Raw genomic sequence first — 51,522 nt, 5'->3', positions numbered from 1 at the left:
AGCCTGCGTTCGGCCAGCGTGGTTTAACGGGGCGCCTGAGATCAAGATCAAAAGCCAGATCAAGAGCGACTCGCTTCGCATCGTGGTTACGGTTTGGCGCTGCTGAGTTGTGTAGATACCTATGCCCCAATGAGGCCGTGACAGTCACTCAATACTCAAGCGGACACCCCGGCATCCGCCATCAACCCCACCCCTTCGATCGCCGTGATCGCGCACTGCTCGTCAATATCCGACGTATCCCCGCTGATCCCGATCGCCCCCAGCACCACGCCGTCCTGATTGCGAATCAACACCCCACCCGGCGCCGGCACCACACTGCCCTGCCCCAGGCTGTTCAGCGCCGCGATAAACGCCGGCCGCTGCTGCGCATCGAGCGCCAGCAGGCGTGAGCCTTTGCCGAGAGCAATCGCGCCCCAGGCTTTGCCGATGGCGATCTGCGGGCGCAGCAGGCTCGCGCCATCTTCGCGTTGCAGGGCGACCAGGTGCCCTCCACTGTCGAGCACCGCGATGGTCAGCGGCGCGGCAGCAATGGTGCGGCCCGCAGCGAGGGCCTGGCTGGCCAGTTGGGTGGCAATCTTCAAGGTTAAAGCGCTCATGGTGCCGTCCTTCTCTTGTTATTGGGAATACGTTGGAGCGTCTGTTTGATCAGATGCCGGACCGAACAAATAGAACACAATAATATTTGTTTTTGTATACAATATTTTCAAACAAAGCTTCCATACGTCGACAAAAGTGATTCAGACGAACGCAAAGCTCAGTTTATGAAATGCATTGACCTACGCCGCTCGCCGTGAATACACTTTGCTCAGACACCACTTGTATACAATTACAAAACGCAAGAGGCACCAAAACCATGAGCAAAATGAGAGCAATCGAAGCCGCCGTCCTGGTGATGCGCCGTGAAGGGGTGGACACCGCCTTCGGTATCCCGGGCGCCGCGATCAACCCGCTGTATTCGGCCTTGCAGAAGGTGGGTGGCATCGATCACGTCCTTGCTCGCCACGTTGAAGGCGCCTCACACATGGCCGAGGGCTACACCCGCACCAAGGCCGGCAACATCGGCGTGTGCATCGGCACCTCGGGCCCGGCGGGCACCGACATGGTCACCGGCCTGTACAGCGCCTCGGCCGATTCGATCCCGATCCTGTGCATCACCGGGCAAGCGCCGCGCGCCCGGATGCACAAGGAAGACTTCCAGGCCGTGGACATCACCAGCATCGTCAAGCCGGTGACCAAGTGGGCGACCACCGTCCTGGAGCCCGGCCAGGTGCCCTACGCGTTTCAAAAAGCTTTTTATGAGATGCGCTCCGGCCGCCCCGGCCCGGTCTTGATCGACTTGCCGTTCGACGTACAGATGGCCGAGATCGAGTTCGACATCGACGCCTACCAGCCGCTGCCCCTGGCCAAGCCTTTGGCCACCCGCATTCAGGTAGAGAAAGCCCTGGCAATGCTCGACCAGGCAGAGCGCCCCTTGCTGGTCAGCGGCGGTGGTGTGATCAACGCCGACGCCAGCGAGCTGCTGGTGGAATTCGCCGAGCTGACGGGCATCCCGGTGATCCCTACCCTGATGGGCTGGGGCACTATCCCCGACGATCACCCGCTGATGGTGGGCATGGTCGGCCTGCAGACGTCCCATCGTTACGGCAACGCGACGATGCTCAAGTCCGACGTGGTCCTGGGTATCGGTAACCGCTGGGCCAACCGTCACACCGGCTCGGTGGAGGTGTACACCGAAGGGCGCAAATTCATTCACGTCGACATTGAACCTACACAGATCGGCCGCGTGTTTACGCCGGACCTGGGCATCGTGTCCGACGCCGGCTCCGCGCTGACGATGTTCATCGAAGTGGCCCGCGAGTGGAAAGCCGCCGGCAAGCTCAAGGACCGCAGCGCCTGGCTGCACGACTGCCAGCAGCGCAAGGCCACCCTGCACCGCAAGACTCACTTCGACAACGTACCGGTCAAGCCGCAACGGGTGTATGAAGAGATGAACCAGGTGTTCGGCAAAGACACCTGTTACGTCAGCACCATCGGCCTGTCGCAGATTGCCGGCGCGCAGTTCCTGCATGTGTACAAACCACGCCACTGGATCAACTGCGGCCAGGCTGGCCCACTGGGCTGGACCATTCCGGCGGCGCTCGGCGTAGTCAAGGCTGACCCGAGCCGCAAAGTCGTGGCGTTGTCCGGCGACTACGACTTCCAGTTCATGATCGAAGAGCTGGCCGTCGGCGCCCAGTTCAAGCTGCCGTATATCCACGTGGTGGTGAACAACTCGTATCTGGGGCTGATCCGCCAGGCGCAACGCGGCTTTGAAATGGACTACTGCGTGCAGTTGTCTTTCGACAACCTCAACGCCCCGGAACTCAACGGCTATGGCGTCGACCATGTGGCCGTCGCCGAGGGCCTGGGTTGCAAGGCGCTGCGTGTGTTCGAGCCGAGCCAGATCCAGCCGGCGCTGCGCCGCGCCCAGGAAATGATCGAAGAATTCAGGGTGCCGGTGATCGTTGAGATTATTCTGGAACGGGTGACCAATATTTCCATGGGCACCGAGATCAACGCCGTCAACGAATTCGAAGACCTGGCCCTGGTCGGCAACGACGCACCGACCGCCATTTCCCTGCTCGATTAAGGAGAACCCTATGCCGCGCTTTGCCGCCAACCTGTCCATGCTGTTTACCGAACAGGATTTCCTTGCCCGCTTCAAAGCGGCCGCCGATGCGGGCTTCGAAGGTGTGGAATACCTGTTCCCGTATGAATTCAGTTCAGCCGACATCAAGGCGCAGCTCGACGCCAACGGCCTGACCCAGGTGCTGTTCAACCTGCCCGCCGGGGACTGGGCCAAAGGCGAGCGCGGCCTGGCCTGCCACCCCGACCGGGTCGAAGAATTCCGCGCCGGGGTCAAGCTGGCCATCGCCTACGCCCAGGTCCTGGGCAATACCCAGGTCAACTGCCTGGCGGGCATTGCGCCGCAAGGCGTGGATGACGAAACCGTGGAAAAGACCTTCGTCGCCAACCTCAAGTACGCCGCCAACGCATTGCAGGCCGCGGGCATCAAGCTGGTGATGGAGATGATCAACACCCGCGATATCCCCGGGTTCTACCTGAACAACACCACCCAGGCCCTGTCGATTCGCGAGCAGGTGGGCAGTGACAATCTGTTCCTGCAGTACGACATCTATCACATGCAGATCATGGAAGGCGATTTGGCCCGGACCATGGCGACGCACCTGGGGGTCATCAACCATATCCAGCTGGCGGACAACCCGGGGCGTCATGAGCCGGGGACGGGGGAGATCAATTACCGGTTCCTGTTCGAACATCTGGACCGGATTGGCTACACGGGTTGGGTTGGCTGTGAATACAAGCCGCTGACCACTACCGAAGCGGGTTTGGGTTGGCTCAAAACCCATAACGCCATCTAACAGACACCGGCAGCTTATGTGGGAGGGGGCTTGCCCCCGATAGCAGTGGTTCAGTCACATCATCTACATCTGACACACCGCAATCGGGGGCAAGCCCCCTCCCACATTGGACCGGCAGCGTCTGGCAGGCTTCAGCAAGTCTGCTATCGAATAAAAAAGAGGATTTTGATCATGGCTAAAATCGGATTTATCGGCACCGGCATCATGGGCCAACCCATGGCCGCCAACCTGCAGAAAGCAGGTCATCAATTGTTTCTTTCCGAGCATCACGGCAAAGCGCCTGCCGAGCTGATCGCTGCCGGCGCGGTGGCGCTGGCCAACCCGCAGCAAGTGGCCCAGGAAGCCGAATTCATCATTGTGATGGTGCCGGATACCCCGCAGGTCGAAGACGTGCTGTTCCGGGCCGACGGCGTGGCCGCCGGGCTGTCGCCCCGTAAAGTGGTGATCGACATGAGTTCGATCTCCCCTACCGCCACCAAGGCGTTCGCGGCCAAGGTCAACGAGACGGGCGCGCAGTACCTGGATGCCCCGGTGTCCGGTGGTGAAGTCGGCGCCAAGGCCGGCACGCTGAGCATCATGATTGGTGGCGAGCCGCAGACCTTCGAGCGCGCCCTGCCGCTGTTCCAGGCCATGGGCAAGAACATCACCCTGGTCGGCGGCAACGGCGATGGCCAGACCGCCAAGGTCGCCAACCAGATCATCGTCGCGCTGAATATCCAGGCGGTGGCCGAGGCACTGCTGTTCGCCTCGAAAAATGGCGCGGACCCGGCCAAGGTGCGTGAAGCGCTGATGGGCGGCTTTGCGTCGTCGAAAATTCTCGAAGTGCATGGCGAACGCATGATCAAGGGCACCTTCGACCCGGGTTTCCGTATCAACCTGCACCAGAAGGACTTGAACCTGGCCCTGGCCGGGGCCAAGGAGTTGGGGATCAACCTGCCGAACACCGCCGGCACCCAGCAAGTGTTCAGCACCTGTGCCGCGCTTGGCGGCGGCAACTGGGACCATTCGGCGCTGATCAAGGGCCTGGAGCATATGGCGAATTTCTCGATTCGCGATAAATAAGCTGCAATGAAATGCAAATCAGTGTGGGAGGGGGCTTGCCCCCGATTGCGGTGTGTCAGGTGTAGGTGGTGTGACTGAAACACTGCTATCGGGGGCAAGCCCCCTCCCACAGTTGATGGCATTTCAAGTCTGGAATTAATGCGCCTCTAATAACAAGAATCTCCCGGAGCCCGCTTATGTCGGTCGATCCGCAACACCTGCTTCGCGAGCTGTTTGCCACAGCCATCGACGCCGCCCACCCCCGGCAAGTCCTTGAACCTTACCTGCCCGCCGACCGCAGCGGCCGTGTGATCGTGATCGGCGCCGGCAAGGCCGCCGCCGCCATGGCGCTGGTCGTGGAGCACTGCTGGCAGGGCGAGGTCAGCGGCCTGGTCGTCACCCGCTACGGCCACGGTGCACCGTGCAAGAAAATCGAAGTGGTCGAGGCCGCGCATCCCGTGCCCGACGCTGCCGGCCTGGCCGTGGCCAAACGCGTGCTGGAGCTGATCAGTGACCTGAACGAAGACGATCGCGTGATCTTCCTGCTCTCCGGTGGCGGCTCCGCCTTGCTCGCCCTGCCCGCCGACGGCATCACCCTGGCCGACAAGCAAAGCCTCAACAAGGCCCTGCTCAAGTCCGGCGCCACCATTGGCGAGATGAACTGCGTGCGCAAGCATCTCTCGGCGATCAAGGGTGGACGGTTGGCCAAGGCCGCGTGGCCCGCCACGGTCTACACCTACGCCATTTCCGATGTGCCGGGCGACCTGGCCACGGTAATCGCTTCCGGCCCCACCGTCGGCGACCCCAGCACCTCGCAACAGGCCCTGGCGATCCTCAAGCGCTACGGCATCGACATCCCGGCCTCGGTGCGCAGTTGGCTGCAAGACCCCGCCTCGGAAACCGTCAAGCCCGGCGACCCGCTGCTGGCGCGCAGCCACTTCCAGTTGATCGCCCGGCCGCAGCAATCCCTGGAAGCGGTGGCGGTGAAAGTGCGCCAGGCCGGTTTCAGCCCGCTGATCCTCGGCGACCTTGAAGGTGAAGCGCGCGAGGTGGCCAAGGTGCACGCCGGCATCGCCCGGCAAATCGTGCAGCACGGCCAACCGTTGGCGGCGCCGTGCGTGATCCTCTCCGGCGGCGAAACCACCGTCACCGTGCGCGGCGATGGCCGTGGCGGGCGCAACGCGGAATTTTTGCTCAGCCTCACCGACAGCCTCAAGGGCCTGCCCGGCGTCTACGCCCTGGCCGGCGACACCGATGGCATCGACGGCTCGGAAGACAACGCCGGCGCGCTCATGACCCCGTGCAGCTACCGCCGCGCCGAAGCCCTGGGCCTGAGCGCCAGCGACGAGCTGGATAACAACAACGGCTACGGCTATTTCGCCGCCCTGGGCGACTTGATCGTCACCGAGCCGACCCGCACCAACGTCAACGACTTCCGCGCCATCCTGATCCTTGAGACCGCCAAACATGACGCCTGACAAGAAGGTCAAAATCCTCGCCACCCTGGGCCCGGCCACCGATGGAATCGATGGCATCCGCGAGCTGGTGCAGGCCGGGTGAATATCTTTCGCCTCAACTTCAGCCACGGCGATCACGCCGATCACGCGCAGCGTTACCAGTGGATTCGCCAGGTAGAGCGCCAACTGAATTACCCGCTGGGCATCCTCATGGACCTGCAAGGGCCCAAGCTGCGCGTCGGGCGCTTTGCCGAGGGCAAGGTGCAACTGGTGCGCGGCCAGGCGCTGCGCCTGGACCTGGATGAAACACCGGGCGATCAATGCCGGGTCAACCTGCCCCACCCGGAAATCATCGCGGCGCTGGAGCCCGGCATGGACCTGTTGCTGGACGACGGCAAGCTGCGCTTGCGCGTCATCACCCGGCACGCCGACGCCATCGACACCACCGTGCTCAATGGTGGCGAGCTGTCCGACCGCAAAGGCGTGAATGTGCCCCAGGCACTGTTGCAACTCAGCCCGCTGACCGCCAAGGACCGTCGCGACCTGAGCTTTGGCCTGGAGCTGGGCGTGGACTGGGTGGCGCTGTCGTTCGTGCAGCGCCCGGAAGATATCCGCGAAGCCCGCGCACTGATCGGCGACAGGGCCTTCCTGATGGCCAAGATCGAGAAGCCCTCGGCGGTGCAACAACTGCGCGAAATCGCCGAATTGAGTGATGCGATCATGGTGGCCCGTGGCGACCTGGGCGTGGAAGTGCCGGCCGAAAGCGTGCCGCACATCCAGAAGGACATCATCAAGACCTGCCGCCAACTGGGTAAACCGGTGGTGGTAGCGACCCAGATGCTCGAGTCCATGCGTTTCTCTCCGGCACCGACCCGCGCCGAAGTCACCGACGTGGCCAATGCGGTGGCCGAAGGGGCGGATGCGCTGATGCTGTCGGCCGAAACGGCCTCGGGCGACTACCCGCTGGAAGCCGTGCAGATGATGAGCAAGATCATCCGCCAGGTAGAAAACGGCCCGGATTACCAGGCCCAGCTGGATGTCAGCCGGCCCGGGGCGGATGCCACGGTGTCGGACGCCATCAGCTGCGCGATCCGCCGCATCAGCAGCATTCTGCCGGTGGCGGTGCTGGTGAACTACAGCGAGTCGGGCGCCTCCAGCCTGCGCGCGGCACGGGAGCGGCCGGTGGCGCCGATCCTCACGCTCACGCCAAACCTGTCCACGGCGCGGCGCTTGAGCGTGGCGTGGGGGGTGCACTCGGTGGTCAATGATCGGCTTCGGCAGGTGGATGAGGTGTGTTCCACCGCGCTTGAGATCGCCCAGGCTCAGGGCATGGCGCAGCGTGGGGATACGTTGGTGATTACTGCGGGGGTGCCGTTCGGGCAGTTGGGGTCGACCAACTCCTTGCGTATCGAAACCCTACTGTAGGAGCGAGCTTGCTCGCGAAGAACGTCAATGCTGACGCAGGCATCCTGAATGCACGCGGCGCCCTTAGGTTTTTCGCGAGCAAGCTCGCTCCTACAGGGAGCTGCCATGCACAATCCAACCTGCCCCGACTGGGCCGAAGCCCTGCTCAACGGCTTCAGCCAGATCTTTCTCCAGCGCCATCCGCTGTGCGGCCTGCTGTGCCTGTTGGCGATCCTGATCGGCGCGCCGGGGTTGCTCGGCGGCGCATTGCTGGGTGGCGTCGCAGGCTTGCTCACGGCGCAGCGCCGAGGCTACCCCAAGGCTGAACGCCAGGCCGGGCTGTACAGCTACAACGGCGTATTGCTGGGCGTGTTGATCAGCCAGCACCTGGCCTGGTCGGCCCTGGTGCCGCCGCTGATCCTCGCCTGTGGCGGCTTGAGCGCGATGCTGGTGCGGCAGTGGTCGAAATACGCCGCCCAACCTCAGGACCTGCCCGCCTACACCACACCCTTTGTCGGCCTGGGCTGGTTGTTGCTGGGCAACATCATCGCGCCCGCGACCTTGGCCCTGAGCGAGCCCGAGCCCCTGACGGTAATCGCTGCGCCATTCACCGGCCTGGCGCAAGCGATGCTGTTGGACCAGCCCCTGGCCGGAGCCTTGATTGCGCTCGGCCTGCTGCTGGCTGATCGGCGCGCCGCCGTATGGGCACTCAGCGGCGCCATCGCCGGCGTGCCGGTCGCCTTGCTGCTGGGCGAAACCAGCGGCGCCCTGCTCGGCCTGCACAGCTATAACCCGGCGCTCGCCGCCCTGGCACTGAGCCAGGCACGCCGCGAGCCCTGGTTGCCGCTGATCGGCATCGTCCTGGCAATCATGCTCACCCCCGGCTTCGCCGCCCTGCACCTGCCGGCGCTGACGGCGCCCTTCATTCTGACCTGCTGGCTGGTGCGCGCCAGCCAGCGAATACTGCGCAAGCCGCGCATGGACAGTCCGTACGAATCCCCCTAGGCTTTGCCGATATTCAATTCGAGCGGGATTTATGGACAGCAACAACGACTGGCGCCAGCGGCTCTACGTGATGGTTTTCCAAAGCGACACCGTCGCCGGGCGGCGCTTTGACGGCATCCTGTTGTTGATCATCCTCGCCAGCCTGGTGATCGTGATGCTCGACAGCATCGACGAAATTCACCAGAACTACGCTGACGTGCTGGCCTATATCGAGTGGGGCTTCACGCTGATCTTCGCCATCGAGTACGGCCTGCGCCTGTACTGCTCGCCCAAGCCATTGCGCTACGCCTTCAGTTTTTACGGACTGGTGGATCTGCTCGCGATCGTGCCCGGCATCCTCGCGTTGTACTACAGCGACGCGCAGTACCTGCTGATTATCCGCATCATCCGCATGCTGCGGATCTTCCGCGTCCTCAAGCTCAGTCCGTACCTCAAGCAGGCCAACTACCTGATGGCGGCGCTGCGCGGCAGCAAACAGAAGATCGTGGTGTTCCTGGTCAGCGTGTGTACCCTGGTGACAGTGTTCGGCACCCTGATGTACGTGATCGAGGGCCCGGAGCACGGGTTTACCAGCATTCCCAAGGGCATCTATTGGGCGATCGTGACGCTCACCACCGTGGGCTTTGGCGATATCGTGCCCAAGACCCCGCTGGGCCAGGTGATTTCCTCGCTGGTGATGATCACCGGCTACTCGATTATTGCCGTGCCAACCGGGATATTCACCGCCGAGCTGGCCAGTGCCATGCGCGGTGAACAGCTGCAGACCGATTGCCCTGTGTGCAAGAAGAACAGCCACGAGCCGAATGCGGCGTTTTGTTCACGCTGTGGCAGCAACCTGTTTAAGAAAGTGGAATAAGCAAAGTTCTTTTTAATCTTTAAGCGACTATGCAGCCCCGGCTATAGTCGCTGGCATTGTGCCTCCCCCCTTCTCTCGAACAACAAGGAATGAGCAGTGAAAAACATCCTCAGCGCCTCCCTCCTGGCCGCCGGCCTGGCCCTGGCCGGCGCCGTCCAGGCGGCTCCGGTCACTCTGCTCAACGTCTCCTACGACGTGATGCGTGATTTCTACAAAGACTACAACGCCGCCTTCCAGAAGCATTGGGACGCCGAGCACCCGAATGACAAGCTGACCCTGCAGATGTCCTTCGGCGGCTCCAGCAAACAAGCGCGCTCGGTGATCGACGGCCTGCCGGCGGACGTGATTACCATGAACATGGCCACCGACATCAACGCCCTGGCCGACAACGGCAAGCTCGTACCGGACAACTGGGTCACCCGCCTGCCGAACAACAGTGCGCCGTTTACCTCGGCCACTGTCTTTATCGTGCGCAAAGGCAACCCGAAAGCCCTGAAAGATTGGCCGGATCTGCTCAAGGATGGCGTGCAAGTGATCGTGCCCAACCCGAAGACCTCGGGTAACGGCCGCTACACCTACCTGTCGGCCTGGGGCTATGTGCTGAAGAACGGCGGCGACGAAGAAAAAGCCAAGGCCTTTGTCGGCAAGCTGTTCAAACAGGCACCGGTACTCGACACCGGTGGCCGGGCAGCGACGACCACGTTCATGACCAACCAGCTCGGCGACGTGCTGGTGACCTTTGAGAACGAAGCGGAAATGATCGCCCGTGAATTCGGTCGTGATCAGTTCGAAGTGATCTACCCAAGCGTGTCCGCCGAGGCCGAGCCGCCGGTGTCGGTGGTGGACAAAGTGGTCGAGAAAAAAGGCACCCGCGCCGCCGCCGAAGACTACCTGAAGTACCTGTGGTCGCCGCAAGGCCAGGAAATCGCCGCCAACAACTACCTGCGCCCGCGTGACCCGAACGTGCTGGCCAAGTACACCGACCGTTTCCCGAAAGTCGACTTCCTGTCGGTGGAGAAGACCTTTGGTGACTGGCGCACCGTGCAGAAAACCCACTTCAATGACGGTGGGGTGTTTGACCAGATTTACACCGGCCAGTAAGCGTTCCGGCTGAATACACACCGTCAGAACTGTGGGAGGGGGCTTGCCCCCTCCCACATTGGTTTGGCGTTGAATCATTATTTCGCGGCATGACCGTTATCAGCACAAGCGGCCTACTCAGCGCCGGCCGATGTCTTTACTCTCTCCTCCCATCGTCCTTCGCCTGCATGAGAACCCCATGAATGCTACCCCCCACGCTACCGGCACCATGACCCGAGGCATGGTCATGCTGTTTGCGTTTTGCTGCGGCGCCATCGTCGCCAACATCTACTACGCGCAGCCGATTATCGAACTGATCGCGCCGGACATCGGCCTCTCCCCGGCAATGGCCAGCCTGATCGTGTCGCTCACGCAGATCGGCTACGCCCTGGGCCTGTTCTTCCTGGTGCCGCTGGGGGACCTGCTGGAAAATCGCAGGCTGATGATCATCACCACGGTGGTGGCCATCGCCAGCCTGTTGGGCGCCGCGTTCACCGAGCAGCCCAACCTGTTTTTGCTGGTGTCGCTGCTGATCGGCTTCAGTTCGGTGTCGGTGCAGATCCTGATCCCGTTGGCCGCACACCTGGCGCCTGCCGAGTCCCGTGGCCGGGTGGTCGGCAGCATCATGGGCGGCCTGCTGCTGGGCATTCTGCTGGCGCGACCGGTGTCCAGCGTGGTGGCGGACCACTTCGGCTGGCGGGCGATGTTCATGGCGGCGGCGGCATTGATGGCGTTTATCAGTGTGGTGTTGATGCTGACCATTCCCAAGCGCCAACCGACGCACAGCGCCAGTTACGGCCAGTTGCTGGGTTCGCTGGGTACCTTGCTGCGTGAGCAGCCGGTATTGCGCCAGCGTGCGTTTTATCAAGGTTGCATGTTTGCTGCGTTCAGCCTGTTCTGGACCGCCGCGCCACTGGAACTGGTGCGCAACCACGGCCTCAGCCAGACCCAGATCGCGATCTTCGCCCTGGTCGGTGCCATCGGTGCCATCGCCGCGCCCATCGCCGGGCGGCTGGCCGATGCCGGCCACACCCACCGCGCCTCGTTGCTGGCGATGCTGCTGGGTGCGCTGAGTTTCCTGCCGGCCTTCGTGCACCCGCTGTACAGCGTGATCGGCCTGGCGGTAACGGGCGTCGTACTGGACTTCTGCGTGCAGATGAACATGGTCCTCGGCCAGCGTGCCGTCTACGCCCTCGACGCCCATAGTCGCAGCCGCCTGAACGCGCTGTACATGACCAGCATCTTCATTGGCGGTGCCTTCGGCTCGGCGATTGCCAGCAGCGTGTACGAACACGGCGGTTGGCTGGGCGTGATGCTGGTGGGCAGTGTATTCCCACTGGTGGCGTTGTTGCGGTTCCTCAGTGCATCGCGGCAGGTAGCGGTCGCCAACGCCTAAGAACGCACCAACTTCTCCAAAGCCGCATCCGCCAGAAATGACGAGCGGCTTTTGACGTTGTGTTCACGCACGTAACGGTCGATGCGTTGGATCACATAACCGGGCAAGGTCACATTGACCTTCTCGGTCTTGCCCAGATAGGGCGAGATATCCAGCTCCAACATGCCCCAGCCCATACCGGCGTAGTCTTCATGGGCGTGATGAGTGGCAACCGAGGTTGGCATTGGAATCACCCCGCCCTCTGCGGCAATCTCCTGCAGCATGAGGTGCGCCACTTCCACGGCCGCGTTGTAGGCCTCTTCGAAACTGTCCCCGGCGGTGACGGCGCCCGAAATATCGGGGATCTGGATACCGGTGGCGGTGAAGTCATCGCCCCATTCGATACAGATTGGGTATTGCATGCATGCTCTCCTTAAAACTGAAACAGCCCGGCGCGTTTCCTGATGCTTCTCACAGTGCCCAACGGCAGATCCTTCTTCGGATGGGGCACCGGTATCGTGTACGGGTTATAGCGGTGGGTGAAAAGGTGCTGGCTGCCGGTGACCCGATCCAGCACCCAGCCCGCTTCCAGCAACTCCTTGATCAATAGCCTGCTTTGCACCGTCGCCTCCTTGGCTCGGACTGAATAAAACGTAACCCTAGAGTTATATTTATTCAAGCACAGAATGGCCAAGCCTGACTGACGGTTGTTTTACCGGATATTGATGAGAGGTTCGGCGCCGCTTCAGGCTCAAGCCGAGTGCGCGTGGTCCAGGCAACACAGCAAACGGGCGACCGTGTGTTCCAGCGGGCCGGAGTTATCCAGCACGAATAAACCCGCGCCATTGGCGGCGATCAGCGCCTCGGTGAACTGCGCGTTGCGCGCCAGGCGTTCCTCGATGTCCAGCAGGGACTCACGCCCGCGCGCGACCAGGCGCTGGCGCAGTACGGCTTGATCAACGGTCAGCAGCAGTACCAGCAGCGTCGGGTAACGCTCGCGGGTTTGCGCCAGGTACGCGCGCGAGCCGTTGACCAGCACGTCCTCCCCGGCCGCCAGCCACTCGTCAATCTCCTTGGGAATGCCGTAGGACAACCCATTGGCCTGCCAACTGAGGGCAAACGCGCCCTGCGCCTGCATCGCCGCAAACTGCACCGGGCTCACGCCTTGCGCCGCCTCGCCCACCGCTTCCGCCGAGCGCGTAATCACGCGGCGCACAATGCGGCAACCACGCTCGGCCAACCGGGCGCGTGCGGCATCCAGCAGGCTGTCCTTGCCCGAACCTGAAGGTCCGATGAGATAGATCAACCTGCCTGCCATCACACCACTCTCTTTGCTTGTTTTCACACGGGTCGGCCCTGTGCCGGTTTGCCCGGTACCGCAGAGTATATCCAGCGATTGCCCGGCAACCAGGCCGGCGGTGGTCACCTTACCGGGAAAGGGTGAGCGGTGACAGCGGTGGAGGGCTGCGCTGCTTCCTCGTCTCAATTCAGACGGCGCGACGCTTGAGCCAGCCAGGAACTTTCCTACAATCTGCGTGGCTTACAGTTGCTATAACGCACCGTTAGCCTCTCGCAGTCGCTGCTCATCAGCGATCAGGCTTGGTCGCCTGGGTTAGAATGGCGCACAGTGCCGCGCAAGCGGCATTCTTGTGCTCGCGTTACGGCGGGCTGTGCGCGGGAGGGCTCAGGGCCCTGCCGGGTTTCCATTCCCTGGTCGACCAACCTGCGTACAGCTCGCCACCCTTCTGCTTGGTCGCGGATGTGGTGAGCTCCAACTGAATGGAGACTGACTGCATGAAAAAAGTTACGCCAAATCCCCCATCATTCCACTCGGATGACCTTTCACAAACCTCACCCAACCTCATCTTCACCGTCCGTCCCGGCCTCAGTACCGAAGCGGCGTTAAGCAATGCCAGCGAAATGCTGGAGTCGGCGACAGTCTGTGCGTACGACTGCGCCGAGCATCTGGATGGCTCAGGCCGCAAGCAGGTGCTGGCGGTCGTGCAGATGATCGAAATTGCGCAGTTGTTGGTGGATGAAGCGCTGAACCGGGAGTGTCCTGTAGCTTGATAACAAGATCGTTCCCACGCTCTGCGTGGGAATGCCGCCCTGGACGCTCCGCGTCCTGCTTTTTTGCGCACGGGTGACGCGGAGCGCGGGAACGATCATCAGAGGCAAGAAAAAGGCGACCCCGAAGGTTAATGCCAGTCAGTTAAGCGAACGAAATGCTTAAAGCAGCGAAGATCCCCTGTGGGAGGGGCGGTGCGACGATTCGACTTGCCCCCGATGGCGGCCTCAGGACCGACCAGGATGTTGGATCAGATCGAGTACATATCCGTTTCTGCGGTAACGGCTGCTATGGGTTCCGCTTTTACAGCGGCTCACTTTTGAAAAGCGCAAAAGTAAGCAAAACGCTCTTGCCCCACCACTCGGCACCTCGCCCAGGCTCGGTGTGCCCGAACGCAGGCTTGAATCCGTGGGCCGCCGCAATGGGCCATCCCTGGCCCAGTGCGGCTAACCCGGCGTCCTGCCGGGTTGCCCACGGATTCAAGCCTGCGTTCGGCCAGCGTGGTTTAACAGGGCGCCTAAGATCAAGAGCCAGATCAAGATCGACTCGCTTCGCATCGTGGTTACGGTTGAGCGCTACAGAGTTGTGTAAATATCTATGTTTCGTTCGCTTAACTGACTGGCATTAACCCGAAGGTCGCCTTTTATCAATGCGCGTACTGCTTGCTCAACCCAGGCGGCACGCCCTGCACGCTGGTCTCTTCCCACGGCCCGTTCGGGCTGATGGAGCGGCTCCAGCCGTTGCTCCAGCGGTAGTAGGTGCGCTGGCGGTAGAAGGTATCGGGCTGGTCGTCGAGGACGTACACCTGCATCTTGCCGTCCCAGTGACTGGCGGCGCCTGGGGGTGGGGCGAAGGTCGGCGATTTGCTCGGCAGCGGTTTTGGCGGCGGGGTCACCGGGCCGGAGGGTTTGGTGTCGGGCTGGGTCGACGGGCCCGACGGTGGGATGGTCGGGCCGGTGGGGCCCGGAGGTGGCCGGTGAACCGCACAGGCGCTCAATCCCACGACGAGGCTGAGCAGGGTCATACGTGCAAATGCGTTCATGGGCGTTTCCTTAAATTACTTGTCCGGACTGTCGATGGTCAGCTGCTGCAGCGCAGTCATGCTGCTGGCCAAGGGTTGGCTGCGGCCGATCCACTCGCCAGCGGTTGGAACACCTGCCCGGGATATGCGCGCAACCAGTTGGACTTCAGGGAAGTTGGACAGTTTCAACTGCGGCATCATCGCGTCGGCATCGCTCAGTTCCACGGTGACAGGCAGTTCGGCAACGCTGACCCGTTTGGCCGCGAGCGGCGCAGGCGGGCCGCTGACGGCGCGGGCGAAGATAAACACGCTGTCACCCGGCAGGGCCTTGGCTTTCACGTCGGCGGACAGGTCCACGCGCACTTTCAGCACCGCCTTTTGCGCAACAGTACCACCGCTCTCCCGGAGCTTTTGCGCAGCGCGATCGATACCGCCCTGCAGCGCCACACGGGAATTGTCGTCGGGCGGCAGTTGCGCCAACAGACGATTCCAGTAGTCGATAGCCTCCTGATAGCGCTGGCCTTCAAAGGCGGCAATACCGAGCAGGCCGAGGCTGGTGACTTCCTTTGGATCGAGCTTCAAGGCTTCGTCGGTCAACGCCTGAACCTTGGGCGACCACTGTTTGTTGTCGGCAAAATACTGCGCCTGGGCCCACTGCCCGAGCAACTCCGGCTGGCGGCCGGCCAAGGCAACGCTGCGTTCAAACACCTTGGCGGCATCGGCGGAGCGATCCTGGGCCATGTAGGCGCGGCCCAGGAAGTACAGGCCCTCAGCTGAATCCGGCTGGGCCACTGCGGCACGTTCCAGGCGCTGCGTCATGTCGGCCATCGACACCGGCGGCTGGGAGAACTCGCGGGTCAGCTCGACCTTGTCGCTCGCCCCGTAATGCAGGTACAGCGCAACGCCCAGCACCGGCACGAGAAACGCCGCCAACAATGGCAGCGGCTTGCCCAAGCGTGATTCGCGCGGTTTGTCCACGCCTTCGGTATCGGCCAGCAACTCACGCGCAGCTTCCGCGCGGCCGGTATCGAGTTGCGCCGCATCCAGGACGCCGTCGTCGCGCTGCACTTGCAGTTCGGCGACGCGCTCTTGGTACAGCGCCACGTTCAGCGCGGTGCGATCCTCTTCGCGCTGGGCACGACGGCCGCGCAGCACAGGGATCAACAGGAAACTCAGGGCAATCAACAGCAGCAGGCCGGCTGCGAGCCAGAAATCAATCATCGGTCTTGGTGTCCAGCAGTTGGTCGAGGCGTTTACGCTCTTCGGGGGACAGCGCGTCGCTGCCATCGGCAGGTGCGGCGCGGCGACGGCGCACGATGACGGCCATCACCACCACGCCGGTCAGCAGCAGTCCGACGGGACCGAACCAGAGCAGCGCGGTCTTGCCGGTAAGCGCCGGTTTATAGCGCACAAAATCACCGTAGCGGTCGACCATGAAGTCGATGATCTGCTGGTTGTCCTTGCCCTCCCCCAGCATGCGGAAGATTTCCTTGCGCAGGTCGGCGGCGATGGGCGCGTTGGAGTCGGCGATGTCCTGGTTCTGGCACTTGGGGCAGCGCAGTTCCTTGGTCAGCTCGCGGAAACGCTCGCGGTCACCGTCGTTGGCGAATTCGTAGGTGTCGATGGCGGCGTGGGCCACACCGGCCAGGCCCAGCGCCAGTACAGCCGCGACTAACAGACGCTTCATGGTTTGGCCTCGTCGACCAGCGCCTGGTACTTGGCAGCCAGTTGCTCGCGCCAGACTACTTCGTCGATCACGCCGACGTACTTGTCGCGGATCACGCCTTTAGCGTCGATAAAGAAGGTTTCCGGAGCACCATAGACGCCGAGGTTCAGGCCGAGGTTGCCGTCTTCATCACGAATATCCAGCTGGTACGGGTTGTGAAATTCGGCCAGCCACTTCAAGGCTGCTGCATTGTCATCCTTGTAGTTGATGCCATAGATCACCACGCCCTTCTCGGCGAGTTTGTTCAACACCGGGTGTTCGACGCGGCAGGAGATGCACCAGGTACCCCACACGTTGACCAGCGCCGGCTTGCCCAGCAGGTCGGCGCGGGTCAGTTGCTTGTCGCCCTGCACAGTGGGCAGCGAAAATTCCGGGAATGGCTTGCCGATCATGGCCGACGGCAACTCGGCCGGGTCCAGGTACAAGCCGCGATAGAGGAACACCGCCACCACCAGGAACGCTGCCAGCGGCAGCACCATCAATCCACGCTTCATACCGCCGCTCCCATGCCGAGCGCTTCACGCACCCGGCTCTTGACCTTGACCCGATACCGCCGGTCCAGCGCCGCGAGCAAACCACCCAACCCGGTCAGCAAGCCGCCGAACCAGATCCAGCGCACGAACGGTTTCACATGCACGCGCACCGCCCAGGCGCCGTCGCCCAGGGGTTCACCCAACGCCACGTACAGGTCACGGGTGAAACCGGCATCGATGCCCGCCTCGGTCATCATCGAACTCTGCACGGTGTACAGGCGTTTTTCCGGGTGCAGCACGGCGATTTCCTGACCGTTGCGCACCACGCGTACGGTGCCTTTGTCTGACGTGAAATTCGGCCCTTCAAAGTGCCTGGCGCCTTCGAAGATGAACTGGTAACCGCCCAGGTCCATGGACTCGCCGGGCGCCAGGCGCAAGTCGCGCTCGGCGCTGTTCTGGCTCGACAGCACCACGCCCAGGGCGCAGACGGCGATGCCGATATGGGCGATCTGCATGCCCCAGTAGCTGCGGGTCAAGGTCGGCAGGCCTTTGATCAGGCCCTTGTGGCGGGTCTTGTCGGCGATATCGCGCACGCCGGCCAGCAACACCCAGGCCGCGAGCAGGAAGGTGGCGAGCACCGCCCAGTTGAAGTCGCCGTAGGCAACCCCGGCGATCACGGCCAGGGCCACACTGCCCAGCAGCACCGGCATCAGCATGCCGGCCAGCCATTTCACCGGGGTGTCTTTCCAGCGCACCAGCACACCGACCGCCATCACCACCATCAACAGGCCCATCAACGGAATGAACAAGGCGTTGAAGTACGGCGGGCCGACGGACAGCTTGGCGCCGCTCAAGGCATCCAGCACCAGGGGGTAGAGGGTGCCGAGCAGAATCATCGACGCCGCCACCACCAGCACCAGGTTGTTACCCAGCAGCAAGGTTTCCCGCGACCACAGGTTAAAGCCGACCTGGCTCTTGACCACTGGCGCGCGCAGGGCGAACAGGGTCAGCGAACCGCCGACAACAAACAGCAGGAAGATCAGGATGAATACGCCGCGCGCAGGGTCGGAAGCAAACGCATGCACCGACGTCAGTACGCCCGAACGCACCAGGAACGTACCGAGCAGGCTGAGGGAAAATGCCGCGATGGCCAGCAACACGGTCCAGCTCTTGAACACACCGCGTTTTTCGGTGACGGCCAGCGAATGAATCAGCGCGGTGCCGACCAGCCAGGGCATGAAGGAGGCGTTTTCCACCGGGTCCCAGAACCACCAGCCGCCCCAGCCGAGCTCGTAATAAGCCCACCACGAACCGAGGGTGATGCCAATGCCGAGGAAGGCCCAGGCGACGATGGTCCATGGCCGCGACCAGCGCGCCCAGGCCGCATCGAGACGCCCGCCGAGCAAGGCGGCGATGGCGAAGGCAAAGGCCACGGAAAACCCGACATAGCCCATGTAGAGCATCGGTGGGTGCACGATCAGGCCGATGTCTTGCAGCAGCGGGTTGAGGTCATGCCCGTCCACGGGGATCTGCGGCAGGATGCGGCCGAACGGGTTGGACGTCATGATCAGGAACAGCAAAAAACCGATGCTGATCATGCCCATCACCGCCAGCACCCGCGCCAGCATGACCTGCGGCAACTGGCGGGAGAACACCGACACGGCGAAGGTCCAGCCACCGAGGATCAGCGCCCACAGCAGCAGCGAACCTTCGTGGGCGCCCCACACGGCGCTGAACTTGTAGTACCAGGGCAGTGCACTGTTGGAGTTATTGGCGACATAGGCGACGGAAAAGTCGTCGGTCATGAATGCGTAGGTCAGGCAACCGAAGGCGAACAGCAGGAACGCGAACTGCCCCCAGGCGGCCGGCTGCGCCAGGCTCATCCACAGGCGGTCACCGCGCCAGGCACCGAGCAACGGCACCACGGCCTGGACGATGGCAAAGCACAGGGCGAGGATCATCGCCAACTGGCCGAGTTCGGGAATAAACAAAGCGGCGTTCATGACTCAGCCCTCCTTGGCAGGGGTTGGGGCGGATTGGCCGCTGTCCTTGAGGGCTTTGGTCACCTCCGGCGGCATGTATTTTTCATCGTGCTTGGCCAGCACTTCATCGGCCACCACCACGCCACTGGCGTTGAGCTTGCCCAGGGCGACGATGCCCTGGCCTTCGCGGAACAGGTCCGGGAGGATGCCACGGTAGGTGATGGTCACGGATTTGCTGAAGTCGGTGACCACGAAACTCACATCCAGGGAGTCTGCGGAACGCTTCAAGGAGCCCTTTTCGACCATGCCGCCGGCGCGGATGCGCGTATCGACCGGCGCTTCGCCATTGGCGATCTGGGTCGGGGTGTAGAACAGGTTGATGTTCTGCTGCAAGGCACTCAAGGCCAGACCCAAGGCAATGCCGACGCCGGCCATGATGGCGAGAATGATCAACAGACGCTTTCTACGCAGCGGATTCACTTTTCGGTCTCCCGGCGCAGACGACGCGCCTCTTGTTGCAGGTAACGCTTGCGCGCCAGCAGCGGCGCGGCGACGTTGAGGGCCAGCACCGCCAGGCAGATGCCATAGGCCGTCCAGACATACAGGCCGTGATGGCCCATGGCGAGAAAATCACTGAAAGAAGCAAAACTCATCCTCGCGCTCCCAGGCAGGCTTGCACGTGGGCCCTGACCCAACTGGCGCGGGCTTCACGCTTGAGCACTTCGAGGCGCATGCGCAGCAGCAGCACGGCGCCGAAGAAGCAGTAGAAGCCCAGCACCATCAGCAGCAGCGGTGCCCACATTTCTACCGGCATTGCCGGTTTTTCGGTGAGGGTGAAGGTGGCGCCCTGGTGCAGGGTGTTCCACCACTCGACCGAGTATTTGATGATCGGGATGTTGATCACGCCGACAATCGCCAGCACCGCGCAGGCCTTGGCGGCGCTGTCGCGGTTGCTGATCGCATTGCCCAGGGCGATCAGGCCGAAGTACAGGAACAGCAGGATCAACATCGACGTGAGCCGCGCATCCCACACCCACCACGAACCCCAGGTGGGTTTGCCCCAGATCGCGCCGGTGACCAGCGCCACGGCGGTCATCCACGCACCGATGGGTGCAGCGCATTGCAGGGCGACGTCGGCAAGCTTCATCTTCCACACCAGACCGACGATGCCGCATACCGCCAGCATCACGTAGCAGGACTGCGCCAGCATGGCGGCGGGCACATGGATATAGATGATGCGAAAGCTGTTGCCCTGCTGATAGTCCGGCGGCGCGAAGGCCAGGCCCCAGACCAGACCGATGCCGATCAGCAACACGGCGGCGACGCTCAACCACGGCAGCAGTTTGCCGCTGATGCCATAGAACCATTTGGGCGAGCCGAGCTTGTGAAACCAGGTCCAGTTCATTGCTGTTTCTCACGGTTGCTTCTTGTCATGGCAAGAAGCGTAGGGTCTTTACTGGCCAAGCGTGTAACGCCTGGCCAGACCTCATTATTCGCCGACGCTGATCTTCAGGCCGGCCGCTATGGCAAAGGGTGTCAGGGTTACCGCCAGGGCGGCCAGGCTGCCAAGCCACAGGAGGTAACCGGTCACCGGCATCCCCATCAGCGCGGCCTGCAACGCACCGCTGCCGAGGATCAGAACCGGGATGTACAAAGGCAGAATCAGCAGGGCCAGTAACAGGCCGCCGCGCTTCAAACCGACGGTCAACGCTGCGCCCACCGCCCCCAACAGGCTGAGCACCGGCGTACCGAGCAACAAGGACAGGAGCAGCACCGGCAAGCATTCGACGGGCAAGCCCAGCATCAGCGCCAGCAGCGGCGAAAGCAACACCAGCGCGAGGCCGGAAAAAGCCCAGTGTGCCAGCACCTTGGCCAGTACCAGAAGTGGCAACGGGTGCGACGAAAGGACCCACTGTTCCAGGGAGCCGTCCTCGAAATCACTGCGAAACAGCCCGTCCAGCGAGAGCAGCACGGATAAAAGCGCCGCGACCCACACCAGTCCCGGGGACAAGGTTTGCAACAGTTTAGTCTCGGGACCGACCGCCAACGGGAACAAGGCGATCACGATGGCAAAGAACACCAGCGGATTGGCCAGTTCGGCCGGGCGACGACACAACAGGCGTGCTTCGCGGGCAACCAACAGGGCGAATACGCTCATGCCGACCACCGTCCCAGGTCCAGCTCACGGTAACCGGCGGGCAGGCGGGTCAGGCTGTGGTGAGTGGTGAGCAGCACCGTACCGCCCTGCTCACAGTGCCTCGCCAGGTGCTCCTCGAGCTGGGCGACCCCGTGTTTATCGAGCGCGGTAAAGGGTTCGTCGAGGATCCACAGTGGCGCGCCCGGCAGGTACAAACGGGCCAGGGCCACCCGGCGCTGCTGGCCCGCGGACAGGGTATGGCAGGGAACATCTTCAAAGCCCTTCAGGCCCACGGCAGCCAGGGCCTGCCAGATGGCGTCGCGGCTGGCGCGGTGATGCAGGGCGCTGAGCCAACTGAGGTTTTCTTCGGCCGTGAGCACGTCCTTGATACCTGCGGCATGACCGATCCAGACGAGGCTGCGCGCCAGTTCTGTGCGCTGTTCGGCGAGAGGCTTGCCGTTGAGGCGCACAACCCCGGCCGTCGGCTGCATCAGCCCGGCCAACAAGCGCAACAGGCTGGTCTTGCCGCTGCCGTTGGGCCCGCTGACCTGCACCATGTCACCGCCCGCCAGGCGCAGGTCGAGGTGCTCGAACAGCAGGCGCAGGTCGCGTTCACAGGAGAGCGCTACGGCTTCAAGAAGAGGGCTGGTCAAGAGATCGCGGGCCTTTACGGTTCAAGTCGGCGGTGCAGCGGCCGTTATAGAAAGGAGCACAATAACGGCTTTGGCGACCGATTTTAGAGAGCTGGATCAAATAGTTGTGAGGTTTTTAGCGCTCTCTTTGCAGACGGGCGGCATTATACATGCGATGCCTTACGCTAAAGAGAGCAATTTCCCCAGAGACGATGCGCACCATGACCGGCGAGATCAACCTTCCTACGCTTCCTCCCACCCAGCCAGCCGGGCAAAGCCCTGCGCCTGCGCCTGGGGCACTGCTCAAACTGCTGGAGCCGCAGGTCGGGCTGATCGACCCTGGGAAAACCGCGAATGCCGAAGTCATTGCCCTTAAACAAGGCGGTGAAGCCTTTCAGTTGCTGCTCAAGCTGACCCTGGACGGCGGCCGCCAGACACTGGTGCAGGCCAGCAGCGCCCAGCCCCTGCCCTTGGGCAGCAATGTGGCGGTGAGCCAGACGCCGGCGGGCAACCTGACCCTCAGCCTGCAACAGGCCTTGAGTGCCAACATCGCCGCCCTCACCCGCATCGATACGGCCAAGGTCCCGGAAGGTACGCTGTTGCAAGCCAAGGTACTGACCACCCAGATGCTGCCCCAGGGCACGGCGCAACCGGCGATCTATCGTTCGTTGGTGACGGTGCTGAATAACGCCCTGGCCGGCGCGACACTGACGGTGGAAAGCCCACAACCGCTGCGCGTGGGCAGTTTGCTCAGCGCAGTGGTGCAAAACGCGCAAACCCTGAATTTCGTGCCGCTGAGCGGGCTCAAGGACCAATTGGCGGTCACCCAGCAACTGTCGACCCAGCAAAGTCGCCAGGGCTCCCTGGATGCGGTCTTCACTGCCCTGCAAAACCTGCCCCGTGGCGACAGCACGTCCGCCGACCTGCGCGCCGCCGCCGACCGTCTGCTCGCTGCATTGCCCGACCTGGCACAGGTCAGTAACCCCAAAGTCCTGGCTCAAGTGATCCAGAACAGCGGCGCCTTTCTGGAAGCCAGATTACTCGCCGGGCAGAATCCCCAGATACCGCCACTGGACATGAAGGGCGCACTGCTGCGCCTTGTCGCGGACTTACTGCCCGCCCTGCCTGCCAGTACCAACCTGAACGCCATTCTTGCGGCCAACACGCTGGCCCATGTATTGCCCAACTTTGTGCGCAGCCCACTGAACACGCTGGGCCAGGTCAGCGCGCGGCAGGCCCCGGTCAGCTTTCCACTGCCCGAACGGCTGATGGCCAAGCTTGAAGGCGAAGGCGATCTGGAAAACCTGCTGCGCCAGGCCGCCGGGGCGATCGCCCGATTGCAGAGCCATCAGCTGTCGAGCCTGGAACAGACCGGCACCACCGCCGACGGCCGCCTGCAAACCACCTGGCAGTTGGAAATCCCGATGCGCAGCCTGCAGGACATCGTCCCCTTACAGGTGAAGTTCCAGCGCGAGGAGCCGGCGCCCGACAAGGAGCAGCCCGAGCACAAAGACCGCAAAGACGCCAAACACATGCTCTGGCGCGTCGAACTGGCGTTCGATATGGAACCGCTGGGGCCGTTGCAGGTGCAGGCGCAATTGACCCAGGGCAAACTGTCCAGCCAGTTGTGGGCGACCCGCGCCTTCACCGCCAGCCTGATCGAAAATCACCTGGGCAGCCTGCGCGAGCGCCTGGTGGCATCCGGGCTTGACGTCGGCGACCTGGATTGCCACCTCGGCAGCCCGCCGCGCGGGCCAAAAACCGGACTGGAACAACGCTGGGTGGATGAAACCGCATGAAGAACGCTGCCCCTCCCCGCCAGGCGATTGCCCTCAAGTACGATGGTCAACAAGCGCCTACCCTGACCGCCAAGGGCGACGAGGCCCTGGCTGAAGCGATCCTCAAGCTGGCGCGGGAAAACGAAGTGCCCATCTATGAAAATGCCGAGTTGGTGAAGCTGCTGGCGCGCATGGAGCTGGGCGACAGCATTCCAGAGGAGTTGTACCGCACAGTGGCGGAGATCATTGCGTTCGCGTGGACCCTGAAAGGCAAGTTCCCGGTGGGATACGACCCGGATGCGGGGCCGGTGGAGCGCGATGTCACCGAGCGTGGGGATGATTACTGAATCAGCCCGGCACTATCTGCGCCAGTACTCTGGCGGCTATCGATGTGGCAACGGGCTTGCGTTGGGCATGCTGTTCCAGGGCTTGCTTGATGGTCAGGCCTCTGTACAGACCGAGCGCCGTTCGAAACCCGCGCGCCTGCTCGGCAGGCAGCGGCGCAGTAAAGGTATCAATGAAGTGCGCATCGATGAGGGTATCGCGCACGCGGCCTATTTCGGCGTTTATGGCGTCTTTGTTGCGCAGCGTGATGTCGTCGAACAGCGCCTGGTCCCTGACCACGAGCGGCTGGGCATCGGAACTGCGCTGCGCCACCAGCACATTGCGCTGACCGTCCCAGGCCGACAGTGAATATTCCTTGAGCAGACCACTGGTGCCTTTTATCGCCTCGATACTCTGGTTTCGATGCTCCAGCCCGGCGCTGAAAAACTGGCTCAATACCTCGAAATTCATCACCGCCTCATCGGTACCTCGCTTGAGAATCCTGCAACACAGGGTGGTGAGGTCGACTTGTATATCGTGGAAGCGCAATTTCGACTCGGTCGATACTTGCTCAAGCCCGGTAATTTTTTGCTTGAAGTCGTTTGGCCACAAGTACAACGCATCTCGCGTCAGAGGCTGCGCCAAGTGTTTTTCCATGGTCGCGCTAAACCGCTGAACCAAGGCTACGGCCTGGTCATGGACCTGCATCATCCCCACACCCGGCATGCGATCCTGCAGCATGTTTTTCACCGCGTCGGTATTGAGCGCGAATTGTCCTCGAAGAAAGGTGGTCTTGCCCGCAGAGGGTGCGCCGCGCACGATCGAGACGTCCTGCGCCTGTACAGGTACCGGGTCCTGGAGGATGGACTGGAACTGCGCAAGATATTTTTCTGCCATCTGTATGGTCAGGCTTTTCAGAATATTGGCGTTGAAGTTTTCCACTTCGGGTAACCAAACATCTTTTTTCGCCAGCGCCTGCGCCAACGTCGGCAGGCTTGTGTCGACGGCAGCCGGGGCGGACCATGCTTTGCGCTCGTTGTCCTGCAGCCTTTGCAACCCTTCGGGATCACGGGTCAGTGCCTGCCAGGAGGTGATGGTCGGGTCAGCCAGCATGCAGGCGAGCCGCTCCCGATAATTGTTCTCCGACAGCGGCCTGCGCAGCAGTTCGCTCAAGACGTCGCGGGCATTGCTCGCATTGATCGAAGCAGGCGGCAACACGGGGTGAATGTGCGATGCGGGGTGAATCAACATATTCAGTCCTCCAGTCAATCAGGTCCTGGAAACGTAGCGCACGTCTCAGGACCTGCTGATAGGACTTTTCTTCTTTGCGCACCGCAGCATCAAATACGCCTGCGGCGGCGGCTCAGCCCATGACCTCACTCAACGGAATGAAATTGACCCGGTCACCTGTTTCCAGCGTCGTCCCTTCCAACACCTCCACAAATCCCTCGGCCCACGCCGCGCTGCGCAGAACGCCGGAGCTTTGATTACCGTAGATGATCGCCTGGCCATCCTGGATACGCCCGCGCAGATACTCGCGACGGTTGCCCGGCTTGGTCCATACAAAACCCACCGGGACTTCGAAGCGCAACGGTTCTACAGCCTCCACGCCTTGACGCCGCAGGATGTAGGGCCGTGCGAGCAACGCAAACGTCACCAGAGTCGAGGCCGGGTTGCCCGGCAAGCCGATCACCGGCACGCCGCGGAAGTGGCCGACCGTCAAAGGCTTGCCGGGTTTGATCGCAAGCTTCCAAAGGGCAAGCTCGCCCTCTTCACGCAGGGCGATGCCCAGGAAGTCCGCTTCACCCACCGATACACCGCCGGTGGACAGGATCAAGTCGACGCTGCCCAGTCCGGCCAACCGCGTGCGGGTCTGTTCCAGGTCGTCCGGCAGGATGCCAGCATCGATCACTTCGCAGCCCATGCGCGTCAGCCAACTGCACAGCACGCGGCGGTTGCTGTTGTAGATCTGGCCCGGCCCCAGGGGCAATCCAGGCTCGATCAGCTCATCGCCGGTCGACAGCACCGCCACGCGCACACGGCGCACCACGTCCAGGCGATCACGCCCAAGCGAAGCGGCCAGGCCCAGTTCGATCGGGCCCAGGCGCGTACCTGCCGGCAACACCAACTCGCCGGCCGTGGTCTCCTGGCCTTGCGCACGGATATTCTGGCCCGCTTGCAACGGCTCGCTGAAACTCACCCGCCCGTCGTCGTGAATGATCGCGTTTTCCTGCATTTCGACGCAGTCCGCGCCCTGAGGCACTGGCGCCCCCGTGAAGATGCGTGCACAGGTGCCGGGCGCCAGCGGCTCAGGCGCAGTGCCGGCAAAAATACGCTGGCTGACCGGCAACGGCGCGCCGGCCCAGTCTGCGACGCGCAGGGCATAGCCATCCATGGCACTGTTGGGCCAGGGTGGCAGGTCGAGGGTGGAGACCAGGTCCTGTGCCAATACGCGGCCATCGCACTCGGCCAGGCGCACGGTTTCGCGCTCGCGGATCGGCGCGGCGTCGGCCATGTCCAGCAAACGCTGCAAAGCCGCTTCCACCGGCATCAAGGCGCCGGTTTTGCCGGGCTTATCCACGGGTTTCACAGGGCTGGGCCTGCTTCAGGTGCGGCACGAAATTGCACGGCCGATGACGGTTATCCAGTTGTTCAGCCAGGATACCGTCCCAACCGGTGCGCACGGCATTGGTGGAGCCCGGCAGGCAGCACACCAGGGTGCCATTGGCCAGGCCGGCCAGGGCGCGCGATTGCACGGTGGAGGTGCCGATATCGGCCACCGAGATCTGGCGGAACAGCTCGCCAAACCCATCGACCTGCTTGTCCAACAGGCAGCTCACCGCTTCGGGTGTGCTGTCGCGGCCGGTAAAGCCGGTGCCGCCGGTGATCAGCACCACCTGCACCACGTCTTCGGCGATCCAGTGGGCGACCTGGGCGCGGATTTTGTAAAGATCGTCCTTGAGCAGCACGCGCTCGGCCAGGGTATGGCCGGCGGCGGTCAGGCGGTCGACGAAGACCTGGCCCGAGGTGTCGGTGTCCAGGGTGCGGGTGTCGCTGACGGTCAATACAGCGATATTCAGAGGTACGAAAGGCGCATCAGCCTTGGCTTTCATGGCACGGTCCGGTTGTCGAAGGAACAGCCCGATGTTATATCACAAGCCTCTGTTTACCTGCCGCAGCGGAACCCTCATGCCCCTTGAATCCTTACCCCTGCCCTGCTCGATTCTGTTGCTGGCCGGCGGTCGTGGCCAGCGCATGGGCGGCCAGGACAAAGGCCTGCTGCAGTGGCACGGCCAGCCCTTGATTGCGCACCTGCAACACCTGGCACGGCCGCTTACGGACGACCTGATCATCTCGTGCAACCGCAACCATGAGCGGTATGCAGCCTATGCCGATCAACTGGTGAGCGACGACAGCTCGGACTTTCCCGGACCACTTGCCGGTATCCGTACGGGACTCTTCGCCGCACGCCATGGGCATCTGCTGATCCTGCCCTGCGATGTGCCGCACCTCGATGCGCGACTGCTGGCCGACCTGCGTGCGACAGCACGACTCAACCGGCAGGTTCCGGTGATGGTCCGCCATGGCGAGTTCTGGGAACCCTTGCTGTGCATCATCCCTGTCGCCTTGAAGGATCAGGTGGAGCAGGCCTGGCAAGGGGGCGAACGCAGCCCGCGCAAAATCCTGCTGCAGCTGGGCGCCGTGGGCCTGGAATGCCCGGCCGATGACCCGCGCCTGGCCAACCTCAATACACCGGACCTGTTGCACACAAGGCCTGGCGTGTCAGAATGAGCCTTGCATCAGGAACTTTGCCGGCGTTGCACACGTCACAAGGTCAGCATTTTAAAAGCATTCTCTCGGAGACAAACTCATGACTCAACGGACCATCGCCGCTCTCATGCTTGCACTGGGCCTCGCCACCCTCGCCGGTTGCGCCTCGCCGACAGTGATCACCCTGAATGACGGTCGCGAAATCCAGGCCGTCGACACCCCGAAATTTGACGAAGATTCGGGCTTCTATGAATTCCAACAGCTTGACGGCAAGCGCACCCGCATCAACAAGGATCAGGTTCGCACCGTTAAAGACCTGTAAGCCTTACCGCTTGCCCACAAGGCCCGCCTCGCGCGGGCCTTGTCGTTTGCGGCGCTTACCAGTCCAGGGTGAGTTCACTGCGAAAGCTGCGTTCCTGGCCGCTGACCGGGTCGATGAAACGCACGCCCTGGGCCAGCAACTTGAGCGGGTTGGCGTAATCGTCCTTGGCGTCCTTGATCACCTCGGGATAGAACGGGTCATTGCAGATACTCGCGCCGAGCGCGGTCATGTGCACACGCAACTGGTGCTTCTTGCCGGTGACCGGGAACAGACCGTAGCGCCATAGATCGCCGTGTTTTTCGCGCACCTGCACCGCCGTTTCGGTATTGCTGGCACCGGGGCCTTCCTGCATGCGGAAGAAAGGCTCACCGTCCACCAACCGGCTCTTGTGCACCAGCGGGAACGTTAGGTCAGGCAAGGCCGGGGCAATGGCTTCGTAGAATTTATCGATGCGCCGCGTGGGAAACAGTTGCTGATAAGCCGCGCGGGTGGCGGGATTGGCCGAGAACAGCACCAGCCCTGCGGTATGCCGGTCAATGCGATGCAGGGGCACCAGGGCGGGGTTGTCCAGGCGCCGGATCAAACGGCGCAACAGCGTCTGCTCGACATACTCGCCCGCAGGGGTCACCGGCAGGAAATGCGGCTTGTCGGCCACCACCAGATGCTCATCGGCGTACAGGATGGTTTCCTCTACGGGAATCACTTTCTCGTTGGGCACTTCACGAAAGTAATGGATGCACAGGCCTTCCCTGTAAGCCAGGCCCAGGCTGATGGGCTGCCCATTGCCATCGAGCACCCGGCCACGGGCAATGCGGTCCAGCCATTGTTCACGGGCAATCGCCGGGAAATGCTCGCACAGGCAATCGAGCACCGTTGCCCATGGACCAGGCGGCAGGTACAAGGTGCTGGCTTGGTGCTGTGAAGGGGAAAAACCGGAAGTGGACATGCAGATGCTCAAGGCCTGGAAATAAACAGGCGGGCATTATCCCGCATGGCGCGGGATTGAGCCTAGGAGAGATCTCAGGCCTTGGCCAGTTGCACGCGCAAAACCGGTGAAGCGCTCGCCGCCTCGGTAAACTCCTTGAGCCAGCGCAGTACGTCCACGGCCTCCCAACGGCCCGGGTCGTACAGTGCGTAGAGCAGGCCCTGATAGCCCACCACGTCCAGCTGCTTGTGATAACCGGCACGCTGGAACAGCGCTTCGATTTCCGCGAAACAGGTGTTGAAATGCACCTTGTTGAAGGGCGTCTTGCCTTCCGTGACCAGGCCATCGAGGCGCAGCTCGCTCACCGCATCGCGCACGATGTCGGCGGACATGCGATTGACGCTGCTTTTCAGTTGTTCGACATTCACCACGGGCGTTCCCTCTATTCAATCGCTGTACAAACATACAGTAACGTAATATTCGGAAACTCGCCATCGCATAAACGTCAGCGCAGGAAAGCGACAACCTGTTCAGTGTCGAACGGCCAGTCCAGCTCAGCCCCCGTGTCCACCCGCCTGAGCACCGGGATCCGCAGGCCGTAGACCTCGGTCAGGTCGTCGGGATCGGTGATATCCACCAGCTCCACGAGCAACCCGTGCTCGACGAGCGGCATGATTTCGGCTTCGGCAATTTCACACAGATGGCAACCCAGGGTGCCGAACAGCTGGCATTCAGCAAGCATGGCAAATGCACTCGGATGGAAAACACCTCACCATTCTAAGCCCAACGCGGCCCGCAAAGGCGCTTGAGCACGCCATATACCCGCAGGCCGCCGACCAGCGCGACGGCGACGCCAAGGGCGGTACCTATTTGCGCGAGTTTGAGTTAATTAGGGTAAGGTTTTTCAAGGCTTGCGCCGCGACCGCCCGGATTGAGCTTTGCCCCCAGGGCGTGCGCACCAGGGCAAAGCAAAAGCGGTACCACACAATCGCAGTGAACCTTCGGCAAACCCCGCGACTCGAAACCACACGTACAGAACAGCCACACGGAGATAACCATGGCCGGTAAATCAGCAAAGACTGCTCAAGAAATACTGATGGCGGATTTTCAGACCCTCGTCGCCGATACCGAAAGGTTGCTGGACGACACCGCCGTCCTGGCCGGTGACCAGGCCGATGAGCTGCGTACCAGGATCCATGAAAGCCTGCTCAAGGCTCGCGAAACCCTGCAGTTGACCGAAGACTCCCTGCGTGAGCGCGGCCAGGCGGCTATCACTGCAACGGAAGATTACGTGCAGGCCAACCCGTGGCAGTCCGTCGGTATCGCTGCCGGCGTAGGCTTTTTGATCGGTCTGCTGGCTACCAGGCGCTAATATCATGGCTATCGACGAATCCAGCTCGTCAAAGGGCGCAGGTACCACTTCCCGCCGCCTGGGCGCCGCCGTGCTCGGCTTATTGCACAGCCATGTCGAACTCTTTGGCATCGAGTTGCAGGAGCAGAAGGCACGCACTGTCAGCCTGCTGCTGTTCGCCGGCCTTGCGTTGGTGTTTGCCCTGCTGCTGTTGGTAGGGTTATCGACACTGGTGATGATCCTGGTGTGGGACACCGGCTACCGCCTCACCGGCATCATCTGTCTGTGTGTGTTCTACACCCTGGCCGCAGCGTTCTGCGGGGTACGCTTGAAAGCGGCGGTGTTCGATGAGTCCACGCCTTTCCATGCCACCCTCGAAGAACTGGCCAATGACCGGGAGCGCCTGTTGCCATGAGCCTGCCTGAACCGCAAAACACGTCCCGTCGGGAAATGCGCAAGGCGTTGATTCGCCTGCGCATGGAAATGCACCGTCAGGAAATCCGTCATGAATCCCAGCAACTCATGGCGCCCCTGCACAGAGTGCGCGACATGCGTCACAACTGGCAGGACAGCCTGGGCATCAAGCACGCGCCGCTGTGGGGCGTGGCGGCGGTGACCCTGATGGGGTTCTTTACCGGCAAAGGCGCCAAGGGCGGCAGTATCAGCAGCGTAACGCGCCTGGTACGGCTGGGGGCCGGGTTGATTCCGCTGATCAAGCTGGCCATGCAAGGCGCCTCGCGCAAACGATAAGCCCCGCTCGTTCAACACCACGTCCTGACCGCCGGGCCATTAGCGCAACGGCGGCCAGGACTTGTTGTTCATCGCTATCGAAACAATCGACTTCAACATTTGCGCTTGCCCCGCCTGCGTGGAAACGGGAAGCTGCAACTGTCATTTACCGTACGGAGCGTACCCGCCTTGGATTGGCCCACCCTGTTGACCCGTGAACGTCTTGGCAAGCCGCTGCACAGCCCTGAAGAACTGGGCCGCAGCCCTTTCCACAAAGACCATGATCGCATTATTTTCTCTGGCGCTTTCCGTCGCCTGGGCCGCAAGACCCAAGTGCATCCGGTGACGAGCAACGACCATATCCACACGCGCCTGACCCACTCGCTGGAAGTCAGTTGTGTGGGGCGCTCCCTTGGTATGCGCGTCGGCGAAACGCTGCGCGGTGCACTCCCCGACTGGTGCGATCCGAGCGATCTAGGCATGGTGGTGCAATCGGCCTGCCTGGCCCATGACATCGGCAACCCGCCCTTCGGGCACTCAGGCGAAGACGCGATTCGCCACTGGTTCCAGCAGGCCGCCGGGCGCGGCTGGCTGGATGACATGAGCGGTGCCGAGCGCAATGACTTCCTCAACTTCGAAGGCAATGCCCAGGGTTTCCGCGTACTGACCCAGCTTGAGTATCATCAATTCGACGGCGGCACGCGGCTGACCTATGCCACCCTGGGCACCTACCTCAAGTACCCCTGGACTGCCCGCCACGCGGACTCGTTGGGCTACAAGAAACACAAGTTCGGCTGCTACCAGAGTGAGCTGCCGATCCTGGAACAGATCGCACAAAAACTCGGCCTGCCTCAACTGGAGGAACAACGCTGGGCGCGCCACCCGCTGGTGTACTTGATGGAGGCCGCCGACGACATCTGCTATGCGTTGATCGACCTGGAAGATGGCCTGGAAATGGAGTTGCTGGAGTACGCCGAAGTCGAGTCACTGCTGCTCGACCTGGTGGGTGATGACCTGCCGCAGACGTATCGACAGTTGGGCGCGTCGGACTCCCGCCGTCGCAAGCTGGCGATCCTGCGCGGCAAGGCCATTGAGCACCTGACCAACGCGGCGGCGCGTGCCTTCGTCGAACAGCAGGACGCGCTGCTTGCCGGCACCCTGCCTGGCGATCTGGTTGAACACATGCACGGTCCGGCAAAGCGTTGCGTACTGGATGCCAAGGACATGGCGCGCAAGAAAATCTTCCAGGACAAGCGCAAGACCCTGCATGAAATCGGCGCCTACACCACCCTGGAGATTCTGCTGAACGCGTTTTGCGGTGCGGCCCTGGAGCAACACGGCGGGCGTACGCCGTCGTTCAAGAACCGGCGCATCCTCGACTTGCTGGGCAACAGCGCGCCGGACCCCGCCTGGTCGTTACACGCCTCGTTCCTGCGCATGATCGACTTCATCGCCGGCATGACCGACAGCTATGCCACCGAGATGGCGCGGGAAATGACCGGGCGCTCCAGCCCTCAATAACGTCCTGACCACGCCGCCCTGCGCCCTAAAGGAATTGCCCTACGATGGGAACAGAGCGGCCTGATCGAATTCGTACATATTCCCGAGGAATAATCACGCACGCCGCCGTGAAACAGACGAGCAACCCCCACGCTCCCATCGATGCTTGACTTACTGTGTGCTCTTTATGCCCAGACACCCCCTTCGTATTCTTCTGGTGGAGGATCATCCCTTTCAACTCCTGGCCACCCAGTGCCTGCTGAGAAGCTTCGGTTTCGACCAACTCACCCCCGTGGAAAATGCGGAGCAGGCCATACGCACAATGACTCAGTGCAAGTTCTCTTACGACTTGATGTTATGCGACCAATGCCTGCCCGACCTGCCCGGTCTGGAATTGGTGGAGATCGCCAGCCGCCGTCAATTTATTACCAGCGCGATTCTATTGAGCGGGCTACCAGCGACGGAATTGCTCAAACTGACCACACAAGCTGCGCAGCGCAACCTTCCACTGCTGGGCTGTTTGTCAAAACCGTTAAACAGAGATGAACTTGCAAGTTTAATGGTCTTGACTTAACCCCTGTCAAAGTAAGAACTTTAACCTTATCAACTGCGAAAAATAACGTAATCATCGTCGCAAAACGCTTTTGACCGCTGGCCATGCCAGACACCCTGAAAGCCCAAACATCAAGTTTCACAATTACCGATCGACTTGTAGGATTCTACCTTTTTTGACGTAGGAAACTTCCTGTTTTGTACTTGTTCGCCCCTCGCTTCATGCTGCTGTCGCTTCTTCTGAGCTAATGTGACCGCTTTATTTGCACCTGCATGGAATTTGATTATGAACACCGTTTTTATTATCGACGACCACCCCGTTATACGGCTTGCCATCAGAATGTTACTGGAACACGAAGGCTACAAAGTCGTTGGAGAAACGGATAACGGATGCGATGCCATACAAATGGTCCGTGAATGCCTGCCCGACCTGGTAGTCCTGGATATCAGCATCCCGAAACTTGACGGCCTCGAAGTACTTTGCCGATTCAACGCCATGAACACTTCGATGAAAACCCTGGTGCTCACGGCCCAGTGCCCAACCCTGTTCGCCACGCGCTGCATGCGTTCCGGCGCTGACGGTTATGTCTGCAAGGAAGGCGACCTGACCGAACTGCTGAGCGCCATTCGTGCCGTACTATCCGGTTACAACTACTTCCCCAGCCAGGCATTGAATGCAAATGGAACGGAAGGCGCGGACACTCAGGAGCTGGAACTATTCAAAGCCGTTAACGACCGCGAACTCATGGTCCTGCAACTGTTTGCACAAGGTCGCACTAACAAGGAAATAGCCAAAGGCATGTTCCTGAGCAATAAAACAGTCAGCACCTATAAAAAGCGTTTAATGCAAAAACTAAAAGCCCAATCTTTAGTTGAGCTCATCGAGATGGCAAAACGAAACGCGCTAGTGTGAGAAAACGGATGCCCAGCCGTATCAAGGACTATTTGATCATATTGAGTGCCAGCTTGTACTTCAGCACTGCCGTGCTCGCGGACTCCTCCATCCCCCCACAACACTTCACCTTATTGAGTCGCGCGGGAACCGTTCAACTGGACACTCGACTGGACAGAACCCAGCGCCAGTGGCTGCAGTACAAGCGCGAGCTGGTACTGGGTACTGCCGCGCCTGACTACCCGCCGTTCGACCTCACCTCCAGTGGCCGCGACTACGAGGGGCTCACGGCGGATTATGCGGGTCTACTGGCCAAGGCGCTCGCCATACCGGTCAAGGTCCTGCGTTACCCTTCCCGTTTGTCCGCCATTGAAGCCCTTGAAGCCGGCGACATTGACTTGCTGGGCTCCTCCAATGGCTTTGAGGCCGCAAACCCCCATCTCACACTGTCGGCCCCTTATGCCGTGGACCAGCCGGTACTGGTCACGCGCGAAGGAGAAACCCGCAGTCTCGGCAATGGCCTGGAAGGGTTGCGCTTGAGCCTGGTTTACCATTACCTGCCCCTCGAAGAGGTGGAAAAGCTGTACCCCAAGGCGGATATCCGCCCCTATCCCTCTTATCAGAATGCGCTGAATGCCGTGGCATTCGACCAGGCGGATGTGTTTCTCGGCGACACCATTTCCACCCATTTCATGATTAACAAGGGCTACCTCAAGAACATTCGCATGGCCAATTTCGGCAAGCATGAGGCTTACGGTTTCAGCTTTGCCCTGCGCCACGACAACCTGATTCTCTTGAGCATTGTCGACACGGTGCTGGCGGCTGTGCCCATCAACGAACGCGACAGCATCGCCAAGCGCTGGAGCGCCGGCAGCGACATCCTGCTGACCGACAAGAAACTGCAACTGACCCCGCGCGAAGAACGCTGGTTGAAGGCCAATCCGGTTGTGAAGGTTGTCGTCAATGAAACCTTTGCCCCCCTCACCTTCTTCGACGCGGAGGGCAACTTTCGCGGTATCACCGCCGACCTCCTGGAACTCATTCGCTTGCGGACCGGCTTGCGTTTCGCGGTTCAGCGCGGGCGTGAGGTCGACGATATGATCGAGCAGGTCGCCGCACAGAATGTCGACATCATCGGGGCCATCGTGCCGAGTAACCAACGGGAGGCGCAGCTGAGTTTCAGCCGCCCTTACCTGGAAAACTCCTATGTGCTGCTGACCCGCAAAGAGCCTGGAGCGCCCCTGAACCTGGAGCAGATGACGGGCAAGCGCCTGGCGGTGACCCAAGGTACCCCACTGGCCGATACCTTGCGCAAGGACTATCCCCGCATTCAACTGGTGGAAACCGGCGACACCTTCAGGGCATCCGAGTTGCTCGCACAAGGGCAAGTGGACGGCGCTGTGAACACGCTGCTGATCGCCAACTACTTCCTGTCCTCGAAAGTGTTCCGCGACAAGTTGCAGATCACTACCACCATCGGCACCAGCCCGGCGACGTTCGCCCTGGCCACATCCCGCCATGCCACCGAATTGAGCTCGATCCTCGACAAAGCGCTGCTCAGTATCGCCCCGGATGAAATGGGCGTGATCAACAGCCGCTGGCGCGGCTACACAGTCGAGTCCGACAGCTATTGGCGCAATTACAACCAGCTGATTGCCAGGATCGTCATCGGAACCGGGTTGTTGCTCCTGGTTTCGCTGACCTGGAACGCCTACATGCGCCGCCAGATCAGGCAACGAAAAATGGCCGAGCGCGCCCTCAACGACCAGTTCGAGTTCATGCGCGCGCTGGTCAACGAAACGCCACACCCCATCTATGTACGCGATCGTAACGGCTTGCTGCAAACCTGCAATGACAGCTACCTGCAGACATTCGACGTCAAGCGAGAGGAGGTGATCGGCAAAAGCGTGACCCAGATGAACATGGCCCTGGCGCCCGAAGCGGCGCAGTACCATGCCGATTACCTGCGGGTGGTGGCCGAGGGCACGCCATTGATCCTGGACCGCACCCTGCATATCCATGAAAGGAAGCTGACGATCTACCACTGGATCCTGCCCTACCGCGACTCCATCGGCGAAGTCCAGGGCATCATTGGCGGCTGGATCGACATCAGTGAACGGCGCCAGTTGTTTGATGAACTGCGTGCCGCGAAGGAACGCGCCGATGAGGCCAACCGCGCCAAAAGCACCTTCCTTGCCACCATGAGCCACGAGATACGCACGCCGATGAACGCGGTAATCGGCATGCTGGAACTGACGCTCAAGCGCGCCGACCAGGGCCATCTCGACCGGCCGGCGATAGAAGTGGCGTACAACTCGGCCAGGGATCTACTGGAGCTGATCGGCGATATTCTCGATATCGCGCGTATTGAGTCCGGGCGCCTGAGCCTGGCCCCGGAGCGCGTCAATCTGCGGGAGGTGATTGAGTCGGTGGTGCGTGTCTTCGATGGGCTTGCCCGCCAGAAAACCCTCAGCCTGCTATTGGAATTCAAGCCCGATCCGAGCGACATCGAAGTATTGATCGACCCGCTGCGCTTCAAGCAAGTGCTGTCCAACCTCGTGAGCAACGCCATCAAGTTCACCGAACATGGGCAGGTGAAGATCAAGGTTGAGGTGCAACCGAGCCAGACACCGGAACAGGTCGAACTGAAGCTGGTGGTGGAGGACACCGGCATAGGCATCAACCGAGAAGACCAGCAGCGCCTGTTCGAGCCATTCGCCCAGGCCGACAACTCCGGGCACCTGGCCAGAAGTGGCGCCGGCCTGGGCCTGGTGATCTGCCGCAGCCTCTGCGCAATGATGGGCGGCCAGTTAAGCTTGAGCAGCGTGCCCATGGTCGGCACCCAGGTGCACGTCAACCTGAAAATGCCGCGCCTGCACCCGGTCACGACCGTGGGCGAGCATACGCCAGCCAAGCCGGCCTCTACCCCGGTACTCAATGTGCTGGTGGTAGACGACCACCCGGCGAACCGCCTGCTGATGTGCCAGCAACTGGGCTACCTGGGCCATCAGTTCACCGCCGCCGAGCACGGCGCCGCCGGGTTCCAGGCCTGGCGCCAGGAACAGTTCGACCTGGTGATCGCCGACTGCAACATGCCCATCATGAATGGCTACGAGCTAAGCCGTTCCATTCGTGAATATGAGCAGCGCGAACAGTTGGCACCCTGCGTGGTACTGGGGTTCACCGCCAATGCCCAGCCGGAAGAAAGACAACGCTGCCTGGAAGCGGGCATGGACGACTGCCTGTTCAAGCCCATCAGTCTCACGATACTGGAGCGGCAACTGGCGCAGATCACACCGCAGCCCACGAGCCAGCGCCTGGACCTGAGTTGCCTGGACGCGCTGACGGGAGGCGATCCGCAATTGAGTCGACGGTTGCTCGAAGAACTGCTGACCAGCAGCATTCATGATCGTCAGGCACTCACCGCGCTACTGGAGCGCAAGGCGTCGCCCATGGACATCATCGAACAAGCCCACAAGATCAAGGGGGCCGCACGCATCGTTCAAGCCAATGCCCTGGCCGGGCAATGCGAAGCCCTGGAACAAGCCTGTTCCCGCGACGATGATCGGCGAGTGGTCGAGGCGGGGATCAAGTCCCTGGAAAAGCTCATGCTTGAGCTGGAACGGGCGCTGCAAGTTCAACTGCATGAACTGGACAGCCAATAAGTCAGTATAGGAGCGAGCTTGCTCGCGAAAAACTCACAGGCACCGCGTTCATTCAGGAAGCACGCGTTATCGTTGACGTTTTTCGCGAGCAAGCTCGCTCCTACAAGGGCGGTGTACGCTTAACTGACTGGCATTCCCCGACTCGCTCGCTCAGCAATTGGTCAAGCGCAGAAAAATAGCCGCCAGCTGTTCGATACCCAACTGGTCCTCGGGGGTAAAACGAGCCAGCGACGGGCTGTCGAGGTCAAGGACGCCAATCAATTGGCCGTTCTTGACCAGCGGCACCACCAATTCGCTGTTTGAAGCGCTGTCACAGGCAATGTGCCCGGCAAACGCATGCACGTCTTCCACTCGCTGGGTCTGCCGGGTCGCAGCGGCGGCGCCGCACACACCACGCCCGAAAGGGATCCGCACACAGGCAATCTGGCCCTGGAATGGGCCAAGCACCAGCTCATCATTGCGATTGAGGTAGAAACCCGCCCAGTTCAGGTCGTCCAGTTGATTGAACAGGAACGCGGAGAATTGCGCACTGTTGGCGATGAAATCCCGCTCATCGGCCAGCAGCGATTCCAGTTGCGCGCACAGCAGCGCATAGCCATCCAGACCGGTGCCGGTCTGTTGCAAATCGATCATGGTTGACGCTCCAGCAATTTGAGACCCACCCAGTAACGGGCGAACTGATAGGCACAGCGGCCATTACGGTTACCGCGGCCGGTAGCCCAGCGCACGGCGAGAATGTCGAGTTGTTCATCGCGCTGCCACTGCAGGCCGGCCTTGTCTGCAAGCTCACCGATCCAGTGTTCCACCACATTCAGGAAGTGTTCCTGGGTGAATGGGTAGAACGACAGCCACAGGCCAAAACGGTCGGACAAGGCGATCTTGTCTTCCACCGCCTCACTCGGGTGCAGTTCACCATCCACGCGCTTCCAATTGTCGTTGTCACTCTGGTTCTCCGGCACCAGGTGACGGCGGTTGGAGGTGGCGTACAGCAATACGTTTTCCGGCGCCTGCTCCAGGGAGCCATCCAGTACACTCTTGAGCACGCGATAGTCGCCTTCGCCTGCTTCGAACGAGAGGTCGTCGCAGAACAGAATGAAACGCTGCGGCAGCTTGAGCAGTTGCTCGACCACGCGCGGCAGGTCGGCCAGGTGGTCGCGCTCGATTTCGATCAAGCGCAGGCCGGCCTTGGCATGCTGGGCGAGCAAGGCGCGGACCATGGAGGACTTGCCGGTACCACGCGAACCCCATAGCAGCGCATGGTTGGCGGGTAAGCCGTCAAGAAACTGCTGGGTGTTGCGCGCCAGCGTTTCGCGTTGCTTGTCGACGCCGATCAGGTCCGACAAACGCATGTCCAGGCTCACTTGCAGCGGCAACAGAAAGCCTGTGCGGCCCTCGCGCTGCCAGCGCGCGGCCAGGCAGTGATTCCAGTCAATGGCTTGGCGCGCAGCGGGTAACAGGGGTTCCAGGCGCGCGAGCACTGCGTCAGCCCGCTCAAGAAAGGCACTCAATCGAGAATCCACGTCTATTCCTCTGGCAAGTTCTTGTAAAAGATGGCGTATTGGCAACCAGCGGCAGACCGAACAAGGCTGCGAAATTCGATTCATGCCGGGCAAGTCAGCATTGGTGGATGTTCAGCTATGCTTGCCGGGCGAAGGGAAACGTGAAGTGGTTCAACACTCGATGGATATCAAGTTCGCCCACCGCTTGTCTTATAAACAAGCCAGATTGACTGTGCTGGTCGGTTTCGTCTTGGGAACCTTGCTCAGTCTTATCCAAATCGGCATTGATTATGCCAGCGAAGACGCATCCATCAACCGTGAAATACGCTCGCTGATCGAAATCAGCCACAATCCCGCCTCGCGCATCGCCTATAACATCGATGCCGAACTCGCCCAGGAACTGACCCTGGGCCTGCTGCACTCCCCTGCCATTGTTCACGCCCAGTTGATCGACAACAACGGCGTGGTGCTGGCCGACGTCGACCGGCCGCGCAAGGAAAGCCATTACCGGCCCGTCAGCGATTTTCTGTTTGGCGCCAACCGTCCATTCGAGGACCGTCTGTACCTCAGCCACATGCCCGACGAATCCCTCGGCGTGTTGCGCCTTGATGTAGACACCTATGCGTTTGGCAGCCGCTTCCTGCGCCGCGCCGAGGTCACGTTGCTCAACGGTTTTATTCGCAGCCTGCTGCTGACCGGGATCCTGCTGGGCTTGTTCTACGTCATGCTCACCCAACCGCTGGTGCGCATTATTCGAGCGTTGAGCACGCGCCGACAGGCGCGCCTGGACTGCCCGCCGGGCCATGAGCATGACGAAATCGGTGTGCTGGTCAACGTTGCCAACCAGCAGTTCGAAAACATGGAAACCGAGATTCAGCAGCGTCGCCATGCCGAGGATCGCCTCACCGAATACCTGGGTCAGCTCGAAGACATCGTTTCTGCGCGCACCCTCGAGCTCAAGACCAGCAACCAACGCTTGAGTCAGTTCAATGATGAACTGGAGGCTGCCAGATTGACCGCACTGGAAATGGCCCAGGCGCGCGCGGCATTCCTGGCCAATATGAGCCATGAAATCCGCACCCCGCTCAATGGCCTGCTGGGCATGATTGCTCTGTCGCTGGACAGCTCGCTCAACGCCGAGCAGCGCCAGCAACTGTCCATCGCCCATGACTCCGGCAAGGTTCTGGTGGAGTTGCTCAACGATATCCTCGACTTGTCCAAGTTCGACGCCGGTCAACTGGAGCTTGAGCGTATCGCGTTCGACCTGGGCTCACTGGTGGAAGACACCGCCAACCTGTTGTCGCAAAACGCCGCACCCAGCGTGGAACTGACCTGCCTGATCGACCCGCTGTTTCCTGCCCAGGTGATTGGCGACCCGACGCGGGTACGGCAAATCGTCAGTAACCTGCTGTCCAATGCCTTGAAGTTCACCCGCTTCGGCCGCGTCGATGTGCGCCTGAGCCAACACGGCGATGGCGTACGCATTGAGGTGTGCGATACCGGCATCGGCATTGCCCAGGACGCGCAGGTGAAGATTTTCCAGCCGTTTACCCAGGCCGGTGCCGGTATAACGCGCCAATTTGGCGGCACGGGCCTGGGGCTCGCATTGACCCATAACCTGTGCGAGGCCATGCAGGGCCGCTTGAGTATCAGTTCGGAGGTCGGCTTCGGCAGCCAGTTCTGCGTCGACCTGCCGCTGCCCACCCACTTGCCGGCGGTGGCTCAAGTCCCACTGGCGGGCGACGTGATCGTCATTACCAACCCAAGCAGTGGCCTGGGAGAGTTGCTCACCCTGCTGCTGCCCCACTGGGGGTTGGCGCCGCGTTGTTATTCCATGGAAGACGACCTGAGCGGACAGCATCCCGACCTGTTGATCACCGATTGCCCGGAGTGCCTGTTCCGCCTGAGACTGGGCATTACCGCGCCGATCCTGGTAGTGACGGCCTACGGCAATTTCATGCCCGGCGAAGAAGTCGCGGCGCTGGCACCGCTGCAGCAACAGGCCCGCCCGCTGAGCCGTAACGCGCTCTATCAGATCCTGCAGCGTAATTTGCACAGCGACACGCAACCGATGGCGGACCCGGTGCGAATCGACGCCACGTCACTCAGCCATCGCGCGCGCATCCTGCTGGTGGAGGACAACCCGGTCAATCAACTGGTGGCCAAGGGCATGCTCGGCAAGCTTGGCTGCGAGGTCATTGTGGCCGCCCATGGTGGCGAAGCCCTCAAGTGTCTTGAGGACCAGCGTTTCGATCTGGTGTTGATGGACTGCAACATGCCCGTCATGAACGGCTACGAAGCGAGCCGGCAGATTCGCCGGAGCGGCCGCTGGCCAGACCTGCCGATCGTCGCCTTGACCGCCAACGCCCTCGCCGAAGAGCGTGAACGTTGCCGTGCGGCGGGGATGAATGACTACCTGGCCAAGCCGTTTCGCCGTGAAGAACTCAAGGCCCTGCTGGACCTGTGGGTGCCTGAGACGACAAGCCTCTGACTTGGATCGGCATCGGTCATTTGAGCAGCGCTTCGATCTCCTGGCTCAGATCCTGAGGCTTGGTGGTCGGTGCAAAACGCTTGACCTGCCTGCCATCACGCCCGATGAGGAACTTGGTGAAATTCCATTTGATATTCTTTGATCCCAGCAGCCCCGGCGCCTGCTTTTTCAGCTGCACGAACAGCGGGTGGGCGTCGCTGCCGTTGACGTCGATCTTTTTGAACAAAGGAAAACTGACGCCGAAGTTCAGCTCGCAGAACTCGGCAATCGCGCCTTCGTTGCCTGGCTCCTGCTTGCCGAACTGATTGCACGGAAAACCCAGCACCACCAGGCCCTGGTCCTTGTATTGCTGCCAGAGTTGTTCCAGGCCCTTGTACTGCGGGGTGAAACCACATTTGCTGGCGGTGTTGACCACCAGGATGGCCTTGCCGGCAAAATCGGCCAAGGTCTTTTGCTCACCCTTGATGGTGGTGCAAGGGATGCTCAGCAGGTTGTCGCTCATGGCAGTGACTCTGGCAAAGGGAAGCAGAAAGATAGTACGCAATTGAATTGTGTACAAACTAATAAGCGGGAATGATGACGTGCCATCAACCCAGACCCCAAGGCATTTTGTAGGAGCGAGCTTGCTCGCGAAAAACTCACAGGCACCGCGCTCATTCAGAAAGCACGCGTTATCGTTGACGTTTTTCGCGAGCAAGAGCTAGGCGCCCCCCCCTCGCTCCTACAAAGGGCGGTATACGAGGCGCTTTCTCAGCGCGGCACCAGCTCCAGGCACACCGAGTTGATGCAGTAACGCAGCCCGGTCGGCGGCGGGCCGTCCGGGAACACGTGCCCCAGGTGTGCATCGCATTTGGCGCAGGTGACTTCGGTGCGGATCATGCCGTGGCTGACATCGCGGATCTCGACCATGGCACTGTCGGCAATCGGCTCGTAGAAGCTGGGCCAGCCGCAGCCTGAATCGAACTTGGCGGCAGAATCGAACAGCGGCTCATTGCAGCAAATGCAGTGATACACACCGTCGGTCCTGGTTTCGTTGTACTTGCCGCTGAAAGGTCGCTCGGTGCCTTTGAGACGGCACACGTTGTACTGCTCCGGATCGAGCATGGCTTTCCATTCTTCAACGGTTTTCTGCAGCTTTTCCATGGGTACACCTCGGCAACTGAAAAACCCTGATCTGTGTCTTTTCCGTGGATCAGGCGGCACGTATGATTGCGCCTCTTTAAAACACCAGTCTGGCACCCGCGCCACCGGCATTCAAACGTATTTAAGGTGCGGGCCGCGCAGGATTCACAGTACGGTAGTGCCCACGCCGTCTGGATCGTTCATTTTCAGGATCACATCGCCATGCAGGTCAGCAAATCGAACAAGCTCGCCAACGTCTGCTACGACATTCGCGGCCCGGTGCTCAAGCACGCCAAACGCCTGGAAGAGGAAGGCCACCGCATCCTCAAGCTGAACATCGGCAACCCGGCGCCCTTTGGTTTCGAAGCGCCCGACGAAATCCTCCAGGACGTGATCCGCAACCTGCCCACGGCCCAGGGCTACAGCGACTCCAAAGGCCTGTTCAGCGCGCGCAAGGCGGTGATGCAGTATTACCAGCAGAAGCAGGTGGAAGGTGTCGGGATTGAGGACATCTACCTGGGCAATGGCGTGTCCGAGCTGATCGTGATGTCGCTGCAGGCGCTGCTCAACAACGGCGACGAAGTGCTGGTGCCGGCGCCGGACTACCCATTGTGGACCGCCGCCGTGACCCTGGCCGGTGGCCACCCGGTGCATTACCTCTGCGACGAAGGTGCCGACTGGTTCCCTGACCTGGCCGATATCAAGGCCAAGATCACCCCGAACACAAAGGCCCTGGTGATCATCAACCCGAACAACCCCACCGGCGCCGTGTATTCCAGGGAAGTGCTGCTGGGCATGCTTGAACTGGCACGCCAACACAACCTGGTGGTGTTCTCCGACGAGATCTACGACAAGATCCTCTACGATGATGCGGTCCACGTATGCACCGCCTCCCTGGCACCCGATCTGCTGTGCCTGACCTTCAACGGTTTGTCCAAGTCCTACCGCGTGGCGGGCTTCCGCTCCGGCTGGATCGCCATCTCCGGGCCCAAGCACAACGCCCAGAGCTATATCGAAGGCATCGACATGCTGGCCAACATGCGCCTGTGCGCCAACGTGCCGAGCCAGCACGCGATCCAGACCGCCCTCGGCGGCTACCAGAGCATCAACGACCTGGTCCTGCCCCAGGGTCGCCTGCTGGAGCAGCGCAACCGTACCTGGGAGCTGCTCAACGCCATCCCGGGCGTCAGCTGCGTGAAGCCCATGGGGGCGTTGTACGCGTTCCCGCGGATTGACCCGAAAGTCTGCCCGATCCTCAACGACGAAAAATTCGTGCTCGACCTGCTGCTGTCGGAAAAGCTGCTGGTAGTGCAAGGCACCGCGTTCAACTGGCCGTGGCCGGACCACTTCCGCGTGGTGACCCTACCGCGCGTGGATGAGCTGGATATGGCCATCGGTCGCATCGGCAACTTCCTCAAGTCCTATCGCCAGTAAGGGAAATGTGGCCGTACGACCTTCATTTGGTCGTACAGCGATTATCTGGCAACACTTCTTTGGCAAGGGCGGCCTCGGCGCCGACGATGGCACCACGCCAGCCGCCCTGCCCTAGTGTTAACGGGCTGTTCGACACGCCTGGCGGCTAATCGACAGGGGATTGGATGTGGGAAAATCCCTTCAAGGCGCTACATTTTTGCTGTAGGACACAGTTTGAAATAGTCGCCCGGTTGAATCACCCCAGGCCGCACCTTATATACCCCGCAGTAAGCGACATATTAAGCATGAGGAGAATTCTACAACCATGATGCGCATCCTGCTGTTCTTGGCCACTAACCTGGCAGTCGTACTGATTGCCAGCGTCACCCTGAGCCTTTTTGGCTTCAATGGGTTCATGGCGGCCAACGGGGTTGATCTGAACCTCAATCAGCTGCTGATTTTCTGTGCGGTCTTTGGTTTTGCCGGTTCGCTGTTCTCGCTGTTCATCTCCAAGTGGATGGCGAAAATGAGCACCAGCACCCAGATCATCACTCAACCACGCACTCGCCATGAACAATGGCTGATGCAAACCGTGGAGCAGTTGTCTCAAGAAGCAGGCATCAAAATGCCCGAGGTGGGGATTTTCCCTGCTTACGAGGCCAACGCCTTTGCCACCGGCTGGAACAAGAACGACGCACTGGTCGCCGTCAGCCAGGGCCTGCTGGAGCGTTTCTCGCCGGACGAAGTCAAAGCGGTGCTGGCACACGAGATCGGCCACGTGGCCAATGGCGACATGGTCACCCTCGCGCTGGTACAGGGCGTGGTGAACACCTTCGTGATGTTCTTCGCACGGATCATCGGCAACTTCGTCGACAAGGTGATCTTCAAGAACGAAGAAGGCCGCGGTATCGCCTACTTCGTGGCAACCATCTTCGCCGAGCTGGTGCTGGGTTTCCTGGCCAGCGCCATCGTGATGTGGTTCTCGCGTAAACGTGAGTTCCGCGCAGACGAAGCCGGCGCACGCCTGGCGGGCACCAGCGCGATGATCGGCGCACTGCAGCGCCTGCGCTCCGAACAAGGCCTGCCGGTGCATATGCCGGACAGCCTGACCGCCTTTGGTATCAACGGCGGCATCAAGCAAGGCCTGGCACGCATGTTCATGAGCCACCCACCGCTGGAAGAGCGGATTGACGCATTGCGTCGTCGCGGCTGACAGCATCGGGCAAGACAAAAGGGGCGATTGAATCGCCCCTTTTTTTGCGGGCGTGATTCAGACCCTGGTCAACCGGTAAACCCGCTCGTCAAGGCGGGTGACGCCGTCCTGAACAAACTTCCAGCTTTCGCCCAGAATGTCCTGCTCCTCGAGCCTGTCCAATGCCCAGTGCTCGCCCAGCAATACGCGCACTTCAGCATCGCTGACGGCAAAAGGCGGCCCGGCCTTTTGCACCTGATCGTAATCGAGCGTAACCAGCAGGCCCTGGCAACCACGGCCCAGCAAGGCAGTGAGGCGCTCGGCGTATTGGGCGCGCATCAACGGCGGCAACGCGATCAACGCTGCACGGTCATACAGGGCGCTGCAACCAGCGACTGCCTGTGCATCGAGCGCGAAGAAATCACCACACCACACTTCGATCTGACTCGTCTGGTAGACCTTGAAGTCGCCCCTTCGGCTGATCTGCGGCGCCAGCCCCTGCTCGCTGAAAAACGCCTCAACCGCCTGCTCGGACAGTTCCACCCCCACCACGTGGCAACCCTGACTGGCCAGCCATACCAGATCCAGGCTTTTGCCACACAACGGCACCAGCACCTTGGCCCCGTCCACCAGCCCCAACTGCGGCCAATGCCGCTGCAGATAGGGGTTGACCTCGGGCAAATGAAAGCCAATCTGGTTGCGGGCCCAACGCTCCTGCCAAAACTCAGGCTGCATAAATCACCTCGAAAATTCGATCAAAAAGCACTAAAACTTATATTAGATTTTGATTGATGATCTGACTGAAGATGGGCCTATGTTAACTCTCAGGACCCCTATTATGCTCCCCAGCCTGTTTATCTCGCACGGTTCCCCCATGCTCGCCCTGCAACCCGGCGCGAGCGGCCCGGCGTTGCAACGCCTGGCAGCCGAGTTGCCGCGCCCGAAGGCGATTGTGGTGGTATCGGCGCATTGGGAAAGCCAGGAGTTGCTGGTCAGTGGCGCCAGCGCACCCGAGACCTGGCATGACTTCGGGGGTTTCCCCCGCGAACTGTTTGCCGTGCAGTATCCCGCGCCGGGCGACCCACGGCTGGCCGCTGAAATCGTCGAATTGCTGCATGCCGATGGCCTGGGTGCGCACATCGATGAGCACCGCCCCTTCGACCATGGCACCTGGGTGCCCCTGTCGCTGATGTACCCGGCGGCGGATATCCCGGTGGTGCAAGTGTCGCTGCCCAGCCGCATGGGCCCGGCCCTGCAGAGCAGGGTTGGACGTGCTCTCGGCGGGTTGCGTGAACAAGGTGTGTTGTTGATTGGCTCCGGCAGCATCACTCATAACCTGAGCGAACTGGACTGGCATGCAGGACCTGAGAGCATTGAGCCCTGGGCGCAGGAATTCCGTGATTGGATAGTGGAAAAGCTGGAGATCAACGATGAAACCACCTTGCACGACTATCGTCGCGAGGCTCCCCATGCGGTGCGTAGCCATCCCAGCGATGAACATCTTCTGCCATTGTTCTTTGCACAAGGCGCCGGAAAGTTATTCAGCGTCACGCATCAGGGTTTTACGATGGGAGCGTTAGGCATGGATATTTATCGATTTGATTAACTCATCGCAAGTCAATTGCTCGCGAACAACTATCTGGACTGGTTTGTCCGCATACTAAAGCAGTGGTGAATCATATGACCAGCGCGCCCAACTCACTGTTGAGCCAATCACGCTCACTGTCCTTGACACCCACTCGACAAGCTGTCTGTCAATACACTGGTCAAAGTCTCGGCCGTACTCTGGGTCAGCCAGTGGCTTCGAGCGTCATACGGCGCAGATTTGTAAGGTCAGGTGAAGAAGAGAAAGACATGATATGAGGATTCTTCCTCGCTCCGCCATTGGGGATCCCCTCTATTGAACCAATTGTGTCGGACGTCGGCACATAGTATTTCCCGTCGTTGCGCTGAAGAATCAGATCTTCGATATTACGTCCACTCGAGAGGGTCTTGATCACATCATCAAGCTCAAATGAACGCGCGTTGTTAAGTGGGTGATCCGCCTTATTTGCCCAAACATGAAGATGTAACGTAGCTGTTTTTTCTGCAACCGGAAAATGGAAAAACATTTTCACCTTGTCTTTCTGAGCATTGACATCATAGACCTCAGAAAGATGATGCAGAGAATCGTCCCTCAGTTTCTGCAGCATTGGCAGATCGCTTTTATTCAAATCCAGAATGGAGGAGAGGTATTTAACATGGGTACCCTCCTCGATTTGATCCAGCGTTCTTGAATTATTCTTATAGTCGCCCTTGAGTTGATGAGCGCTGGTCGCTGCCTCGCCCGTCATTTTATCTACCAGAGGCATTTGCTGGTTCGGATGAATCGCCCAGGCGCCCAAGGTAACGCCATCTTTTTTATCCTTGAGCGTCTTTTCATTTTCGGAGTATTCCTTCATATCAATATAGGGCAGATTGGGAAATATCAAAAAGCCATTTGACGCCTTGTCCAGAGGACTAAAATATTCGAATCTTTTTGGAGAGAGCTGATAACCAGCACTGTCTTTGCAGGGTGTCAAATTCAGAAAATCATGCAGGAACTTTGTGACACCTTCGACCTTGTGGTAAGTATCTTTCAGCTTCCCAAGGCTTTCTCTATCAAAACTCAAGACATTGCAATCGGGCGCTTGATACTTCTTCGTTCCGACACCCGAATAAAACCTGAACTCTCCATATCGATCGCCTTGAGCAGTATCATTGATGAACAAGCCGGTATTTAAATTATAACCATCAGGGGTCTTGTGAGCGAACACCGTGCGCTCTCCCTGAGAACACTGCGCCGAGCGGTCATTAAGATTTATATCGACATTGAGCTGATCCAACACTCTCTGCATCGGGTGTGATCGTTTATTCGAGGAAGCCTCATAAAGGCTCCCCCCCTTATTCATGGGGCGCGCCTCCAACCTGCTCATGGACTCATAACTTTGTGCCAGCTGATTATTTTGTATTCTCATTTCCACACGCTCTTTTTGTTAACCAGAGCGAAAGTACTTTTCCAGTCTATCCGACGTGTATAAGCTTTTTCTGAAGAGCGCCCAAAAACCTTCCCGACTTATTCAGACATTACACCTGTAACTTGTTAATCATCCGACGTACTGTTACTAAATTTCAAACAAAAAAATCCCCGAACCAGTCGGGGATTTTTTATGTGCGATCAATCAGCCTGGCGGCGGATCAATCTTCGCGGTAGCGACGCAGCTTCAACTGCTTACCGGCAACGCGAGTGTCTTTCAACTTGGCCAGCAGTTTTTCCAGGCCGTCTTCCGGCAGCTCCACCAGGGAGAAGCTGTCACGCACCTGGATGCGACCGATCGCTTCGCGTGCCAGGCCACCCTCGTTGAGGATAGCGCCCAGCAGGTTCTTGGCCGCAATACCGTCACGCGCGCCCAGCGCGGTACGGCAACGGGCACGGCCTTCAGCCAATGGAACCGGAGCGCGACGCTCACGATCACCACGGTCTGGACGGTCGCCGGTACGCTCTGGACGATCACCGCGTGGCGCGTTGTTCGGTACCAGTGGGCGTTCTTTCTCAATGGCTGCCAGGGTCAGGGCCTGACCGTTGGTGGCTTTGCGCAGCAACGCTGCAGCCAGGGCACGGGGGGTGCAACCGATGTCGGCGGTCAGGCGGTCCAGCAGGTCGCCGTGGGTCGATTCAGCGTCAGCCACCAGTGGCGCCAGGCTGTTGGTCAGTTTCTTGATGCGCGCATCGAGAACGGCCTGGGCATCCGGCAGGCGGACTTCGGCAACTTTCTGCCCGGTTACACGCTCGATCACTTGCAGCATGCGGCGCTCACGTGGAGTGACCAGCAGCAGCGCGCGACCTTCGCGACCGGCACGGCCGGTACGGCCGATACGGTGAACGTAGGATTCCGGATCGTAAGGCATGTCAACGTTGAACACGTGGGTGATACGTGGAACGTCGAGGCCACGGGCAGCAACGTCGGTCGCCACAACGATGTCCAGGCGGCCATCCTTGAGGGAGTCGATCACGCGCTCACGCTGGTTCTGGGCAATGTCACCGTTCAGCGCAGCGGCCTTGTAGCCTTTGGCTTCCAGGGCACTGGCCAGGTCCAGGGTCGCTTGCTTGGTGCGCACGAACATGATCAGGGCGTCGAAGTCTTCGACTTCCAGCAGGCTCAATACAGCCGAGGTCTTCTGGTCAGCGTGAACCAACAGGTGAGCCTGTTCGATCGCGGTGACAGTCTGGGTCTTGGTCTGGATCTTCACGTGTTGCGGATCGCGCAGGTGGCGTTCGGCAATGGCACGGATCGACTGCGGCAGGGTGGCCGAGAACAGCACGGTCTGACGGGTCGGTGGCAGTGCCTTGAAGATGACTTCCAGGTCATCCATGAAGCCCAGCTTCAACATTTCGTCGGCTTCGTCCAGAACCAGGTGGTTCACGGTCGACAGCACTTTCTCGTCACGACGCAGGTGGTCGCACAGACGGCCCGGGGTGGCGACAACGATCTGTGCGCCGTTACGGATGGCTTTCAGTTGTGGGCCCATGGGCGCGCCGCCGTAAACGGCCACAACGGTTACACCTGGCATTTGCTTGGCGTAGGTTTCGAAAGCGGTTGCTACTTGCAGCGCCAACTCACGGGTTGGCGCCAGGATCAGGGCTTGCGGCTCGCGCTTGGCAGGATCGATGCAATGCAGAATAGGCAGGGCGAACGCGGCGGTTTTACCGGTACCGGTTTGCGCCTGGCCAATCATGTCCTGGCCGGCCATGATGATCGGGATCGATTGCTGCTGAATAGCCGAAGGTTCTTCGTAGCCAGTCGCGATGACAGCGGCGAGAATGTTCGGGTTAAGATTAAAAGCGGCGAAGCCGCCGGTTTCCTGGGTCATGGGTCTGCCTCTAAGTGCATCCGCAAAGACCCATGCTCCAAAGCTGCGCATGCCGTGTTGAGACTCAAGAGTCGCCCTGGCTGCTTTGTCGGCGGGGATTTGCGAAAACGAATGAATGAAAAAGATTCGTCAAGGAAGAGTCCGCTGTGCGGACGTGCAGCCGAAGCTGACTTCGGGGAATTGCGCTACCTAAACGCGGCCCGGTTAAAGGCCGGCGCGCACTATACCGGAAATAGCTGAAAAAGGGAGCTTTTTTTATCGAAAAGCACTGAGAAACCGTGCTGCGACACAGCCTTTGCAGATAACTGCGCCAGGGTCTATTTTTCACAAGCCCGGCCCTGTTGGTTATCACGCTTAAACGGTTCACCTGTCCAGACCGGCCCTTTGGTCTGAAACCTTACCCGCGCCCGAGGGCACACCCGATGAATCAAGCCAGCACCAGCCGCGTCAGCCGTGAACTTCAGGGCCATGTCCTGCTGTTGGGACTGGACCGAGTGGCCAAGCGCAATGCTTTCGACCTGGATCTGCTCAACGAACTGAGCATGGCCTATGGCGAATTTGATCGAAACGATGACGCGCGGGTTGCCGTGGTGTTTGCCCATGGCGACCACTTCACCGCCGGGCTCGACCTGGCCAACGTCAGCGGCGTAATGGCCGGAGGCTGGCAACCGCCCCTGGGTGGCTGCGATCCCTGGGGCGTGTTCGCCGGCCCCAGGGTCAATAAGCCGGTGATCGTTGCCGTCCACGGCTACTGCCTGACCATCGGCATCGAACTGATGCTGGCGGCGGATATCAACCTTTGCGCCAGCAACACTCGCTTCGCGCAGATGGAAGTGCAGCGTGGGATCTTTCCGTTCGGCGGCGCGACATTACGCTTTCATCAAATCGCCGGCTGGGGCAATGCAATGCGCTGGTTGCTGACCGGCGATGAATTTGACGCCCATGAAGCCCTGCGTCTGGGCCTGGTGCAGGAAGTGATGGCCAGCGAAGACCTGCTGCCGCGCGCCATCGAGTTGGCCAATCGCATCGCACGCCAAGCGCCGCTTGGGGTGCAGGCAACGCTGATGTCGGCGCGGCTGGCACACAGGGAAGGTGAGACCGTCGCGGCGGCCGCATTGCCGCCGATGGTGGATAAATTGCTCAACAGCGAGGATGCCAAGGAAGGCGTGCGGGCGATGATCGAGAAGCGGCCGGGCGTGTTCAAGGGTATCTGACTTGCCCATACCGGCCTAATGGGCCATAGGCAACTACACAACTCCGCAGCGCCCAAGCCTAACCACGATGCGCAGCGAGTCGCCGGTAACCACGATGCGAAGCGAGTCGCTCTTGATCCTGATCTTGATCTGCTTTTGATCTCAGGCGCCCCGTTAAACCACGCTGGCCGAACGCAGGCTTGAATCCGTGGGCAACCCGGCAGGACGCCGGGT

52 protein-coding genes and 2 pseudogenes are annotated in these 51,522 nt (G+C 60.8%); 27 read left to right on the top strand and 27 right to left on the bottom strand.

Features of this window, described 5'->3' with window-relative positions:
• Nucleotides 1-155 precede the first annotated feature (155 nt).
• Entirely contained in the window at nucleotides 156-596 is a 441-nt protein-coding gene (locus tag BFP89_RS09285) for a GlcG/HbpS family heme-binding protein (RefSeq protein WP_065885193.1), read from the bottom strand.
• Between the two features lie 257 nt (nucleotides 597-853).
• On the opposite strand from BFP89_RS09285, the gene gcl reads away from it, so the two are divergent.
• The 10 genes and pseudogenes from gcl to BFP89_RS09240 all read left to right on the top strand — a co-directional run bounded on the left by gcl (nucleotide 854) and on the right by BFP89_RS09240 (nucleotide 11,661).
• Complete coding sequence (gcl, locus tag BFP89_RS09280; RefSeq protein ID WP_065885192.1) at nucleotides 854-2,629, top strand: glyoxylate carboligase; 1,776 nt, start codon at nucleotides 854-856, stop codon at nucleotides 2,627-2,629.
• A 10-nt stretch (nucleotides 2,630-2,639) separates the two neighbouring features.
• Nucleotides 2,640-3,422: a hydroxypyruvate isomerase gene (gene hyi, locus BFP89_RS09275; protein WP_065885191.1), complete on the top strand. Its 783-nt coding sequence runs from the start codon at nucleotides 2,640-2,642 to the stop codon at nucleotides 3,420-3,422.
• A gap of 171 nt (nucleotides 3,423-3,593) precedes the next feature.
• On the top strand, nucleotides 3,594-4,484 hold the full coding sequence (locus tag BFP89_RS09270; RefSeq protein ID WP_065885190.1) for a 2-hydroxy-3-oxopropionate reductase: 891 nt from the start codon (nucleotides 3,594-3,596) through the stop codon (nucleotides 4,482-4,484).
• A gap of 176 nt (nucleotides 4,485-4,660) precedes the next feature.
• Nucleotides 4,661-5,941 carry a glycerate kinase type-2 family protein gene (locus BFP89_RS09265; RefSeq protein WP_065885189.1) on the top strand — a complete coding sequence of 427 codons (1,281 nt, stop codon included), beginning with the start codon at nucleotides 4,661-4,663 and terminating at the stop codon, nucleotides 5,939-5,941.
• Nucleotides 5,931-7,345, top strand: a pseudogene (gene pyk / locus BFP89_RS09260) (pyruvate kinase). The gene BFP89_RS09265 and the pseudogene pyk overlap by 11 nt, the downstream one beginning before the upstream one ends.
• A gap of 8 nt (nucleotides 7,346-7,353) precedes the next feature.
• Nucleotides 7,354-7,449 (top strand): annotated as a pseudogene (locus BFP89_RS29315) (outer membrane lipoprotein carrier protein LolA); the annotation flags it as partial.
• A gap of 1 nt (nucleotide 7,450) precedes the next feature.
• Nucleotides 7,451-8,329 carry an urea transporter gene (locus BFP89_RS09255; protein WP_065885188.1) on the top strand — a complete coding sequence of 293 codons (879 nt, stop codon included), beginning with the start codon at nucleotides 7,451-7,453 and terminating at the stop codon, nucleotides 8,327-8,329.
• Nucleotides 8,330-8,360: 31 nt separating this feature from the next.
• Nucleotides 8,361-9,185: an ion transporter gene (locus BFP89_RS09250; RefSeq protein ID WP_065885187.1), complete on the top strand. Its 825-nt coding sequence runs from the start codon at nucleotides 8,361-8,363 to the stop codon at nucleotides 9,183-9,185.
• 96 nt (nucleotides 9,186-9,281) lie between these two features.
• Complete coding sequence (locus tag BFP89_RS09245; protein WP_065885186.1) at nucleotides 9,282-10,286, top strand: sulfate ABC transporter substrate-binding protein; 1,005 nt, start codon at nucleotides 9,282-9,284, stop codon at nucleotides 10,284-10,286.
• Nucleotides 10,287-10,464: 178 nt separating this feature from the next.
• Nucleotides 10,465-11,661, top strand: a complete 1,197-nt coding sequence (locus BFP89_RS09240; protein ID WP_065885185.1) for an MFS transporter — start codon at nucleotides 10,465-10,467, stop codon at nucleotides 11,659-11,661.
• Here the strand turns inward: BFP89_RS09240 and BFP89_RS09235 are convergent.
• The 3 genes from BFP89_RS09235 to phnN form a co-directional block, all read right to left on the bottom strand.
• A complete protein-coding gene (locus BFP89_RS09235; RefSeq protein ID WP_065885184.1) occupies nucleotides 11,658-12,062 on the bottom strand; it encodes a type II toxin-antitoxin system HicB family antitoxin in 405 nt (134 codons plus the stop codon). The two genes, BFP89_RS09240 and BFP89_RS09235, sit on opposite strands and share 4 nt — an antisense overlap.
• Nucleotides 12,063-12,073: 11 nt before the next feature.
• Nucleotides 12,074-12,262: a type II toxin-antitoxin system HicA family toxin gene (locus BFP89_RS09230; RefSeq protein WP_065885183.1), complete on the bottom strand. Its 189-nt coding sequence runs from the start codon at nucleotides 12,260-12,262 to the stop codon at nucleotides 12,074-12,076.
• A 129-nt stretch (nucleotides 12,263-12,391) separates the two neighbouring features.
• On the bottom strand, nucleotides 12,392-12,958 hold the full coding sequence (gene phnN / locus BFP89_RS09225) for a phosphonate metabolism protein/1,5-bisphosphokinase (PRPP-forming) PhnN (protein ID WP_065885182.1): 567 nt from the start codon (nucleotides 12,956-12,958) through the stop codon (nucleotides 12,392-12,394).
• Between the two features lie 476 nt (nucleotides 12,959-13,434).
• Between phnN and BFP89_RS09220 the strand changes: the two genes are divergently transcribed.
• On the top strand, nucleotides 13,435-13,710 hold the full coding sequence (locus BFP89_RS09220; RefSeq protein ID WP_065885181.1) for a DUF6124 family protein: 276 nt from the start codon (nucleotides 13,435-13,437) through the stop codon (nucleotides 13,708-13,710).
• Nucleotides 13,711-14,354: 644 nt separating this feature from the next.
• Here BFP89_RS09220 and BFP89_RS09215 read toward each other — a convergent pair.
• From BFP89_RS09215 to ccmA, 10 genes are all read right to left on the bottom strand, one after another.
• On the bottom strand, nucleotides 14,355-14,750 hold the full coding sequence (locus tag BFP89_RS09215; RefSeq protein ID WP_065885180.1) for a hypothetical protein: 396 nt from the start codon (nucleotides 14,748-14,750) through the stop codon (nucleotides 14,355-14,357).
• 15 nt (nucleotides 14,751-14,765) lie between these two features.
• Entirely contained in the window at nucleotides 14,766-15,950 is a 1,185-nt protein-coding gene (ccmI, locus tag BFP89_RS09210; RefSeq protein WP_065885179.1) for a c-type cytochrome biogenesis protein CcmI, read from the bottom strand.
• On the bottom strand, nucleotides 15,943-16,416 hold the full coding sequence (locus tag BFP89_RS09205; protein ID WP_065885178.1) for a cytochrome c-type biogenesis protein: 474 nt from the start codon (nucleotides 16,414-16,416) through the stop codon (nucleotides 15,943-15,945). The genes ccmI and BFP89_RS09205 overlap by 8 nt, the downstream gene beginning before the upstream one ends.
• Nucleotides 16,413-16,949: a DsbE family thiol:disulfide interchange protein gene (locus BFP89_RS09200; RefSeq protein ID WP_065885177.1), complete on the bottom strand. Its 537-nt coding sequence runs from the start codon at nucleotides 16,947-16,949 to the stop codon at nucleotides 16,413-16,415. The genes BFP89_RS09205 and BFP89_RS09200 overlap by 4 nt, the downstream gene beginning before the upstream one ends.
• Entirely contained in the window at nucleotides 16,946-18,931 is a 1,986-nt protein-coding gene (locus BFP89_RS09195) for a heme lyase CcmF/NrfE family subunit (RefSeq protein WP_065885176.1), read from the bottom strand. Before BFP89_RS09195 ends, BFP89_RS09200 begins: the two co-directional genes overlap by 4 nt.
• Before the next feature lie 3 nt (nucleotides 18,932-18,934).
• Nucleotides 18,935-19,390: a cytochrome c maturation protein CcmE gene (gene ccmE, locus BFP89_RS09190; protein ID WP_065885175.1), complete on the bottom strand. Its 456-nt coding sequence runs from the start codon at nucleotides 19,388-19,390 to the stop codon at nucleotides 18,935-18,937.
• A complete protein-coding gene (gene ccmD / locus BFP89_RS09185; RefSeq protein WP_065885174.1) occupies nucleotides 19,387-19,563 on the bottom strand; it encodes a heme exporter protein CcmD in 177 nt (58 codons plus the stop codon). Before ccmD ends, ccmE begins: the two co-directional genes overlap by 4 nt.
• Nucleotides 19,560-20,315: a heme ABC transporter permease gene (locus BFP89_RS09180; RefSeq protein ID WP_065885173.1), complete on the bottom strand. Its 756-nt coding sequence runs from the start codon at nucleotides 20,313-20,315 to the stop codon at nucleotides 19,560-19,562. Before BFP89_RS09180 ends, ccmD begins: the two co-directional genes overlap by 4 nt.
• Before the next feature lie 84 nt (nucleotides 20,316-20,399).
• Nucleotides 20,400-21,068, bottom strand: a complete 669-nt coding sequence (gene ccmB, locus BFP89_RS09175) for a heme exporter protein CcmB (RefSeq protein WP_065885198.1) — start codon at nucleotides 21,066-21,068, stop codon at nucleotides 20,400-20,402.
• The gene (gene ccmA, locus BFP89_RS09170) at nucleotides 21,065-21,700 is read right to left on the bottom strand and encodes a cytochrome c biogenesis heme-transporting ATPase CcmA (protein ID WP_065885172.1); all 636 of its coding nucleotides are present in this window, start codon (nucleotides 21,698-21,700) and stop codon (nucleotides 21,065-21,067) included. The genes ccmB and ccmA overlap by 4 nt, the downstream gene beginning before the upstream one ends.
• 200 nt (nucleotides 21,701-21,900) lie before the next feature.
• Here ccmA and BFP89_RS09165 point away from each other — a divergent pair, with 200 nt between their 5' ends.
• A complete protein-coding gene (locus tag BFP89_RS09165) occupies nucleotides 21,901-23,478 on the top strand; it encodes a flagellar hook-length control protein FliK (protein WP_065885197.1) in 1,578 nt (525 codons plus the stop codon).
• Nucleotides 23,475-23,804 carry an EscU/YscU/HrcU family type III secretion system export apparatus switch protein gene (locus tag BFP89_RS09160; protein WP_065885171.1) on the top strand — a complete coding sequence of 110 codons (330 nt, stop codon included), beginning with the start codon at nucleotides 23,475-23,477 and terminating at the stop codon, nucleotides 23,802-23,804. The genes BFP89_RS09165 and BFP89_RS09160 overlap by 4 nt, the downstream gene beginning before the upstream one ends.
• A gap of 1 nt (nucleotide 23,805) precedes the next feature.
• On the opposite strand, the gene BFP89_RS09155 is transcribed toward BFP89_RS09160, so the two are convergent.
• From BFP89_RS09155 to moaB, 3 genes are all read right to left on the bottom strand, one after another.
• A complete protein-coding gene (locus tag BFP89_RS09155) occupies nucleotides 23,806-25,032 on the bottom strand; it encodes a hypothetical protein (protein WP_065885170.1) in 1,227 nt (408 codons plus the stop codon).
• Between the two features lie 112 nt (nucleotides 25,033-25,144).
• Complete coding sequence (glp, locus tag BFP89_RS09150; protein WP_065885169.1) at nucleotides 25,145-26,371, bottom strand: molybdopterin molybdotransferase MoeA; 1,227 nt, start codon at nucleotides 26,369-26,371, stop codon at nucleotides 25,145-25,147.
• The gene (gene moaB, locus BFP89_RS09145) at nucleotides 26,355-26,894 is read right to left on the bottom strand and encodes a molybdenum cofactor biosynthesis protein B (RefSeq protein WP_065885168.1); all 540 of its coding nucleotides are present in this window, start codon (nucleotides 26,892-26,894) and stop codon (nucleotides 26,355-26,357) included. Before moaB ends, glp begins: the two co-directional genes overlap by 17 nt.
• Before the next feature lie 76 nt (nucleotides 26,895-26,970).
• On the opposite strand from moaB, the gene mobA reads away from it, so the two are divergent.
• Together mobA and BFP89_RS09135 are read left to right on the top strand one after the other, a co-directional pair.
• Nucleotides 26,971-27,573, top strand: a complete 603-nt coding sequence (mobA, locus tag BFP89_RS09140) for a molybdenum cofactor guanylyltransferase MobA (RefSeq protein ID WP_065885196.1) — start codon at nucleotides 26,971-26,973, stop codon at nucleotides 27,571-27,573.
• Between the two features lie 79 nt (nucleotides 27,574-27,652).
• On the top strand, nucleotides 27,653-27,874 hold the full coding sequence (locus tag BFP89_RS09135; protein ID WP_005786486.1) for a YgdI/YgdR family lipoprotein: 222 nt from the start codon (nucleotides 27,653-27,655) through the stop codon (nucleotides 27,872-27,874).
• A gap of 55 nt (nucleotides 27,875-27,929) precedes the next feature.
• Here BFP89_RS09135 and BFP89_RS09130 read toward each other — a convergent pair whose 3' ends face one another.
• From BFP89_RS09130 to BFP89_RS09120, 3 genes are all read right to left on the bottom strand, one after another.
• Nucleotides 27,930-28,820 (bottom strand): pseudouridine synthase, encoded by an 891-nt coding sequence (locus BFP89_RS09130; protein WP_065885167.1) that lies wholly within the window; start codon nucleotides 28,818-28,820, stop codon nucleotides 27,930-27,932.
• Nucleotides 28,821-28,894: 74 nt separating this feature from the next.
• A complete protein-coding gene (locus BFP89_RS09125; RefSeq protein ID WP_065885166.1) occupies nucleotides 28,895-29,230 on the bottom strand; it encodes a transcriptional regulator in 336 nt (111 codons plus the stop codon).
• A gap of 74 nt (nucleotides 29,231-29,304) precedes the next feature.
• Complete coding sequence (locus BFP89_RS09120; RefSeq protein WP_065885165.1) at nucleotides 29,305-29,541, bottom strand: glutaredoxin family protein; 237 nt, start codon at nucleotides 29,539-29,541, stop codon at nucleotides 29,305-29,307.
• Between the two features lie 315 nt (nucleotides 29,542-29,856).
• Here BFP89_RS09120 and BFP89_RS09110 point away from each other — a divergent pair, with 315 nt between their 5' ends.
• The 7 genes from BFP89_RS09110 (at nucleotide 29,857) to BFP89_RS09080 (ending at nucleotide 37,488) form a co-directional block, all read left to right on the top strand.
• Complete coding sequence (locus tag BFP89_RS09110; RefSeq protein WP_065885163.1) at nucleotides 29,857-30,171, top strand: DUF883 family protein; 315 nt, start codon at nucleotides 29,857-29,859, stop codon at nucleotides 30,169-30,171.
• Between the two features lie 4 nt (nucleotides 30,172-30,175).
• Entirely contained in the window at nucleotides 30,176-30,565 is a 390-nt protein-coding gene (locus BFP89_RS09105) for a phage holin family protein (protein ID WP_057722765.1), read from the top strand.
• Nucleotides 30,562-30,900 carry a hypothetical protein gene (locus tag BFP89_RS09100; RefSeq protein WP_065885162.1) on the top strand — a complete coding sequence of 113 codons (339 nt, stop codon included), beginning with the start codon at nucleotides 30,562-30,564 and terminating at the stop codon, nucleotides 30,898-30,900. Before BFP89_RS09105 ends, BFP89_RS09100 begins: the two co-directional genes overlap by 4 nt.
• Nucleotides 30,901-31,068: 168 nt before the next feature.
• Complete coding sequence (locus BFP89_RS09095) at nucleotides 31,069-32,400, top strand: deoxyguanosinetriphosphate triphosphohydrolase (RefSeq protein ID WP_065885161.1); 1,332 nt, start codon at nucleotides 31,069-31,071, stop codon at nucleotides 32,398-32,400.
• Between the two features lie 166 nt (nucleotides 32,401-32,566).
• A complete protein-coding gene (locus BFP89_RS09090) occupies nucleotides 32,567-32,953 on the top strand; it encodes a response regulator (protein ID WP_065885195.1) in 387 nt (128 codons plus the stop codon).
• Nucleotides 32,954-33,217: 264 nt separating this feature from the next.
• Entirely contained in the window at nucleotides 33,218-33,844 is a 627-nt protein-coding gene (locus BFP89_RS09085; protein ID WP_065885160.1) for a response regulator transcription factor, read from the top strand.
• A gap of 8 nt (nucleotides 33,845-33,852) precedes the next feature.
• Complete coding sequence (locus tag BFP89_RS09080; RefSeq protein WP_065885159.1) at nucleotides 33,853-37,488, top strand: transporter substrate-binding domain-containing protein; 3,636 nt, start codon at nucleotides 33,853-33,855, stop codon at nucleotides 37,486-37,488.
• A 150-nt stretch (nucleotides 37,489-37,638) separates the two neighbouring features.
• On the opposite strand, the gene BFP89_RS09075 is transcribed toward BFP89_RS09080, so the two are convergent.
• Nucleotides 37,639-38,121 carry a GAF domain-containing protein gene (locus BFP89_RS09075; protein ID WP_065885158.1) on the bottom strand — a complete coding sequence of 161 codons (483 nt, stop codon included), beginning with the start codon at nucleotides 38,119-38,121 and terminating at the stop codon, nucleotides 37,639-37,641.
• On the bottom strand, nucleotides 38,118-39,008 hold the full coding sequence (locus BFP89_RS09070; RefSeq protein ID WP_065885157.1) for an ATP-binding protein: 891 nt from the start codon (nucleotides 39,006-39,008) through the stop codon (nucleotides 38,118-38,120). Before BFP89_RS09070 ends, BFP89_RS09075 begins: the two co-directional genes overlap by 4 nt.
• Nucleotides 39,009-39,168: 160 nt before the next feature.
• Between BFP89_RS09070 and BFP89_RS09065 the strand changes: the two genes are divergently transcribed.
• Nucleotides 39,169-41,478, top strand: coding sequence for a hybrid sensor histidine kinase/response regulator (locus tag BFP89_RS09065; protein ID WP_065885156.1), 2,310 nt, complete (start codon nucleotides 39,169-39,171; stop codon nucleotides 41,476-41,478).
• A gap of 16 nt (nucleotides 41,479-41,494) precedes the next feature.
• Here BFP89_RS09065 and BFP89_RS09060 read toward each other — a convergent pair whose 3' ends face one another.
• Nucleotides 41,495-41,980: a glutathione peroxidase gene (locus BFP89_RS09060; protein WP_065885155.1), complete on the bottom strand. Its 486-nt coding sequence runs from the start codon at nucleotides 41,978-41,980 to the stop codon at nucleotides 41,495-41,497.
• Between the two features lie 248 nt (nucleotides 41,981-42,228).
• Nucleotides 42,229-42,621: a peptide-methionine (R)-S-oxide reductase MsrB gene (msrB, locus tag BFP89_RS09055; protein WP_065885154.1), complete on the bottom strand. Its 393-nt coding sequence runs from the start codon at nucleotides 42,619-42,621 to the stop codon at nucleotides 42,229-42,231.
• Between the two features lie 201 nt (nucleotides 42,622-42,822).
• Here msrB and BFP89_RS09050 point away from each other — a divergent pair, with 201 nt between their 5' ends.
• Nucleotides 42,823-44,034, top strand: coding sequence for a pyridoxal phosphate-dependent aminotransferase (locus BFP89_RS09050; RefSeq protein WP_065885153.1), 1,212 nt, complete (start codon nucleotides 42,823-42,825; stop codon nucleotides 44,032-44,034).
• Between the two features lie 304 nt (nucleotides 44,035-44,338).
• A complete protein-coding gene (gene htpX, locus BFP89_RS09045) occupies nucleotides 44,339-45,226 on the top strand; it encodes a protease HtpX (protein WP_065885152.1) in 888 nt (295 codons plus the stop codon).
• A gap of 57 nt (nucleotides 45,227-45,283) precedes the next feature.
• Here the strand turns inward: htpX and BFP89_RS09040 are convergent, their stop codons facing one another.
• Nucleotides 45,284-45,940, bottom strand: coding sequence for a thiopurine S-methyltransferase (locus BFP89_RS09040; protein ID WP_065885151.1), 657 nt, complete (start codon nucleotides 45,938-45,940; stop codon nucleotides 45,284-45,286).
• A gap of 103 nt (nucleotides 45,941-46,043) precedes the next feature.
• Here BFP89_RS09040 and BFP89_RS09035 point away from each other — a divergent pair, with 103 nt between their 5' ends.
• Nucleotides 46,044-46,811: a DODA-type extradiol aromatic ring-opening family dioxygenase gene (locus BFP89_RS09035; protein ID WP_065885150.1), complete on the top strand. Its 768-nt coding sequence runs from the start codon at nucleotides 46,044-46,046 to the stop codon at nucleotides 46,809-46,811.
• Between the two features lie 184 nt (nucleotides 46,812-46,995).
• On the opposite strand, the gene BFP89_RS09030 is transcribed toward BFP89_RS09035, so the two are convergent.
• Both BFP89_RS09030 and BFP89_RS09025 read right to left on the bottom strand, forming a co-directional pair.
• The gene (locus tag BFP89_RS09030) at nucleotides 46,996-48,201 is read right to left on the bottom strand and encodes a hypothetical protein (protein ID WP_065885149.1); all 1,206 of its coding nucleotides are present in this window, start codon (nucleotides 48,199-48,201) and stop codon (nucleotides 46,996-46,998) included.
• A 220-nt stretch (nucleotides 48,202-48,421) separates the two neighbouring features.
• Nucleotides 48,422-50,095 carry a DEAD/DEAH box helicase gene (locus BFP89_RS09025; protein ID WP_065885148.1) on the bottom strand — a complete coding sequence of 558 codons (1,674 nt, stop codon included), beginning with the start codon at nucleotides 50,093-50,095 and terminating at the stop codon, nucleotides 48,422-48,424.
• A 422-nt stretch (nucleotides 50,096-50,517) separates the two neighbouring features.
• Here BFP89_RS09025 and BFP89_RS09020 point away from each other — a divergent pair, with 422 nt between their 5' ends.
• Nucleotides 50,518-51,309 carry a crotonase/enoyl-CoA hydratase family protein gene (locus BFP89_RS09020; protein WP_065885147.1) on the top strand — a complete coding sequence of 264 codons (792 nt, stop codon included), beginning with the start codon at nucleotides 50,518-50,520 and terminating at the stop codon, nucleotides 51,307-51,309.
• The last annotated feature ends 213 nt before the right edge of the window (nucleotides 51,310-51,522 follow it).

It is taken from the genome of Pseudomonas sp. 31 R 17, assembly GCF_900004915.1.
Lineage (GTDB): Bacteria > Pseudomonadota > Gammaproteobacteria > Pseudomonadales > Pseudomonadaceae > Aquipseudomonas > Aquipseudomonas orientalis_A.
This window is presented reverse-complemented; position numbering and strand designations above follow the sequence as displayed.

Coding starts and splice junctions, on each gene's coding strand:
- BFP89_RS09180 (WP_065885173.1), bottom strand. CDS start 20,315: ATGAACTGGACCTGGTTTCACAAGCTCGGCTCGCCCAAATGGTTCTAT.
- hyi (WP_065885191.1), top strand. CDS start 2,640: ATGCCGCGCTTTGCCGCCAACCTGTCCATGCTGTTTACCGAACAGGAT.
- ccmI (WP_065885179.1), bottom strand. CDS start 15,950: ATGATTGATTTCTGGCTCGCAGCCGGCCTGCTGCTGTTGATTGCCCTG.
- BFP89_RS09215 (WP_065885180.1), bottom strand. CDS start 14,750: ATGAACGCATTTGCACGTATGACCCTGCTCAGCCTCGTCGTGGGATTG.
- BFP89_RS09050 (WP_065885153.1), top strand. CDS start 42,823: ATGCAGGTCAGCAAATCGAACAAGCTCGCCAACGTCTGCTACGACATT.
- BFP89_RS09100 (WP_065885162.1), top strand. CDS start 30,562: ATGAGCCTGCCTGAACCGCAAAACACGTCCCGTCGGGAAATGCGCAAG.
- BFP89_RS09130 (WP_065885167.1), bottom strand. CDS start 28,820: ATGTCCACTTCCGGTTTTTCCCCTTCACAGCACCAAGCCAGCACCTTG.
- BFP89_RS09240 (WP_065885185.1), top strand. CDS start 10,465: ATGAATGCTACCCCCCACGCTACCGGCACCATGACCCGAGGCATGGTC.
- BFP89_RS09075 (WP_065885158.1), bottom strand. CDS start 38,121: ATGATCGATTTGCAACAGACCGGCACCGGTCTGGATGGCTATGCGCTG.
- phnN (WP_065885182.1), bottom strand. CDS start 12,958: ATGGCAGGCAGGTTGATCTATCTCATCGGACCTTCAGGTTCGGGCAAG.
- BFP89_RS09035 (WP_065885150.1), top strand. CDS start 46,044: ATGCTCCCCAGCCTGTTTATCTCGCACGGTTCCCCCATGCTCGCCCTG.
- BFP89_RS09205 (WP_065885178.1), bottom strand. CDS start 16,416: ATGAAGCGTCTGTTAGTCGCGGCTGTACTGGCGCTGGGCCTGGCCGGT.
- BFP89_RS09195 (WP_065885176.1), bottom strand. CDS start 18,931: ATGAACGCCGCTTTGTTTATTCCCGAACTCGGCCAGTTGGCGATGATC.
- BFP89_RS09220 (WP_065885181.1), top strand. CDS start 13,435: ATGAAAAAAGTTACGCCAAATCCCCCATCATTCCACTCGGATGACCTT.
- BFP89_RS09250 (WP_065885187.1), top strand. CDS start 8,361: ATGGACAGCAACAACGACTGGCGCCAGCGGCTCTACGTGATGGTTTTC.
- BFP89_RS09105 (WP_057722765.1), top strand. CDS start 30,176: ATGGCTATCGACGAATCCAGCTCGTCAAAGGGCGCAGGTACCACTTCC.
- BFP89_RS09025 (WP_065885148.1), bottom strand. CDS start 50,095: ATGACCCAGGAAACCGGCGGCTTCGCCGCTTTTAATCTTAACCCGAAC.
- BFP89_RS09065 (WP_065885156.1), top strand. CDS start 39,169: ATGGATATCAAGTTCGCCCACCGCTTGTCTTATAAACAAGCCAGATTG.
- moaB (WP_065885168.1), bottom strand. CDS start 26,894: ATGAAAGCCAAGGCTGATGCGCCTTTCGTACCTCTGAATATCGCTGTA.
- BFP89_RS09120 (WP_065885165.1), bottom strand. CDS start 29,541: ATGCTTGCTGAATGCCAGCTGTTCGGCACCCTGGGTTGCCATCTGTGT.
- BFP89_RS09235 (WP_065885184.1), bottom strand. CDS start 12,062: ATGCAATACCCAATCTGTATCGAATGGGGCGATGACTTCACCGCCACC.
- mobA (WP_065885196.1), top strand. CDS start 26,971: ATGCCCCTTGAATCCTTACCCCTGCCCTGCTCGATTCTGTTGCTGGCC.
- BFP89_RS09080 (WP_065885159.1), top strand. CDS start 33,853: ATGCCCAGCCGTATCAAGGACTATTTGATCATATTGAGTGCCAGCTTG.
- BFP89_RS09200 (WP_065885177.1), bottom strand. CDS start 16,949: ATGAAGCGTGGATTGATGGTGCTGCCGCTGGCAGCGTTCCTGGTGGTG.
- BFP89_RS09060 (WP_065885155.1), bottom strand. CDS start 41,980: ATGAGCGACAACCTGCTGAGCATCCCTTGCACCACCATCAAGGGTGAG.
- BFP89_RS09285 (WP_065885193.1), bottom strand. CDS start 596: ATGAGCGCTTTAACCTTGAAGATTGCCACCCAACTGGCCAGCCAGGCC.
- BFP89_RS09155 (WP_065885170.1), bottom strand. CDS start 25,032: ATGTTGATTCACCCCGCATCGCACATTCACCCCGTGTTGCCGCCTGCT.
- BFP89_RS09265 (WP_065885189.1), top strand. CDS start 4,661: ATGTCGGTCGATCCGCAACACCTGCTTCGCGAGCTGTTTGCCACAGCC.
- BFP89_RS09020 (WP_065885147.1), top strand. CDS start 50,518: ATGAATCAAGCCAGCACCAGCCGCGTCAGCCGTGAACTTCAGGGCCAT.
- ccmB (WP_065885198.1), bottom strand. CDS start 21,068: ATGAGCGTATTCGCCCTGTTGGTTGCCCGCGAAGCACGCCTGTTGTGT.
- htpX (WP_065885152.1), top strand. CDS start 44,339: ATGATGCGCATCCTGCTGTTCTTGGCCACTAACCTGGCAGTCGTACTG.
- msrB (WP_065885154.1), bottom strand. CDS start 42,621: ATGGAAAAGCTGCAGAAAACCGTTGAAGAATGGAAAGCCATGCTCGAT.
- BFP89_RS09040 (WP_065885151.1), bottom strand. CDS start 45,940: ATGCAGCCTGAGTTTTGGCAGGAGCGTTGGGCCCGCAACCAGATTGGC.
- ccmD (WP_065885174.1), bottom strand. CDS start 19,563: ATGAGTTTTGCTTCTTTCAGTGATTTTCTCGCCATGGGCCATCACGGC.
- gcl (WP_065885192.1), top strand. CDS start 854: ATGAGCAAAATGAGAGCAATCGAAGCCGCCGTCCTGGTGATGCGCCGT.
- BFP89_RS09255 (WP_065885188.1), top strand. CDS start 7,451: ATGCACAATCCAACCTGCCCCGACTGGGCCGAAGCCCTGCTCAACGGC.
- BFP89_RS09165 (WP_065885197.1), top strand. CDS start 21,901: ATGACCGGCGAGATCAACCTTCCTACGCTTCCTCCCACCCAGCCAGCC.
- BFP89_RS09135 (WP_005786486.1), top strand. CDS start 27,653: ATGACTCAACGGACCATCGCCGCTCTCATGCTTGCACTGGGCCTCGCC.
- BFP89_RS09160 (WP_065885171.1), top strand. CDS start 23,475: ATGAAGAACGCTGCCCCTCCCCGCCAGGCGATTGCCCTCAAGTACGAT.
- BFP89_RS09085 (WP_065885160.1), top strand. CDS start 33,218: ATGAACACCGTTTTTATTATCGACGACCACCCCGTTATACGGCTTGCC.
- BFP89_RS09270 (WP_065885190.1), top strand. CDS start 3,594: ATGGCTAAAATCGGATTTATCGGCACCGGCATCATGGGCCAACCCATG.
- BFP89_RS09110 (WP_065885163.1), top strand. CDS start 29,857: ATGGCCGGTAAATCAGCAAAGACTGCTCAAGAAATACTGATGGCGGAT.
- BFP89_RS09030 (WP_065885149.1), bottom strand. CDS start 48,201: ATGAGAATACAAAATAATCAGCTGGCACAAAGTTATGAGTCCATGAGC.
- BFP89_RS09090 (WP_065885195.1), top strand. CDS start 32,567: ATGCCCAGACACCCCCTTCGTATTCTTCTGGTGGAGGATCATCCCTTT.